At 61.3% G+C, this 57,671-nt stretch carries 44 protein-coding genes, 2 tRNA genes, 1 other RNA gene and 1 riboswitch (1 of these 48 cut by a window edge); of the genes, 18 read left to right on the top strand and 29 right to left on the bottom strand.

Going from position 1 to position 57,671, the window contains the following annotated elements; all coding sequences use genetic code 11:
- The 3 genes from HMPREF2944_RS09295 to HMPREF2944_RS06555 all read right to left on the bottom strand — a co-directional run.
- A protein-coding gene (locus HMPREF2944_RS09295; RefSeq protein ID WP_070681693.1) for a hypothetical protein crosses the window boundary here: on the bottom strand, window positions 1-1,603 show its 5' portion. It extends 1,250 nt beyond the left edge of the window; 1,603 of the gene's 2,853 nt are visible here — the first part of the coding sequence; it begins with the start codon at window positions 1,601-1,603; its stop codon lies beyond the left edge, outside the window.
- A 120-nt stretch (window positions 1,604-1,723) separates the two neighbouring features.
- The gene (locus HMPREF2944_RS09025) at window positions 1,724-2,896 is read right to left on the bottom strand and encodes a restriction endonuclease subunit S (RefSeq protein WP_083313096.1); all 1,173 of its coding nucleotides are present in this window, start codon (window positions 2,894-2,896) and stop codon (window positions 1,724-1,726) included.
- Window positions 2,896-4,581 carry a type I restriction-modification system subunit M gene (locus HMPREF2944_RS06555; RefSeq protein WP_070681691.1) on the bottom strand — a complete coding sequence of 562 codons (1,686 nt, stop codon included), beginning with the start codon at window positions 4,579-4,581 and terminating at the stop codon, window positions 2,896-2,898. Before HMPREF2944_RS06555 ends, HMPREF2944_RS09025 begins: the two co-directional genes overlap by 1 nt.
- 427 nt (window positions 4,582-5,008) lie before the next feature.
- Between HMPREF2944_RS06555 and HMPREF2944_RS06550 the strand changes: the two genes are divergently transcribed.
- Together HMPREF2944_RS06550 and HMPREF2944_RS06545 are read left to right on the top strand one after the other, a co-directional pair.
- Window positions 5,009-5,920: a hypothetical protein gene (locus HMPREF2944_RS06550; RefSeq protein ID WP_070681688.1), complete on the top strand. Its 912-nt coding sequence runs from the start codon at window positions 5,009-5,011 to the stop codon at window positions 5,918-5,920.
- A 208-nt stretch (window positions 5,921-6,128) separates the two neighbouring features.
- A complete protein-coding gene (locus HMPREF2944_RS06545) occupies window positions 6,129-7,025 on the top strand; it encodes a GxxExxY protein (RefSeq protein ID WP_070681685.1) in 897 nt (298 codons plus the stop codon).
- A gap of 85 nt (window positions 7,026-7,110) precedes the next feature.
- Here HMPREF2944_RS06545 and ftsY read toward each other — a convergent pair whose 3' ends face one another.
- A complete protein-coding gene (gene ftsY, locus HMPREF2944_RS06540) occupies window positions 7,111-8,217 on the bottom strand; it encodes a signal recognition particle-docking protein FtsY (protein ID WP_070681682.1) in 1,107 nt (368 codons plus the stop codon).
- A 177-nt stretch (window positions 8,218-8,394) separates the two neighbouring features.
- Between ftsY and HMPREF2944_RS06535 the strand changes: the two genes are divergently transcribed.
- Window positions 8,395-9,849, top strand: coding sequence for an MFS transporter (locus HMPREF2944_RS06535; RefSeq protein WP_070681679.1), 1,455 nt, complete (start codon window positions 8,395-8,397; stop codon window positions 9,847-9,849).
- Window positions 9,850-10,206: 357 nt separating this feature from the next.
- Here the strand turns inward: HMPREF2944_RS06535 and trpC are convergent, their stop codons facing one another.
- The 21 genes from trpC to HMPREF2944_RS06430 form a co-directional block, all read right to left on the bottom strand.
- The gene (gene trpC, locus HMPREF2944_RS06530) at window positions 10,207-11,022 is read right to left on the bottom strand and encodes an indole-3-glycerol phosphate synthase TrpC (protein WP_070681676.1); all 816 of its coding nucleotides are present in this window, start codon (window positions 11,020-11,022) and stop codon (window positions 10,207-10,209) included.
- Window positions 11,023-11,036: 14 nt separating this feature from the next.
- Window positions 11,037-12,647, bottom strand: a complete 1,611-nt coding sequence (locus HMPREF2944_RS06525) for an anthranilate synthase component I (RefSeq protein WP_070681674.1) — start codon at window positions 12,645-12,647, stop codon at window positions 11,037-11,039.
- 219 nt (window positions 12,648-12,866) lie between these two features.
- Window positions 12,867-13,340 carry a 6,7-dimethyl-8-ribityllumazine synthase gene (gene ribH, locus HMPREF2944_RS06520; protein ID WP_070681671.1) on the bottom strand — a complete coding sequence of 158 codons (474 nt, stop codon included), beginning with the start codon at window positions 13,338-13,340 and terminating at the stop codon, window positions 12,867-12,869.
- Window positions 13,341-13,430: 90 nt separating this feature from the next.
- Window positions 13,431-14,189, bottom strand: coding sequence for a GTP cyclohydrolase II (locus HMPREF2944_RS06515; RefSeq protein WP_246826279.1), 759 nt, complete (start codon window positions 14,187-14,189; stop codon window positions 13,431-13,433).
- Window positions 14,186-15,487: a 3,4-dihydroxy-2-butanone-4-phosphate synthase gene (gene ribB / locus HMPREF2944_RS06510; protein ID WP_070681669.1), complete on the bottom strand. Its 1,302-nt coding sequence runs from the start codon at window positions 15,485-15,487 to the stop codon at window positions 14,186-14,188. The genes HMPREF2944_RS06515 and ribB overlap by 4 nt, the downstream gene beginning before the upstream one ends.
- A 204-nt stretch (window positions 15,488-15,691) precedes the next feature.
- On the bottom strand, window positions 15,692-17,065 hold the full coding sequence (gene ribD, locus HMPREF2944_RS06505; RefSeq protein WP_246826278.1) for a bifunctional diaminohydroxyphosphoribosylaminopyrimidine deaminase/5-amino-6-(5-phosphoribosylamino)uracil reductase RibD: 1,374 nt from the start codon (window positions 17,063-17,065) through the stop codon (window positions 15,692-15,694).
- Window positions 17,066-17,082: 17 nt separating this feature from the next.
- Window positions 17,083-17,883 carry a nicotinamide riboside transporter PnuC gene (gene pnuC / locus HMPREF2944_RS06500; RefSeq protein ID WP_246826277.1) on the bottom strand — a complete coding sequence of 267 codons (801 nt, stop codon included), beginning with the start codon at window positions 17,881-17,883 and terminating at the stop codon, window positions 17,083-17,085.
- Window positions 17,884-18,135: 252 nt separating this feature from the next.
- Window positions 18,136-18,329: riboswitch (FMN riboswitch) on the bottom strand.
- Window positions 18,330-19,424: 1,095 nt separating this feature from the next.
- Window positions 19,425-20,879 carry a hypothetical protein gene (locus HMPREF2944_RS06495; protein WP_049345431.1) on the bottom strand — a complete coding sequence of 485 codons (1,455 nt, stop codon included), beginning with the start codon at window positions 20,877-20,879 and terminating at the stop codon, window positions 19,425-19,427.
- Between the two features lie 315 nt (window positions 20,880-21,194).
- Window positions 21,195-22,466 carry a beta-ketoacyl-ACP synthase II gene (fabF, locus tag HMPREF2944_RS06490; protein ID WP_070649545.1) on the bottom strand — a complete coding sequence of 424 codons (1,272 nt, stop codon included), beginning with the start codon at window positions 22,464-22,466 and terminating at the stop codon, window positions 21,195-21,197.
- A gap of 183 nt (window positions 22,467-22,649) precedes the next feature.
- Window positions 22,650-22,892 carry an acyl carrier protein gene (locus HMPREF2944_RS06485; RefSeq protein WP_049334085.1) on the bottom strand — a complete coding sequence of 81 codons (243 nt, stop codon included), beginning with the start codon at window positions 22,890-22,892 and terminating at the stop codon, window positions 22,650-22,652.
- A gap of 145 nt (window positions 22,893-23,037) precedes the next feature.
- Window positions 23,038-24,063 (bottom strand): beta-ketoacyl-ACP synthase III, encoded by a 1,026-nt coding sequence (locus HMPREF2944_RS06480; RefSeq protein WP_070681664.1) that lies wholly within the window; start codon window positions 24,061-24,063, stop codon window positions 23,038-23,040.
- A 79-nt stretch (window positions 24,064-24,142) separates the two neighbouring features.
- Window positions 24,143-25,042, bottom strand: coding sequence for an ACP S-malonyltransferase (locus HMPREF2944_RS06475; RefSeq protein ID WP_070681661.1), 900 nt, complete (start codon window positions 25,040-25,042; stop codon window positions 24,143-24,145).
- Between the two features lie 219 nt (window positions 25,043-25,261).
- On the bottom strand, window positions 25,262-26,332 hold the full coding sequence (locus HMPREF2944_RS06470; RefSeq protein ID WP_083313094.1) for a tyrosine recombinase XerC: 1,071 nt from the start codon (window positions 26,330-26,332) through the stop codon (window positions 25,262-25,264).
- Window positions 26,333-26,569: 237 nt separating this feature from the next.
- On the bottom strand, window positions 26,570-28,333 hold the full coding sequence (gene dprA, locus HMPREF2944_RS06465) for a DNA-processing protein DprA (RefSeq protein WP_246826276.1): 1,764 nt from the start codon (window positions 28,331-28,333) through the stop codon (window positions 26,570-26,572).
- A 189-nt stretch (window positions 28,334-28,522) separates the two neighbouring features.
- The gene (locus HMPREF2944_RS06460; protein ID WP_070681659.1) at window positions 28,523-30,061 is read right to left on the bottom strand and encodes a YifB family Mg chelatase-like AAA ATPase; all 1,539 of its coding nucleotides are present in this window, start codon (window positions 30,059-30,061) and stop codon (window positions 28,523-28,525) included.
- A complete protein-coding gene (locus HMPREF2944_RS09185; RefSeq protein WP_070649643.1) occupies window positions 30,061-30,444 on the bottom strand; it encodes a YraN family protein in 384 nt (127 codons plus the stop codon). The genes HMPREF2944_RS06460 and HMPREF2944_RS09185 overlap by 1 nt, the downstream gene beginning before the upstream one ends.
- A 346-nt stretch (window positions 30,445-30,790) precedes the next feature.
- On the bottom strand, window positions 30,791-31,117 hold the full coding sequence (locus HMPREF2944_RS06450) for a DUF2469 domain-containing protein (RefSeq protein ID WP_049342768.1): 327 nt from the start codon (window positions 31,115-31,117) through the stop codon (window positions 30,791-30,793).
- Between the two features lie 118 nt (window positions 31,118-31,235).
- Window positions 31,236-32,084 (bottom strand): ribonuclease HII, encoded by an 849-nt coding sequence (locus HMPREF2944_RS06445; RefSeq protein WP_083313091.1) that lies wholly within the window; start codon window positions 32,082-32,084, stop codon window positions 31,236-31,238.
- Between the two features lie 10 nt (window positions 32,085-32,094).
- A complete protein-coding gene (gene lepB / locus HMPREF2944_RS06440) occupies window positions 32,095-33,171 on the bottom strand; it encodes a signal peptidase I (RefSeq protein ID WP_070681656.1) in 1,077 nt (358 codons plus the stop codon).
- Between the two features lie 309 nt (window positions 33,172-33,480).
- Window positions 33,481-33,828: a 50S ribosomal protein L19 gene (gene rplS / locus HMPREF2944_RS06435; RefSeq protein ID WP_005507488.1), complete on the bottom strand. Its 348-nt coding sequence runs from the start codon at window positions 33,826-33,828 to the stop codon at window positions 33,481-33,483.
- A 217-nt stretch (window positions 33,829-34,045) separates the two neighbouring features.
- Window positions 34,046-34,645: a single-stranded DNA-binding protein gene (locus HMPREF2944_RS06430; RefSeq protein WP_070681653.1), complete on the bottom strand. Its 600-nt coding sequence runs from the start codon at window positions 34,643-34,645 to the stop codon at window positions 34,046-34,048.
- A gap of 506 nt (window positions 34,646-35,151) precedes the next feature.
- Between HMPREF2944_RS06430 and HMPREF2944_RS06425 the strand changes: the two genes are divergently transcribed.
- Complete coding sequence (locus HMPREF2944_RS06425; RefSeq protein ID WP_070681650.1) at window positions 35,152-36,051, top strand: HNH endonuclease family protein; 900 nt, start codon at window positions 35,152-35,154, stop codon at window positions 36,049-36,051.
- Window positions 36,052-36,139: 88 nt separating this feature from the next.
- Here HMPREF2944_RS06425 and HMPREF2944_RS06420 read toward each other — a convergent pair.
- Both HMPREF2944_RS06420 and mptB read right to left on the bottom strand, forming a co-directional pair.
- Window positions 36,140-36,212 (bottom strand) — tRNA-Arg (locus tag HMPREF2944_RS06420).
- Window positions 36,213-36,296: 84 nt separating this feature from the next.
- Window positions 36,297-37,976: a polyprenol phosphomannose-dependent alpha 1,6 mannosyltransferase MptB gene (gene mptB / locus HMPREF2944_RS06415; protein WP_070681647.1), complete on the bottom strand. Its 1,680-nt coding sequence runs from the start codon at window positions 37,974-37,976 to the stop codon at window positions 36,297-36,299.
- 191 nt (window positions 37,977-38,167) lie between these two features.
- On the opposite strand from mptB, the gene orn reads away from it, so the two are divergent.
- From orn to def, 3 genes are all read left to right on the top strand, one after another.
- Complete coding sequence (orn, locus tag HMPREF2944_RS06410) at window positions 38,168-38,824, top strand: oligoribonuclease (RefSeq protein ID WP_070649527.1); 657 nt, start codon at window positions 38,168-38,170, stop codon at window positions 38,822-38,824.
- Between the two features lie 218 nt (window positions 38,825-39,042).
- Window positions 39,043-39,115, top strand: a tRNA-His gene (locus HMPREF2944_RS06405).
- A 223-nt stretch (window positions 39,116-39,338) separates the two neighbouring features.
- Entirely contained in the window at window positions 39,339-39,911 is a 573-nt protein-coding gene (gene def, locus HMPREF2944_RS06400) for a peptide deformylase (RefSeq protein ID WP_044141710.1), read from the top strand.
- A 126-nt stretch (window positions 39,912-40,037) separates the two neighbouring features.
- Here def and rnpB read toward each other — a convergent pair.
- Window positions 40,038-40,431, bottom strand: an RNA gene (rnpB, locus tag HMPREF2944_RS06395) — RNase P RNA component class A.
- Between the two features lie 115 nt (window positions 40,432-40,546).
- Here rnpB and HMPREF2944_RS06390 point away from each other — a divergent pair.
- The 7 genes from HMPREF2944_RS06390 to HMPREF2944_RS06360 all read left to right on the top strand — a co-directional run bounded on the left by HMPREF2944_RS06390 (window position 40,547) and on the right by HMPREF2944_RS06360 (window position 52,899).
- Window positions 40,547-41,341 (top strand): YaaA family protein, encoded by a 795-nt coding sequence (locus HMPREF2944_RS06390; protein ID WP_049345457.1) that lies wholly within the window; start codon window positions 40,547-40,549, stop codon window positions 41,339-41,341.
- A 397-nt stretch (window positions 41,342-41,738) separates the two neighbouring features.
- Entirely contained in the window at window positions 41,739-42,803 is a 1,065-nt protein-coding gene (locus HMPREF2944_RS06385) for a twin-arginine translocation signal domain-containing protein (RefSeq protein ID WP_070681644.1), read from the top strand.
- 398 nt (window positions 42,804-43,201) lie between these two features.
- Window positions 43,202-45,034 (top strand): S-layer homology domain-containing protein, encoded by a 1,833-nt coding sequence (locus tag HMPREF2944_RS06380; protein WP_070681641.1) that lies wholly within the window; start codon window positions 43,202-43,204, stop codon window positions 45,032-45,034.
- Between the two features lie 323 nt (window positions 45,035-45,357).
- Window positions 45,358-46,257, top strand: coding sequence for an S-layer homology domain-containing protein (locus tag HMPREF2944_RS06375; RefSeq protein WP_070681638.1), 900 nt, complete (start codon window positions 45,358-45,360; stop codon window positions 46,255-46,257).
- Between the two features lie 264 nt (window positions 46,258-46,521).
- Entirely contained in the window at window positions 46,522-48,639 is a 2,118-nt protein-coding gene (locus HMPREF2944_RS06370; protein ID WP_070681635.1) for an S-layer homology domain-containing protein, read from the top strand.
- Between the two features lie 395 nt (window positions 48,640-49,034).
- Window positions 49,035-50,984 (top strand): S-layer homology domain-containing protein, encoded by a 1,950-nt coding sequence (locus HMPREF2944_RS06365; RefSeq protein ID WP_070681633.1) that lies wholly within the window; start codon window positions 49,035-49,037, stop codon window positions 50,982-50,984.
- 292 nt (window positions 50,985-51,276) lie between these two features.
- Window positions 51,277-52,899, top strand: a complete 1,623-nt coding sequence (locus HMPREF2944_RS06360) for an S-layer homology domain-containing protein (protein WP_070681630.1) — start codon at window positions 51,277-51,279, stop codon at window positions 52,897-52,899.
- Between the two features lie 119 nt (window positions 52,900-53,018).
- Here the strand turns inward: HMPREF2944_RS06360 and HMPREF2944_RS06355 are convergent, their stop codons facing one another.
- Window positions 53,019-53,951, bottom strand: coding sequence for a Nif3-like dinuclear metal center hexameric protein (locus HMPREF2944_RS06355; protein WP_070681627.1), 933 nt, complete (start codon window positions 53,949-53,951; stop codon window positions 53,019-53,021).
- A 129-nt stretch (window positions 53,952-54,080) separates the two neighbouring features.
- Here HMPREF2944_RS06355 and msrA point away from each other — a divergent pair, with 129 nt between their 5' ends.
- The 4 genes from msrA (at window position 54,081) to HMPREF2944_RS06335 (ending at window position 57,520) form a co-directional block, all read left to right on the top strand.
- On the top strand, window positions 54,081-54,602 hold the full coding sequence (gene msrA, locus HMPREF2944_RS06350; RefSeq protein WP_070681624.1) for a peptide-methionine (S)-S-oxide reductase MsrA: 522 nt from the start codon (window positions 54,081-54,083) through the stop codon (window positions 54,600-54,602).
- A 97-nt stretch (window positions 54,603-54,699) separates the two neighbouring features.
- The gene (locus HMPREF2944_RS06345; RefSeq protein ID WP_371440410.1) at window positions 54,700-55,494 is read left to right on the top strand and encodes a DUF6318 family protein; all 795 of its coding nucleotides are present in this window, start codon (window positions 54,700-54,702) and stop codon (window positions 55,492-55,494) included.
- A gap of 200 nt (window positions 55,495-55,694) precedes the next feature.
- Window positions 55,695-56,525 (top strand): DUF6318 family protein, encoded by an 831-nt coding sequence (locus tag HMPREF2944_RS06340; protein WP_070681621.1) that lies wholly within the window; start codon window positions 55,695-55,697, stop codon window positions 56,523-56,525.
- A gap of 167 nt (window positions 56,526-56,692) precedes the next feature.
- Window positions 56,693-57,520 (top strand): DUF6318 family protein, encoded by an 828-nt coding sequence (locus tag HMPREF2944_RS06335; protein WP_070681618.1) that lies wholly within the window; start codon window positions 56,693-56,695, stop codon window positions 57,518-57,520.
- Window positions 57,521-57,671 lie beyond the last annotated feature (151 nt).

Raw genomic sequence — 57,671 nt, 5'->3', positions numbered from 1 at the left:
GTGCGGCTGCGGTGGTGAGTTCGGGCATTCCGGTGTGTTCGGTCTGCTGGTAGAGCGGCATGTCGTCGAGGGAGCCGAGGTAGACGGATCCTTGGGGCTTTTCACCGGTGTTGAATATGTGTAGGAGTCCTAGGCCGAGGCGGGTTTTGGTGTTGACTTTGAGGTGTTCGGGGCCGAGGTCGATGACGGCGCGCAGGCGCATGCCGTGGTTGCGGGCTTGTATCTCGGAGTTTTCGAGGAAGTTGTCGTGTTGGCTGTTGTTGCGCTGGTCGGCTTTGAGGTGCCGGCCGAAGCCTGCGAGTACGTCTAGGGGTGCGAGGACGGCGAGGTGTTCGCCGGGGCGTAGGGGGTAGCTGATGGTGCCGGTGAGGCTGATGTTTTCGTCGACGGTCAGGGCGAGGTTTTCGATGGCGTCCCAGGCGTCGTTTTGTTGTACGGCGAGGTCGTCGGGGCCGCCGGCGGGGGTGTCGAGGGGCAGGATGAGCAGGTGGTTGGCGGGGGCGTCCGGCAGGGTGGCTTCGGGTTCGGGGGTGGCGGTTTTGGGGGTTTCGGCGTGTGCTACGCGGTTGGCGGTGTGGGTCTGTTGTGTGGCCCAGTGTTCTGCGCGGTAGAGGTCGGCGGCTTGCTTTTCGGTGGAATCTTCGTCGTCTAGAAGCAGGTAGCAGAGGTAGAGGGTGAACGCGTCGCGGCGTTCTGGTGCTAGGGCGCTGGTGGTGCCTTCGGGGGCGCTGAAGGCGATGGCGTGGTGGGCGTGGGGCAGGTGGGCGATGAGTTGTGTGGCGGTTTCGTAGCTGCCGTAGCTTCCGTGCAGGATGAGGTTGCGTTGGCTGGGGTGGGTCCATCCGAGGGCGGCGTCGTCGTGGGTGGCGTAGGAGCCGGCGTTGAGGAAGTCTGCGACGTAGCGGGTAAGTTCGGCGTCGGGTAGGGCGTTGGTGCGGTCTGCTGCGGCGAGTGAGGTATGGATGCTGTTGAGGGTTTCGTGGGGGTGGTTGCCGGCGTAGTATCCGGCGGCGAGGGCGTAGCTGGTGAGGAGGTGTGCCTGGTGGGTGGGGTAGGTTCCGCGGGCGGTGTGCAGGGTGGGGAGGAGCAGGTCGTTGAGGATGTCTCGCATGACGTTGGAGGTTTTCTTGATGGCCTGCTGTAGGTGTTCTTCGGTTTCGTGGCTGGGTTGGGGGTCGAGTAGGGTGAGGAAGGTTTCGTTGGGTCCGTCCCAGTAGCGGGTGAGGAGTATGAGGGTTGCGGTAAGGGTGACGAGTTTGCGGTAGTTGGCTCCGCTGAAGGTGGTGGCGACGGCGCGGGCGAGCATGCGTGCGGTGATGTTTTCGAGGATGTACTGGTCGTAGGGGTGGTTTCCGGGCCATTTTTTGGGGTTGGGCAGGTGCGTTTCGTGTAGGTAGCGCAGGATGGGTTCGAGGGGTACGGGGGCGCCTTGCGGGAGGTTGGGGCAGCACTGTTTGGCCCAGGTGTTGACGGTGGGTTTGGTGGCAATGCCGATGGCTTCGGCGAGCTGGATGCGTGAGAGGCTGTAGGGTGCGACGAGCTGGGTGAGGGCCTCGTAGGTGGTGTCGTTGGGCTGGTATGTGGGGTGGTTGGCGGGTGCCATGGTGCTAGCTCCTTTGCTGAGGCGGTCGTGAAGTAGGTGATTGCGTGGTAACGGGGTGGGGTTCCCTGCCCGGTGGGTGTGAACCGGCCGGGCAGGGCGGATGCGGTGCTCCCCTAGCGTCTAGCCGATGAGGCGCTTAATGAGAGCATCGCGGGTTTCAGCGAGCTGAAGGTTCTCTTTTCGGAGAGCTTCAATATATGAAGTAATACTGCGGATCTCGCTCTGATTACTCAGGTCAAGAATCTTCGAATTAAGAATATCTGTGGGGCGAACTCGCTGATGACTGGTGGAGGTTCCAGAAGCCATATCTGCTAGGTTTTGAGATATTCTCTCTTCGCTACAGGCAGCCCAAAGATTCGCAATATCAACATTTTCTTTCGGAGTCAGAACAATGAATTCCGTCGAGGCATAACTCTTGACACCTTCTTCTGGATTAACAAGCCAAATTCTGGGAGTTCCAGGGTTCAATTTAGAAAACAGAACACACGGTTTGTCAATTATAAATTTATTACTCTTAATGGAGTTAGCTTCTTCTAATCCAGGAGTTTTCCCTGAGTCATAAGCAGGCAAACTATAGTGGTGAATTACGCCATCCACGTGTTCACGCGGCAACTCTTGATTTTTCTCATGAACCGCTAAATCTTTAATTGCTACTCGCTTTACAGAATCAGATTTCGATATTTTTTTAATCATTGTATGAATATAATCTTCCATGGTCTGGATAAGGCGAGTATTTGCTTCGATTTTGTCGTCGAGCGAGCCCAGAATCCCAGCAATCCGCTTCTGCTCTTCTAGAGGGGGAAGAGGAATTTCAACCTCCCTCAACTCCTTCTGTTTAATTCCAACCACAGTAGTGCCCGAAGACCTAGATTGAAGACCATATTGAACCTCAGCAGACAAAAACGAATAATACATATACCGAGAATCAATAAGATTTTTATTAGGTTTTAGGGCAAATATTCTCTGCCCAGCAACCCACCTTGCTTCTTCACTATTTCTAATTCTGGCAATCTCTCCCATGGGAGCTTCCGAGGTGACAATAACATCTCCGACTGAGAATTTAACAGGCATCCACCTTTCATACATTTCATCATCAATCACATGGTGATAATTTTGATCAATAACACCCTTTTTAATATTTAAAGCAGAGATAACACGATGCCCCGTCGTTGACCAATCACCTCCCAATTTTTTAGGGGTTCTCCCACGGTGATCAATAATTTTATCTACTGCTTCCCCCAGCTTGACGATAGTCCACCCAGCCTCACGCTGTTTATCCGTTAGTACAGCCACTACAGCTCACCGCCCTCAAGGCCCAGCGAGGCCAGCTGCTCACGCACCACCGCACCCAGACGCTCCGACTCGGCGAACTGCTCCAACAGCTGCTCACGCAGGCCGGCGATACGTGCATCCAGCTCCTGAACGCTCTCACCCTCAGACACTGCACTGCCCACATAGCGGCCCGGAGTCAACACATAATCCTGCCCCCGCACATCCGCAAGCGACGCCGAGAAGCAGAAACCCGCCTCATCCTCATACACGCCAGCCGTCGGCTCCTCGCCAGCCTTCACCAGCGAACCATCCGCATGATACATCGACGGCATACCGCGCCACGCACACCACGTATTCGCAATCTTCGCGATATCCTCCTCAGAGAACACACGCTCAGTACGAGACACCATATGACCCATCGAACGGGCATCCATAAACAAAATCTGACCCGAACGGTCCACCGAACCATTCACACCGGCAAACTTATCCTTCGACAGCAACCACACGCACGCCGGGGAACTCGTCGTCGTAAACATATTCGGCGGCAACACCAACACAGCAGCCACAGCATCGCCCTCAACCATGGCGCGACGAATACCGCCCTGACCGCCCGTATCAGCAGTCAACGAACCATTCGCCATCACCACAGCAGCCGAACCCCTCGCATTCAGCTTCGACCACACATGCTGCAACCACGCAAAATTAGCGTTATTCTTCGGCGGAGTACCAAACTCCCAACGCGGGTCATTCTCAACCCGGTGCCACTCCTTAATGTTGAACGGCGGATTCGTCAACACATATTCAAAAAACTCATCAGGGTGCGAATCCTCCGCAAACGTATCACCCCAACGGTCACCCACCGAACCATCAATACCGTGAATCGCCAAATTCAGGCGCGCCAAACGCCACGTCGCCTGATTACGCTCCTGACCATACGCCAAAACACGCTGCTCACCCTCACGGCGGCCGTCAAACACACCACCGGCACGATGCACAAAATTATTCGACTGCACAAACATGCCACCCGAACCACAGCACGGATCATACACACGGCCACTCATCGGCTGAATCATACCCACCAGAGTATTCACCACAGTCGTCGGCGTGTAGAACTCGCCACCCTTCTGGCCCTGCGCACGAGCAAACTTACCCAAGAAGTACTCGTACACGAAGCCCAGAACGTCCTTCGACGAAGAATGTTCGCCGTCACGCACCGCCGCAAAATTCGCGTTCGACAGCAGATCAATCACCTGCGCCAGGGTACGCTGCTCCACCTTCTCGCTCGCATACATAGGCTCCAAGGCACCGCGCAACTGCGGGTTCTCCTCCATGATCCTATCCATAGCGTCATCAACCAGCTCACCCACACGGTCACCCTTCGCCTGACGCACCAGGTCAGACCAGCGAGCATCAACCGGCACATAGAACGCATGCTCAGAGTGGTAACGGTAAGGAACCTCCATCTCCTCAGCCAGAATCTCACCCTCCAGGTGCTCATCCTCAACCAGCTTGCGCTTCACCTTCTCACGCGCCGCCTCAAAAGTGTCACCAATATACTTCAGAAAGATGAGGCCCAGCATGAAGTCACGGTAGCCGCCAGACTCCATAGAACCGCGCAGAATATCCGCAGACTTCCACAGCATCTCCGCCAACTCAGCCGGAGTAGTCGGGGTTTCCGCCCCCTTAGACGCGGGCTTTTTCGCCATATTCGTACCTTTCAACGCCACCGGGGCAACCCCCGAATGTCCTCAATGAGAGTGTCTAACCTTTTCTATTATCCCTGCTGGCCGGAGGGGAGGTGACCGGGCCGGTCATCTGCCCCTTCCCTTTCTCTTTCCGCCAAGAAGCCACATGTGTTTCGAAAAGCAACATGTTTAGTGGCTTTTCGAAACACATGTGGCTTCTGGAGGCTACTAGTAAGTGCCCGCCCGCAGGAATTCAAAGAATATATTCCCTCCCTCCCGCACCCAGTCCGACAAATTTTCGCTTACCCCGGGGTAAACCAAAAAATCTCAGCAACCCTAAACCCTAACCCTATCGTGGAGGCATAAGGTCACTGCACGACACCGCACCACCTGCCCCGGTGCAGGCCCAAACGGGCCGGGGCAGCCCCTCCAGATAGGAGAAAAACTCATGGAGTTTATCAACAAGTACGCACCGATCCTCATCCCCCTGTTCACCGCAATCGCGGGGCTCTTGACGGCCTGGTTCAAGACCCGGGCAGTCCGCGCAGAAGCCAAGAAGGCTGAGGCGGGCACCAGCACCGGGGGTACCACGCAGAAGCTCAGCGTCGGCACCATCAACGGCAATGGCAACCGCGTGCAGAACACTCACCAGCAGGTAGGTAACGGCTCCGCAGCCATTAGCGGCGACGGTAACCGCACCACCATCAACAACAGCCAGCACACGCACAACCACGCTCCCTCCAAGGATGCACGGGAAAGCGATGACGACACCTGGGGCAACATCGCAGTTGCTGCTGCTGGCGGCATTCTCATCATGGGCGCATTCATCATCAGCTGGCCCACTATCAGCTGGACCCTCGCAGCCTGCTGGGCTACTTGTCTCGCACTCGTCGGTTGGCAGGTAAAGCTACTTAGCGCTAAGAGTGCTAGCTCCTCCGCACATTCCATCCTGAATGTGCTCTACCCTGCATCCCTGCTGGCGATTGTTGGCGGCACCTGGCTCGCTCTCCTCGGGGCGGGCAAGTACAACATGGCAACCATCTACACCACCGTCAGCGGACACTTCGAGTCTCACCCTCAGGGTGGTCTGATTATGCGTTTCATCGATGCAGTGACTGCGCCGTATGGTGCCGCAGGTTTCACCCTGATTGCGCTTAACCTGCTTACTGTCGCCTTCATGACTGTGGCTTTGTTCCAGTGCTTCAAGTACTCGTCTAAGGCTCTGAGCGCGCTCTACCGCGGCATTCTCATTCGCCCCTCTATTCAGGAGGCAAGCATGAGCTTCTTCCTGGCTATTGTGAGCCTGGTAGCATGCCAGCCCGCGCTTGCTGAGCTGGTTGTTTCGCAGTTCAACAAGTAGCATCCAGTCAATAGATGCCGGGCCGTATTCACTCAACTTATCCACACCCCTCTCGCTGAGAAGCCACATGTGTTTCGAAAAGCCACCAAAAACGTGGCTTTTCGAAACACATGTGGCTTCTCGGCATAATAAATAAATGTAACACTTGAACACATATACTCTCGTTTGATGCAATTAAAGCATGATTACTAGAGAAGAACTATCAACGATGATACACACCCGCACCGAACTCATTGCCTCGGCAGCCTACACGCGAATCACCTTGAGCCACGCCCTCAACCGCGGCGAACTCACTCGTATCTCAAAAGGGCACCTTCTCCCCACCCAAACCTGGAACAACCTACACCCCAACGACCAGCACTACGTGCGCATCCTCGCTCACCTCAACGAATACCCCGCCAACATCCTTGCTGCCCAAAGCGCCGCCATCGCCTGGGGCATCTCTTCCCTCAGCCCACCGCGCCATGTTCAGGTACGAGGAACCGGAGGCGGCCGCCGAGAAAACATCCAGCGCATCCAAGACACCCTCACCGCGAACAGCTCCATCGTGTACACGCCCGAGGGAATCCCCACCGTCACGCCGCTAACAGCTATCACCACCTGCGTGAAAACCCTGCCCTTTCGCGACGGGCTCGTACTGGCCGAAAGTGCCCTTCAGCGCTTCGCTCAGGAACCGGATATGCTCACCTACGAGGAGCTCAAGAAAGAGCTCTCATCTGCATCAGGCCGCGGGTGCAGGACCGCCCGCCTCGTCGGGCATGAGCTCAGCCCGCATTCAGAATCCATTGCCGAAACCTGCATGCGGTTGCTTCTCGATGACCGAGGAATCCGCTACAAGCAGCAAGAAACCATCATCTACGAAGGTCATGCCTATCGTGTGGACTTTCTACTGCACACCATTAGCCTCCACAGCAGACCCATCATTCTGGAGGTGGACGGCAACGTCAAATACAACACCAAAGAGGACCTGGTTCGTGAGAAGATGCGGCAGGACCGGCTACTCCACGCGGGGTATGCCGTCGTCCGTGTTTCTGCTAAGGACGCTATCTACCGTCCGAGGCAGGCTCTGCAGGTGCTGCGTACTGCTGGGGTGCCCCAAATTTAACCGCGAAAAGCCACATGTGTTTCGAAAAGCCACGTCTTTGGTGGCTTCTCGAAACACATGTGGCTTTTCGGCGTAAGAGGGAGGGTTAGTCCAGCAGCGCGTCCACGAATGCTTCCGGGTCGAACGGTGCCAGGTCGTCCGGGCCCTCGCCCAGGCCGATGAGCTTGACGGGAACGCCCAGCTCCTCCTGAATGGCCACGACGATACCGCCCTTCGCGGTGCCGTCCAGCTTAGTCAGCACAATACCGGTCACGTCCACGATCTCACCGAAGACCTTCGCCTGGATCATGCCGTTCTGGCCGGTCGTCGCGTCGATGACCAGGAGCACCTCGGTCACCGGGGCTTCCTTCTCAATCACACGCTTGATCTTACCGAGCTGATCCATCAGGCCGGCCTTATTCTGCAGGCGGCCCGCGGTATCCACCAGCACGGTGTCGACGCCTTCCTCCTTGCCGGTCTTAACCGCATCAAAGGCGACCGAAGCGGGGTCGGCGCCCTCCTTCTCAGAACGCACCGTCTTCACGCCCACGCGGTCACCCCAGGTGGTCAGCTGCTCCGAAGCGGCGGCGCGGAAGGTATCGGCGGCGCCCAGAATCAGGGACTGACCATCCGCAACCATCACGCGGGCAATCTTGCCGACGGTCGTGGTCTTACCCACGCCGTTCACGCCAACGACCAGCACCACGCCGGGGTTGCCGTCGCTACCGGAGGTCTTCAGCTCGCGGTCCATGTCGGGGCCGACAATCTTCACGAGCTCCTCGCGAAGCATCTTCTTCACGGCGGCGGGGTTATTCGTGCCCTCAACGCGCACGCGCTTCTGCAGGGCCTCAACCAGGCGGGTGGTCGGCTCGGAACCCAGGTCAGCCAGTAGCAGGGTCTCCTCAACCTCGTCCCACACATCCTGGTCGATGCGGTCGCGAGACAGCAGGGAAAGCAGGCCCTGACCGAGCATGTTGTTCGAGCGGGCCAGGCGGGCACGCAGACGAACCAGGCGACCCGCGGAGGGGTCGGGCATCTCAATTTCAATGGAGCGAGGTGCCGAGCTCTCAGCTTCCGGTGCCGACTCTCCGGAGGCGGCGGCCGCCTCCTGGCGCAAAGACTGCAGGTTCGCGGTCTTCTTGGGTCGGCGCAGAACGGCGAAAAGCACACCGGCAATTACCAGTACGCCCAGCACAATCGCGCAGATTATCATCGTTTCATTCACACTACTAGCTTACCGGCTTGGGAGGTTTCGTCGGTCTAGTTGACGCGCGTACCCGGCCCGGCCCGGAGTAGACTGGACACTATTGAAGTTTTCTAGCTGAGCGCAGCCGGTGTTTAGGGGTGGGGCCCCGCGGCTGCATCAGCCCACACACACACGAGGATGCGCATGAGGAAACCTGCCATAACACCGCCCGTTTTTGATCCACGCACGATTAACCCGAACCGCGTGCCGACCGGTCTGAAGGTTCTAATCGTTGCCTCGTTCATGATTGCGGTAGGTTTCGGCCTGGTCGCGCCGGTGTTGCCGAATTACGCGCAGAATTTTAACGCAACGGTCACTATGGCGACGATGGTGGTGTCTGCGCTGGCGATTACGCGTCTGCTGTTTGCGCCGACGGCGGGCAAGATTATTACCCGTTTCGGTGAACGTCCGGTGTACACGATTGGCATGCTAATCGTGTCCGTGACCTCGTTTATGATTGCCTTCGCCTGGGATTACTGGGTGCTATTGGCCGCACGCGCGGCGGCCGGCATTGGCTCGGTCATGTTCACGGTCTCCGCGATGGGTCTGCTGGTGCGTCTCTCCCCTCCCCATATGCGCGGCCGCATTTCCGGTTATTACGCGACGGCGTTCCTGCTGGGCAACCTGCTGGGCCCGGTCATTGCGAGCGCCCTGGCTCCGTTTGGTCTGCGCGCACCGTTTATCGTGTACGGTTTTTCGTTGCTGGTGGCGGGCCTGATTGTGTGGTTCTTGATGCCGTCGCAGGCGACCCTGGAGGCCGAGCGTGACGCGATTGCCGAGGCGGCGCGGCTGGCTGAGGGTAAGGGCACCGGGACTCTGCCGTCGGAGGCTCCCTCCCCCGCTTCTGACGGCGCCGAGCGCTCTGAGACTGAAGCTAATTCCCCCGCCGAGGCCCAGGCTGACGCCTCCGACAAGGCCGCCCACCCCGAGGCCGCCTCGGGTAGGAGCAACCTGCCGGCGATGACGGTTCGTGACGCGTTGAAGTTCACGAATTACCGCTCCGCCCTGGTTTCGAATTGGGCGATTGGCTGGTCGGTGTTCGGCGTGCAGTCCTCGATTATTCCGCTGGCCGCGGCATATTTGGCGACCGGCGGCGACATGTCGAACGCCGTGGCAGGTACTCTGCTGGCCTCGTTGGCGATGGCGACGAACTCGCTGGGTAACGCGCTGACGCAGACGTTCTCGGGCCGTTTCTCGGACCGTTTCGGCCGCCGCGTCATGGCGTTCTCCGGTCTGCTGCTTTCGGGCTCTGCGGTGACTTTCATGGGCTTCGCGCCTGTGGCCTGGGTGTTTGTCTCGTTGACGGCGTGCCTGGGTATTGGTGCGGCGTTTATGGGCCCGTCGATTCAGGCCGCGGTTTCTGATGTGATTGGCACCCGCCGCAGTGGCGGCCAGGTGTTGGCGGTGTACCAGATGTGCAGCGATTTCGGCATGATTCTGGGCCCGCTGGTGGCCGGTCTCATCGCGGATGCGTGGGGCTTCGTCCCGGCGTTTGTGTTGAGCGGCTTGCTGCTGGTGGCGGCGGCCTTCACGTGGGCTCCGTTCCAGAAGGCTCGCTGGCCGAAGGATATTGCGGACGCCGACTACACGGGCCGCTAAAAGCTCTCTAATAAGTAAAAAGCCGGTGCCTGCTGCGAAGCAGGCACCGGCTTTATGTGTGTGAGAGGTGAGTTGGCAGCAACGCCCGACTCCAGACCAACCCCTATTTCAACCAACCCAAGGCAAGCTACCTGGAGAAGGTAACCACATACCAGCCTCATATACCCAAGACTGCGGCGAGCTAGCCCGAGAAAGAAACCCCGTACCAAGCATCTATCTCAACCAACCCGAGGGATAGGCGACCTAGAGGGCGTACCGGACACGCGAAGCGGGGGCTCCGTCCTCGAGGTGCCTCAGGCACCGATGAGGGGGCACTCCCCCGCTTCGTGTGTTCCGGTCGCCTTCTCTTAGCACCCCCTATCGGGTCACAGGCACCTTGGAGAATTCGCGCACGGTACCTTTGGGGTCGCCGGAACGAACCAGCGCTTCACCGATGAGGATCGCATCCGCACCGGCACCGGCGTAGGCGCGCACATCCTCGATGACGGCGACACCGGACTCGGCAACCTTAATCACCGAGTCGGGCAGGTGCGCTGCGAGGGATGCGTAGTGCTCGTTATTGACCTCAAGGGTCTTGAGGTTGCGCACGTTGATGCCCACGATCTTGGCGCCGATGCGCTGGGCGACCTCAATCTCTTCGGGGGTGTGGGTCTCGACGAGGGCGTTCATGCCGAGCGACTCGGTGAGTTCCAGGAACTCGCGCAGGGTCTTCTCGTCAAGGGCCGCGACGATGAGTAGCACCAGGTCGGCGCCGTGCGCGCGGGCCTCCCAAATCTGGTACTCGTCGACGGTGAAGTCCTTACGCAGCACGGGGATGTTCACGGCGGCGCGCACAGCGTCCAGGTCTGCGAGGGAGCCCTTGAAGCGGTGCTGTTCGGTGAGCACGGAGATTGCTGCGGCGCCACCTGCCTCGTAGTGTGCGGCGAGCGCGGCGGGGTCCGGAATCTCGCCGAGGGCGCCCTTGGAGGGTGAGGAGCGCTTCACCTCGGAGATAATACGTGCGGTCGAGCCGTTGCCGCCGCCGGGTACCTCACCGCGCAGGGAGGCGAGCGCGTCACGGGCGGGTGCGGCGGCGAGGGCTCGCTTCTTCATCTCCTCGAGAGGAACCTGCTGTACGCGGGCGGCGAGGTCTTCGCGGACGCCAACGATGATGTCGTCGAGAACGGTGCTCATGGTGTCTCCTTGGGTTACTGGACGGCGTTGACGGCCGCGTCCGCGTCGAGGGGTGCCAGGCCGGAGGCGGTCAGCACGGCGCGCAACGGAGCGGCGGACTTGTTGACGGTTTCGAGGGCTTCGGAATCGGGGTTGGAGTCCATCACGAGGCCCGCACCGGCCTGAACGTAGGCGGTGCCTTCCTTGAGCACGGCGGTGCGGATGGCGATTGCCATGTCCATGTTGCCGGCAAAGTCGAAGTAGCCGCACACACCGCCGTAGACGCCGCGGCGGGTGGGTTCGTATTCGTCGATGAGTTGCATCGCGCGGGGCTTGGGCGCGCCGGAGAGGGTACCGGCGGGGAACGCGACGCGCAGCACGTCGTAGGCGCTGAACTGCGGGTCGAGTTCGGCGCTGACGGCGGAGGAAATGTGCATAATGTGGCTGAAACGCTCAATGATCATGAACTGGTCAACCGAGACGGTGCCGGGCTTGGCGATACGCGAGAGGTCGTTGCGTGCCAGATCGACGAGCATGAGGTGCTCGGAGCGTTCCTTTTCGTCGGCGAGCAGCTCCTCGGCCAGGGCCACGTCTTCCTCGCGGGTTGCGCCGCGCGGGCGGGAACCGGCGATGGGGTGGGTGCTGGCGATGCCGTGCTTGAGGGTAACGAGCGCCTCCGGGGAGGAGCCGACAATGTGGAACGGGGTTCCCTCAGCGTCGTCAAAGTTGAAGAGGTACATGTACGGCGAGGGATTGGACTGGCGCAGCACGCGGTACACGTCAAGGGGGCGGGCGTCGGTCTGCGCCTCGAAGCGGCGCGAGAGCACGAGCTGGAAGACGTCGCCATCGATGATGTTCTTCTTGGAGCGCGCGATGATGTCCTTGAAGTCCTGGTCGCTCCAGGTGAGGGTGACGTCCTCGCGGACCTTGCGGTTGACCTCGTCCACGCCCGAGAGAATGGAGGTCGTGGCCGCTGCGCCGCGCTGCAGTCGGCGGAGCATGCTGTGCAGGCGCGCGACGGCATCGTCGTAGGCACCGTCGACGTTTTCGCTGGTGCCGTTGAAGTTAATGGCGTTGGCGACGAGCAGGACCGTGCCGTCCTGGTTGTCGTGAATGGCCATGTCGGAGACCATGTTGAGCGCGAACTCGGGCAGCTTCACGTCGTCGGCGGGCGGGTTGGGCAGGTTCTCCCAGTGGCGAACGACATCCCAGCCGAGGTAGCCGACCAGGCCGGAGGTGAGCGGCGGCAGGCTCGGGTCGGGCTCGGTGTAAAGCATCTGCAGGGTCTTGGCGATGGCCTCCACGGGGTCGCCGTCGACGGGTGCGCCGGCGGGGGTGCGGCCCTGCCAGTGGACGGCACCGTCAACGGTGGTGAGGGTCGAGCGGGAAGACGCGCCGATGAAGGAGTAGCGGTCCCAGGCTGCGGATTCGCCCTCTGCGGAGATTTTGGCGGATTCGAGCAGGAAGGTGCCGTGGGCTGCCTCGGTGGGCGCGCCCTGGTCATCCTGGAGTACGAGGGAACGGTAGATGCCGATGGGGGTGAGCGAGTCGGCGAGGATTTTAATGTGGACGGGAATCACGCGGGTTCCGGCTGCACGGGCGCGGAATTCTTCGCGCGAGGGGGTGATGGTGCCCAAATCCTGCATTACTGTACTCCTTTGGGGTGGGGTGACGCCGGTGATGCCGCGATGCGTCAGGGTAGGTGGCGGGTTCTGTGTTCAGTCTACCCGCGGGTGTTGATTCGTGTTGGCCCGCAGCAGGGACGATGCGGGCCGGCGCCTCCGAGCCTCAAGGGGTCCGGAGGCACCAATCCGCGAACGCCGTGAAGCCGCCGAGGGCGGCCCCGCTACGGGGTGGACGTGCCGTTATGCGAGGTTCTTGAGGGTTGCCGCGGTCTGCAGTGCGGCGGCGGTCGCCTCGTAGCCCTTGTCTTCGTTGGAGCCTTCCAGGCCGGCACGGTCCAGGGCCTGCTCCTCGTTATCGCAGGTGAGCACGCCGAAGCCGATGGGGCGGCCGGTCAGCACGGAAACGTCGGTCAGGCCGCCGGTTGCGCCCTGGCAGACGTACTCGAAGTGCGGGGTGCCGCCGCGAATCACGACGCCGAGCGCGACGATGGCGTCGAACTTATCGGCGAGGCGAGTTGCGGCGACGGGCAGCTCGAAGGTGCCCGGAACGCGCACGAGGGTGGGTTCAAGGCCGGCGTCGCGGGCGGCGCGCTGCGCGCCGTCGATCAGGCCGTCCATGACTCGGGTGTGCCAGCTGGCCGCGATAATGGCGAGCTTGAAGCCCTTGTAGTCTTCGGGGTTGAGGGAGGTGTCTGCTGCGCCGACGCCGCTCATGGTGTTCTCCTTTTGGTGGGTTGAGGTGGGTTGACTTGAAATAGTGGGGTGTCTGTTTTTCGGGGTTCGCAGGGTTGCTGGCCGGCCGGGTTAGGCACGCTCAAGCAGGTGACGCATGCGCTCCCGCTTGGTGTGCAGGTAGTGGGCGTTCTCGACTCGGGCGGGAATCTCGTCCGGGATCAGCTCGGTCACGCGCAGGCCAAGGCCTTCGAGGGCCTCCTGCTTGGCGGGGTTATTGGTGACCAGACGCATTTCGTGCACGCCGAGCTCCTGCAGAATCAGTGCCGCCTGCGAATAGTCGCGCATATCGCCGTCCAGGCCGAGGGCCAGGTTCGCGTCGAGGGTGTCGAGCCCGGCATCCTGCAGGGCGTAGGCGCGGAGCTTATTGACCAGGCCGATGCCGCGCCCCTCGTGGTTACGCACATAGACGAGGTACCCGCCGGTGCGGCCGATAATGCGCAGGCCGTTCTCCAGCTGAGGTCCGCAATCGCAACGGAAGGAGCCGAAGATATCGCCGGTCGCACACTCGGAGTGGATGCGCACGGCGGGCACTCCCCCGCCCTCGTAGGGTACGGGGTTGCCGTCGCGGTCGAGGGCCCGGGCGCTGAGGTGCTCGGCACCGTCCGCGAAACGCCAGGCACGCAGACCGAAGAGGCCGTTCGGGGTGGGAACAGCAACCTCCTCGGTGCTTTCGACCAGCAGCGGGCTGGGGTTGGGCACCATGTCGAGGGGGCTGACGCGGTAGCTCTCCGCGAGACGCGCGGCCGTAGCGCGGGACTCGGCGCTCAGGCTCTCGGGGCCCGTCGCCTTCGCGGTTACCTGATCGGCCGCGTTCATCGCGCCGCTCATGCGTTCTCCCCGGTCGGGGCGTTCTGCGCCACGTACTTGATGAGGTCCTCGATGGAAATCATGGGCAGGTTGTGCTCGGTTGCGAAGGCGCGCAGGGCGTCGAAACGCATCATGGAGCCGTCGTCGTGCACGACCTCGGCGATGACGCCCACGCCGGACAGCCCAGCCGCGAGGGAGAGTTCCACTGCGGCTTCGGTGTGGCCGGGGCGTTCCGCCACGCCGCCGTCAACGGCGCGCAGCGGGAAGATGTGGCCGGGGCGGGTGATGTCCGCCGGGGTGGAGGATGCATCCGCGAGAATCTGCACGGTGCGTGCGCGATCTGCCGCGGAAATGCCGGTGCTCACGCCGGATGCCGCATCACAGGAGACGGTGTAGGCGGTGCCCTTGGGGTCTTCGTTGTTGGTGACCATGGGCGGTAGCTTCATCTCGTCGGCGCGCTTGTTGCTCATGGGGGCGCACACCACGCCGGAGGTGTAGCGAATCATGAAGCCCATCAGCTCGGGGGTTGCGTGCTCGGCGGCGAAGATGATGTCGCCCTCGTTCTCGCGGTCCTCGTCGTCCACCACGACCACGGCGCGGCCGGCGGCGATGGCGTCCACCGCGGTCTGCACGCTGTCGAGCACGCTTGCGGCGTCGGCGCGGCGCGGCGCAACCTTCTCAGAAGCAGTCTGAGGCGCGCCGGCGAAGGCGGTCAGGCGCTGCACGTACTTGGCGAGCGCATCGGTCTCGAGGTTCACGCTGTCGCCGACCTTGAGCGTGCCGAGGTTGGTTGCCTTCAGGGTTTCGGGAATCAGGCCGACCTCAAACCACGCGGGGCTCTCACCGGGCTCAGAAACGGCGGTGACGGTCAGGGACACGCCGGAGACAGCGATGGAGCCCTTCTCCGCCAGCAGGGGTGCCAGCTCGGCGGGCAGGGTGAAGCGCAGGGTGCTCCATGCCTCGTGCGCGGTGACGGATGCGAGGGTACCGACCGCATCCACGTGACCCTGCACCACGTGCCCGTCGAAGCGGCCGCCGGCGGGCAGGCAACGCTCCAGGTTGACGGTATCGCCGGGGGTCAGGTCGCCGAGGTTGGTGCGGCGCAGAGTCTCACCCATGGCGTAGGCGCGGAACTGGCCGGACTGCAGACAGTCGAGGTCGATAGCGGTGAGGCATACACCGTTGACGGCGAGGGAGCCGCCGTGGTCGAGGTCGGCGACGATGTCACCGGCGTTGAGGGTCAGGTAGGCTGCGTCGCTGCCTTCGATGGGGGTGATGGATTCTACGGTGCCGAGGGCGCCAATAATTCCGGTAAACATGTGTTTTCCTTTTCTCGCCGTATCCGCCGGTTGTCGTCGTTGAGGATGACGGGCGGCGATGGTTTGCTCTACGTATAACTATACGTATTTTTCGAATATTCCCTGTAGTCGGATGCGGGACGTGCCAGTATGCGAACCCGGTAGCGTTCAGTGAAGCTACCGACGCAGTTCTACCGGGCCCGATTTGCCCGGCACGTACGGGGGCTAATCCAGCCGCGGTTCGGGCGCGCGGCAGGCGTCCAGCTTCGGCAGGGTGCGCCGCTCACCCGGTTCCTGTGCCGTTCCGCGAGGTGCTGGCACCAGGTGCGTCGCGGTGTCATTGCCGAGCACGCGCACCGCCGGGAACATTCCCAGGTCGTCCAGCTGCAGGCGCGGTGCCTGCGCGAGGGTGTCCACGAGCAGGCGATACACGGCGCTTTTGCCGCGGCCCATGATGATGGGGGCGCGGTACCAGACCATCTCGTCGATGAGGTCTTCACCGGCGAAGAGGCCGACCATGCCGGGGCCGCCCTCAATCATGAGGTGCCGCACCCCGCGGGTGTACAGCTCATCGAGCAGTTCACGCGGGTCGTGGGTGAAGACCTGCAGGAAGTTCTGCGGGTCCGCCTCCACACCTTCGGGCGGGTTCATGCCGCGAATCCGGTAGTTCTCCGTAATCTCGGTCTTGCCCATGACCACGCGCAGCGGCTGCTTCTCGAAGCGCTTGCTGTCGGCATCGCGGGAATCCAGGGTCGGGTCGTCCATGAGAGTGGTGCGGGTACCGATCATGACGGCGTCGGCGCGGTGACGAATCAGGTGCCCGTCAATGCGCGCGGCGGGGCCGGTAATCCACTTGCTCGTGCCGTCGGCCGCCGCGATAAACCCGTCGAGCGTGGAGGCGCTCTTTGCTGTGATGAAGGGTCGACGCTCGGCGGCGGCAATGAACCAGCGCTCGTTCAGCAGGTAGGAGGCGTTCGCGAACTCCTCCATGGCGTGCACGGTGACGCCCCGCGAGCGCAGGTAGGCGGCGCCTCCTGCGGCGTTTTCGGTGTCGTCGCTGTAGGCGTAGTAGAGTTCGCCGATGCCCGCCTCGACGACGGCGTGGGAGCAGGGACCGGTACGTCCGGTGTGGTTGCAGGGTTCCAGGCTCACGTACATGCGGGCGCCGGTGAGGTCGGTTCCGGCGGCGCGGGCGGCTGCGAGTGCGTCGGCCTCGGCGTGCGGGGTGCCTGCGCCTCGGTGGTAGCCCACGTGCAGCAGGTGTCCCTCACTGTCGGTGATGACGGCTCCGACGAGCGGGTTTGCGCCGCGAATACCCTGACGTGCGGCTTCGAGAGCCAGGTTCATCGCCTCGTCGTGGCTGAGGGTCTGCTCGGGGCCCGGCAGGTTCAGGGTGCGGGCGACGGGTACGCCGGTGAGGTGCCCGTACTCGGCGGCAGAGTAGTCCAGGTCGTTGTGCGGAAGCGGCACAGTCGAGGGCGTGGTCGCGGGCAGGTAGCCCGTGTCTTTGGGAATGGGTCGCTCGTGCACGGCGGCGATGGGCTCAGGCAGGGTACCCGCCGGGCCCTGCGCCTCGTGCTGAGAATCGGTGGTGGTCATCTCGCTTACGCCTCTTTCTACGATGCTACGTTCTGCGAAGCTACATTCTGCGCGGTGTTGCTCTTGGTGGCGACCTCGCACTCCGCCACGGAGTCCGCGGAGGCCAGGTCCGCCACGTCCACGGTCACGTCCGGGAACTGGGTCTGCACGCGGGCCTTCTGCGCCTCCAGGTTACGGGTGCGCCACCAGACGAAGAAGCCGACCAGGGTGAAGCATCCATAGAACACGTACATGAGGGAGGTCGCGTAGTAGCCTGCGCTCCACAGCAGCGGTACGCCAACCAGGTCGACGGCCACCCAGATGAGCCAGAATTCAACCCAACCGCGCGCCATGCCGTAGGTGGCCAGCAGGGAGCCGGTGAAGATCCAGGCGTCGGACCAGACCGGCTCGTAGGAGCCGAGGGCGCGGAAGACGGGGGTGAGCAGCAGGGTTCCGGCGATCATTGCGACGACGAGGCCTGCACGTTCGGTGTTCGTTGCCCACTGCGGGATGACGGCGGCACCCGCGCTCGCGTTACCGCCGGAGGCTCGGGTTGCGCGCCAACGGTACCAACCCCAGATGGACACGGCGATGAACATGACCTGGCGGCCCGCCTGGCCGAGCATGGTCACGGGGTGGGGGCTACCGACGAGGGTGCCCAGAAAGACGGTGAGGAGCAGCAGATTGCCGAGGATTCCAACGGGCCATGCCCATACTTTGCGTCGCATGCCACCCAGCGCCGATGCCAGGCCGAATGCGTTGCCGAGGACTTCGCGCACGAGGAGGGATTGATCCCCCACGTGGATCTGTGCGTCGAAGAGCCACCGCAGAATGTCCATGATTCTTTCCTCTCGTGTGTGGACGTATTCCGGATGCGCTGTGTGCGCATCTGCGGCGGCTCCGGGGAGAGGAACAGAACCCATCGATTCCGGGCGCATCACGGGGTGGATGCACCGGCTCCGGTGTGTGAGCAAGGTCCGCGGGCCCTTCGGGGTGCCACGACGAAACGCCGAACGCAACCTCCACCGCGTTGTTTGTACCGCCGGTGGGGTCACAGACACCTCCGTGAGGGGCGGAACCTGCCGTTTTCTGCTCGTGCTACCTTCCATCCAGACTGTACTGTCGGCACCGGATTTTCACCGGTTCGGCCGTCTGCCTGCTCGGGTGCTCGGTGGTTCGCCGCCGTAAATAGTCGGGCGGTGAACGCGAGTCTGCTCGATGCGGGCGAAACGGTTCGCGGGCTGTGACCGCCGGTTCGGAATTTCACCGACCCCGGAGCACGATGACGCTTCTGATTATGCCACAGCGCGGGCGGGGCGCATATTTTCTCGCCGCCGGAATAAATTACGTGACAAAATGACGTTTTTTGACGCTCCGTGACGATTGACCGCGCGCGATTCGAGGCTCTTTTAGACATCAGCGTCATGGAATTTATCACGATTTAATAACGATGAAGAGCGTCAAACGGACCAAAGTTCCGGGAGTCTATTTATGCAACCCCCAGAGGGTGTTGAACGACTATCAATAACGCGATGACTAGGAATTATAACAATAAGGTTAAATTATTGGTTGAAGGTTTACTTTAGGCGCGCTTTAAGGTTATTCTATCTACAGGAGCTCCCATCACCGATCATCCGGTTCCATGAGGGCATCGATTATTTTCGGACTCCTCCGAGCGTTTCCTGCAAGATGTTGACTCCTGCCATTGTGGTCTTCACTCCGCACGGGAATGCTTCACCATCGGAAGGAGCGACCACTCCGATTCCTGCCCGATGGAACCGGTATGGGAGCTTCTATAAATCTTCCGGACGGGCACCTCGCCCCGAAGGTCGCATACTCCCGTCTTCTCTGTCTACGCCTACCGTGGTGCGAGGCAGGGAACGCGGGAACCTTGCGGGATGGTTTATTCCCGCGCGCTCTGCATTGTCTTGTGGAGTGTGGTGTGTTTGGGTGGCGTATCTGCAGTGCCGGAGCGGATACGCCACCCGTTTTTAACCTGTGAAACGTTTAGTAACCACGCACCCAGGTAAACCGACAGCGCAACCTAACGACAGAACAACCCCTTATTCAACCCAAATTAGGTGTGCTACCTCTGAAACCCAACCACAGACAACCCCTATATCAACCTCACCGAGGGGTAGGCGACCTAGAGGGCGTACCGGACACGCGACGGGGTTCCCTCCTCAAAGCGGCTGGGTTCTTTGAAGGTTAAGGCGCCGCAGAGGGGGCACTCCCCCGCGAGCGGCGTCCGGTATGCACTCTCAAACAACCAACCCACGGAAGCCTAACTCCCCCGCGAGTACGGGTCGGTGCGCGCGCTCCCAGCACCTAGTCCGTGGAGCACCCGCTTTCTCGGGGATAAATTTCTCGGGATAGATTTCTAGGGGATAAACCAAATGTTCCTAATGGTATCCGGGCCTCCCCAGAACATGTGGACCCACGCAGCGGAGGCCAGCACCCCGAGAAGGACCAGCCCCGGGCGGTAGACGCGACTCTTGGGCAGATAGGAGGCCACCAGCAGGGAGAGGGTAAACATCGGCAGGATGATACGAGGCGTGGAGGTAATGGGGAGCCAGAAGATGAAGAGGTATCCGGCGTAGCAGGCCGTCCACAGCCACAGTGCGGGGTGTAGCAGGGAACGATTGCCCTTGAGCGAAATCCACCAGTAGAAGCCCAGGATGAGCGCCACGAAGAATAGCGCCACGATTTCCCAGGGAAGGGATCCGCCAAGGTATTCGTCCCATTGCTTGACCCACTGGATAAAGATGAGGTGTCCCTCTTCAGGCTTGCGACCGCTCCACCCCAGTTCCGTCGCGAGGTACGCATCGGGGCGTCCGGTGCGGAGGGCGGCGTGCAGAGGGTGCACGAAGGCGAAGGAGCACACTACCAGGGCGCTCAGAAGCTGGCCGAGGCGGCCGCGGAACGCAGCCCACGCATCCGAGAGCGATAGCCGCAGGATGCCGCCGGTGCGGTCGCGGTAGTCGGCAACCGTGCACCAGAGCCACCACAGACCTACGAAGGCACCCAGCGGCACACCCACCGGCCGGGACAGGGCCGCGCAAAGGGCCACGGGGAGCAGCAGAAGGTAGCGGTTACGCACCACGCACCACGTGCACAGGGCCAGGAACAAGGTCGAGAGGGCTTCAGCGTAACCGGTGACAAAGATTGGGCTTGCGGGGCTCAGGGCGTACACGGCCAGGGCCCACAGCGCCAGGCGGTTGCGGGATTCATCCCCCGCCTGCGGGCGGGTGTCGAAGACGCCCCGGGCACTCCAGTTCAGGGAACCCACGAAAAGGCGGTAGAGCACGAGGGACAACGCGCACCCGGCCACAAGAGTCACCAGGACCGACGCCAGGCGGTAGTCAATACCGAAAACATTGGATACCCCACCGCTGAGCACCGACTGCAGGGGCATGAACGCCCAGGTGTTGTGGTTTACCGTTCCGTCGGGAAGGAAGGGCAACTCCTGGGGGTAGCCGTGTTTATAGATACGCTCGTAGAAGAGGGCGTCCCAAATGTTCAGGTAAGACAGGTAGTCGAGGCTCCGGTTGACCTTGCTCATGGGATGCTGCAGGTCTCGGGAAAGGGAGAGCGCAAAGATGCCGAAGTGAACCGCGCAGGAAAGAATCCAGATCAGCAGCGCCGGGACCCAGGTGCGGTAGGCGGGCAGCCGACGAATAGGGCGAGCATCCGAGGAATCAGCCGTTGCAGGGAGGGTAGACCGAGCCGTCCCCGCACTCTTCGTCGAGACGCGGGGCTCGTCGGGGGTCAACGCTTGATCGCTGATGTTTGAGGTAGTGGAGGAGGGCGCGGCCCGGTTCAGATGTTTAGCCATACTGCTCTCGAGTGTATAGTCCGATGGGGTTTTGGGTACCCTGGTGCTGAAACTGCTATATGTGATGTGTTTTGGTGAATAACTTACCTATAGGATACCGGTAGGTTATGCCGTTGAGACGTTGAACGCGGTATCCGCGGGAAATATGACGCAGACTGATTCGTGCGATTTCGACACGCGACGCTGAAGCTCTAAATGGCTGCCCGGGCAGATAAGAGACACCCCAGCAGCCCCTCCCAAAACGCAACGCTCCCCCGCTACACACGGTAGCTGAGGGAGCGTTACGTCTATCTGGAGCTAAAAGCCCCAGGATGCTTAGTTTTCGACCGAGCGGAATGCCACGACAGCGTTGTGACCGCCGAAACCGAAGGAGTTCGAGATGGCGACGACCTCACCGGCGGGCAGTTCGCGTGCCTCGGTGACAACGTTCAGGTCAATCTGCGGGTCCCTGTTGTCAAGGTTGATGGTGCAGGGTGCGGTGCGGTGGTGCAGCGCGAGAACGGTCAGCACGGCCTCGAGAGCGCCAGCGCCACCGAGCAGGTGGCCGGTCATCGACTTGGTTGCGGAGACAGCAATGTCCTTGGTGTGCTCGCCGAAGGTTTCGTGGATCGCGATTGCTTCGGGGAGGTCACCGGCGGGGGTGCTGGTCGCGTGGGCGTTAATATGCACCACGGTCTTGGGGTCGATGTTGCCGTCTTCGAGGGCTTCGCGCAGCGCGCGAGTTGCGCCGAGCGCTGCGGGGTCGGGCGCGGTGATGTGGTAGGAGTCTGCGGAGACGCCGGTACCGGCGAGCTCTGCGTAGACGCGTGCGCCGCGAGCCTTGGCGTGCTCTTCGGACTCGAGGATGAGGGCCGCTGCACCTTCACCCATGACGAAGCCGTCGCGGTCGACGTCGTAGGGACGCGATGCCTTCTCGGGCTCATCGTTACGGGAGGAGAGCGCCTGCATCTTGGCGAATGCCGCCATGGGCAGCGGGTGGATGGCAGCTTCGGAGCCGCCAACGATAACCACGTCGGCCTTGCCGCTACGAATCATCTCGGCGCCAATCTGCATGGCCTCGGTGGAGGATGCGCAAGCCGAGACAACGGTCTGGGCTGCCGCGCGTGCCTTGAGGTTCATAGAAACCGCGGCTGCGTTGCCGTTGGGCATGAGCATCGGCACGGTCATGGGCAGGACGCGGCGGGGACCCTTTTCGCGGAGGGTATCCCAGGCGTCCAGGAGGGTCCACACACCGCCGATACCGGTACCGAAGGCGACACCGGTGCGAAGGGGATCGACTTCCTCGGCAGATTCAGCGTCGGGGCCGGAGAAACCTGCGTCTTCCCACGCCTCGCGAGCTGCGATGAGGGCGAGCTGTCCCGAAGGATCGAGGCGCTTGGCTTCGACCTTGGTGAGGCGGCCGGATTCGAGGGGTTCAACGGCAAGCTGACCGGCGATGTAGACCGGTAGGTCGTATTCCTGAACCCAGGGCTGATCAATCGTGGAGACACCGGAAACGCCCTTGGTGGCGTTTGCCCAGGTGGTGGGGACGTCGCCGCCGATGGGGGTGGTTGCGCCGAGGCCGGTCACCAGCACTTTTCGAGACATTGTGGCACTTTCTCTTGGGTGGTTTTGTGGGTGGTCTATCCGGTGGTGTGTGGATAAAAACCTGTGGTCCCCGGGAAGCTTCGGTGCGCGGGCACGTTCGCGGGGCCGGGAGTATGCAGTGGGGGGGTATGGTGATGCGGCGCGGACCGGTGAGAGCCCGCGCCGCGTCGGTCGCGTTACAGCTTAGGCTGCGTTTGCGATGAAGTCGACTGCGTCGCCAACGGTCTTGAGGTTCTTGACCTCTTCGTCGGGGATGGTAACTTCGAACTTCTCTTCGGCGTTCACGACGATGGTCATCATCGAGATGGAGTCGATGTCCAGGTCCTCGGTGAAGGACTTGTCCAGCTGAACGTCCTCAACCTCAACGCCGGTCTCTTCGTTAACGATCTCTGCCAGACCTGCGAGGATCTCTTCCTTGTTAGCCATTCAGGGGCTCCTTTTGTTATTTCGATGGTCGTCGCACCCACCGGACGGGGGTACGCGTGCATTACCGAGTTTATCGTGTATGCGCTGTGAACGCATGTGACAACTCGGAGTGTGTGGGGATCCGCATGGATCCGGCTCGGGGCCGTTACGGAAGAACGACGACCTGAGCTGCGAAGGCAAGACCCGCGCCAAAGCCAATCTGCAGGGCGAACTTACCGGAAAGCTCCGGGTTTTCCTTGAGCAGTCGGTGAGCTGCCAGCGGCACGGATGCGGCGGAGGTGTTGCCGGCATCGACGATGTCGCGCGCAACGGCGACGGTGTCGGGAAGCTTGAGGGTCTTGACCATCTGGTCGATGATGCGGGCGTTAGCCTGGTGCGGGATGAGGGCACCGAGCTCGTCGGGGGTGATGCCGGCTTCTTCAAGGGCCTTCTTAGCGACCTTGGCCATCTCCCAGACGGCCCAGCGGAAGACGGAGGGTCCGTCCTGGCGTAGGGTGGGCCAAATCTTCTCGCCTTCCTGCACGGGGTTGGCAACGAAGTCGCGGTTGCGGATGTCCAGGAGGGAGTGGGTCATGCCGACGGTACCCCAGCGGGAGCCGTCCGAACCCCAAACGGTGGGGGCGATGCCGGGCTCGTCGGAGACGCCGACAACTGCGGCGCCCGCGCCGTCACCGAGCAGGAAGGAGATGGAGCGCTCGGTGTTATCGATGAAGTTCGACAGTTTTTCAACGCCGATCACGAGGACGTTCTTGGCGGTACCGGCGCGTACGAGCGCGTCCGCCTGGGCGATGCCGTAGCAGAAGCCCGCGCAGGCTGCGGAGATGTCGTATGCGGGGCACTTGGAGCCGATTGCATCGGCGACGATGGTGGCCAGGGAGGGAGTTGCGTAGGGGTGCGAAATGGTCGAGATGATGACCGCTTCGATGTCTTCGCCAGCTACGCCGGAGGACTGCAGGGCGTCCTTTGCGGCGCCGATGGCAAGGTCGGTGACGGACTGGTTCTCGCTGGCGCGGTGACGAGTAATGATGCCGGTGCGCTGGCGAATCCACTCATCGGAGGAGTCGATGGCCTCGACGATGTCATCGTTGGGCACGATGACATCGCCGCGGGCTGCGCCGTAACCGAGGATGCGGGAGTAGCGGTTGATCTCGTACTGCTTGAGGGTAGTCACGTATTCAATCCTTTATGCTGTTGCGGCTCGCAGGCTGCGAGCTGCTGTCTATGGGGTGAAGCTGAGTCGGTGCCCGTACTTAGGCCTTGAGCGCGTCGAGGTCCTCGGGGGTGTTGATGGAGGTGCCGGGCACGCCGCGCATGGCGCGCTTGGCCAGGCCGACGAGGGTGCCGGCGGGGGCCACCTCGATAATGCCCTCGACGTTACGGTCGAGCAGGGTTGCCATGCACAGGTCCCAGCGCACGGGGCTGGTGACCTGCGAAACCAGGGTCTGCACGAACTCTTCACCCGAGGTGACGACGGAGCCGTCACGGTTGGTCAGAAGCGGCGAGTTCGGGTCGGAGACCTTGAGGGAGTCCGCAAATTCCTTGAGTGCGGGGACGGCGGGTGCCATGGCCTCGGTGTGGAACGCGCCGGCCACCTTCAGGGGAATCACGCGAGTGCGGGCCGGCGGGTTGGCGGCAAATTCCTCGATGGCGGGAATGGGGCCTGCGGCAACAATCTGGCCGCCGCCGTTGGAGTTTGCGGCCACCAGGCCTGCGGCGGCGATGGCCTCGCGAACGGTGTCTTCAACGCCGCCGAGGACTGCGGCCATGCCGGTCGGGGAGGCTGCGGCGGCCTCCGCCATACCGTTGGCGCGCACGCGCACGAAACGCATGGCGTCTTCCTCGCTGAGCACGCCGGCCAGGGCGGCGGCGGTGATTTCACCGACGGAGTGTCCGGCGAAGACGAGCTCTTCACCCTCGAGATCTTTGAGTGCGAGGCGACCGGTCACGATACCCGCTGCCACGATGAGGGGCTGGGCAATGGCGGTGTCCTTGATGGTTTCTTCTTCGGCTTCGGTGCCGTAGTGAATCAGGTCGATACCTGCAGCCTCGGAGAGTCGTTCCAGGTGCTCGCGCACCCCTTCAATCTCAAGCCAGGGGCTCAGAAAGCCCTTCTTCTGGGATCCCTGACCGGGGCAAACGAGTGCGCGCATGCGGTGCGACCTTTCTGATTTTGGTACTCGTACGCGGCGCCGCAACGGGTGCGGCACCCTCGGATAATCTGTTATCTATGCTACCGCGTTCCACTGCCGTGCATAGAGTTTCAGCGTAAATTGAACGGTGTGTAGCTTAGAGCGAACGCGCCCCGCCCATATAGAGAGACGGCCTCGGGCGGCCCAACGACGCAGTGTCAGGGCCCTCTCCCCCGTCGGTTAGGCCCGGGGGTGGGCGCGGGCATAGGTCTCGGCCAGGCGCCGCATTGACACGTGCGTATAAATCTGTGTTGTCGCAAGCGATGAGTGCCCCAGCAGCTCCTGCACCGAACGGATGTCGGCACCGCCATCGACCAGGTGGGTCGCCGCGGAATGACGCAGAACGTGCGCGCCGGAGGCCTGAGTGTTCTCCACGGTGCGCAGCAGGCGCGTCAGGTCCTCACGAATCTGACGGCTATTGGCCCGCCCGCCGCGAGGCCCGATGAACAGCGCCGTCACCCCGCTCGACCCCTCGGGAATCCACTGCGGACGCCCCTTCGAAACCCAGCGGTTGAGGGCCTTGAGAGCCGGGGTTCCCAGCGGAACCACCCGTTCCTTGTTGCCCTTTCCCAGCACGCGCACCGTCTTATTCACGCGGTCGATGCTCTGCAGGTCCAGGCCGGTGAGTTCGGAGATGCGCATCCCGGAGGCGTAGAGAACCTCAACGACGGCTTCCAGGCGTAGCAGACGAGGGTTCCGGGGATCCTCGGCCCGTTGCTGCTGAACGTTTTCGATGAGCTGGCTCATCTGGTCTCGGCTGAGCACAGGCGGCAGATGGCTCTCACGCTTGGGGGTGCTCATACCGCGCGTGGGGTTGGCCTGCACGAGCTCTTCCTCCTGCGCCCAGGAGAAGAAGGTTCGCAGGGTCGAGCCTCGACGGGCCACGGTCGAGCGGGCAGCACGGCGCAGGTGAAGCGAGCCGAACCATTCGCGAATGAGGGAGGCATCGATGCTGTCCACATGCCGCACGCCGCGACGAGCCACGTAGCCGAAGAACCCCTCCAGATCGGATACGTAGGATCGGATGGTCTCCTCGGAACGGTGCTTTTCGTAACGCAGGAAGCGTTCGAACCGCTCGATAATCGGGCGGAAGACCTCACCCGAGACGCCCAGGGCCGATTCACCGTTTGCCGATTCGCCGGAGGCCCGGCCCTCCGGTTCCTCCATCGGTCGGGTGTAGGCAATGGGAAGCGTGGTCGAGGGAGCATCCCGGCTCGTGCCGGACTGCGCAGGATGCGCCGGCTGGTTCATAGCGTCTCCTCTCGACCTCTTGGGTAACTGCCGTAGTACCGGTGGACGGGTACCGATGCGCGCCTCCCAGGGGTGGCACGATGCGTCGGGGTGCAACGGCGGCACAAACCGGTTCTCCCCATTCTAAGCGTTGGCGTGCTCCACGGGCCTACACGAGACCTAAACCTCAGTTAGCGGTGGGGCAAGGTGCATCCCGCGTTGAGGTGGAGCCGGGGTGGACTCTCCCCGACTGTCTTCTCACGCTCCCTTCTTCGGGCGCATCTTACGCCAGCCGGTGCCGTTGCTCTCGGCCAGGCCCAGCCGTTCCAGTTGAGCGAGATCCATCATGACCTCTCGAGCACCTAACCCCAGAGCACTGGCAATATCGTCCACACCGCGGTAAGAACGCAAGCCCAAATCGTCCCCCACCCTTCCCTGCCGTTCCGTAAGGTCGTCAAGAACGGTGGAGGCCGCCGACTCCTCGGCGTCCCAGTCTCCGGCGTGCTCTGCGCCGAGCTCGTATCCCGCTGCGGCATCGTACTCCAACAGGTCGGCGGCCTCCGTCAAAATCTGGGCGAGCCCATCGCGCAGCAGGCGGTTCGTGCCCACCGAGTTGGGAGAGTTAATCTGCCCGGGAACAGCCCAGAGGGGGCGACCTATTTCGAGGGCGTGGCGTGCGGTGTTGAGCGCCCCGGAGCGCCAACGGGCTTCAATCACGACCGTGTGCCTGGCCAGCCCCGCGATGAGGCGATTGCGTTCCAGAAAACGCCAGCGGGTCGGGGTGTTGCCAATGCTCACTTCACTCATGATGAGCCCGCGCTCGACGATGTTTCTGAGCGTATCACCGTTCTGAGCGGGGTAGAGACGGTCCAGGCCTCCGGCCATGAATGCGACGGTGGGTAGCTCAGCGGTGCTGTGGGTGAGGGCCGCGCGATGAGCCGTGATGTCGATGCCCATCGCACCCCCGGAGATCACGAGGTACCCCCGGCGGGCGAGCTCTGCGGCCAGGTGCGTGGTCGCCTCGCTACCGTAGATGCTGGGGTCTCGCGAACCCACCAGGGCAGCACTCGGCAGGTTAGCGAGGTCGAGCAGATGCCGCGAATCCCCCAGACACCACAGTCCGTAGGGTTGGGCCGGGCCCAGGTCGCGGAGTTGCTCGGGCCAGAGCGGATCGGCGGGGGTAACGAGCCACGCACCGAAGGTGGCGGCCATATGGGCCTCGGAGGCCAGGGTGCGTTCCATGCGGCGGTGCCAGCGCAGACGGCGGGTTGCGAGTCCCGCGTGGAAGGTATCGCGGTTCATCTGATGCTCTCCGGGGCGGTAGTAGTCGCACGTATTCGTCATGAGTCGGGGGCTCTTCTCGTCGCCCGCGACCCCGCGTAGAAAATCACCAATCTGCGGGTCCGGTTCGCCCAGCTCCCAGATCTCGGACGGCACCCTTTCGCCGGTGAGCAGGTAGTACACCGCGAGGGGCGTTCCCAGGCATGCGAGCGCCTCAACCACGAGCTCATCGGCGGGTTCTGCGCAGCGCATCAGCTGGGCGGTGCAACAGCGCACGTATTCGCGGCACGCGGCGGCAAGCTCTTCGGGACTGAGGCCAGGATTGAAGAGCGGAGGTAGCCCGCCGGGTTCCTCGTTCGTTAAAACTCCGTCGAGTTTCTCTGCCCCGGATTTTTCCTCCCCTGCATCAGTCCTTTGAGGGTCGCCGATAGTCTCCTCCGCGCCCCGCTCCCCCGCGACCGCCGAAGGCTCAGGGACCGCCGAGGGCTCCGCATTTGCCGAAGACTCAGCGTTCATCGAAGGGTCGGCCCTCAACGTACCGGGGTCTGCCGAATCTTCTTGCCCATCCTGCGGGTCGGGCAGGTACACCGGGTTGAGGCACGCGGCGAGGTACCCCGGCTCGCGCGCGGCGCTATAGGGACTCGGCGAGGGCTCGTTCCCCAGGGAAAGGATGTGCCGGGCCCGCCAGCGGGTTAGGGCCCGCAGGTCAAAGTCTGCCTCTAGGGCAAGCTCTCCCTGCACGTACCCTTGCCCCTTCGGTTTCGTTCCGGTCGCGGCGTGTGACGTCCCCTCTCGGGCGTTCCCCTTACTCCGCTTCGTACCGTGACGAGTGGCGGCTGAGCGGCGGTTTGTGGTTGAGGTCATTATCGTTCTCCCCTATCATCATTGATTTTCACGTCTTGAAGACCCTTGGTTAGCTTGCACCACGCGTTAGTGCAGCTGGCCCTGTTGGCGTAGGAACAGGGCCACGTCCAGGTGTTCCCGGCTCGGGTATGCGGCCCCTTCCAGGTCGGCCAGCGTCCAGGCGATGCGCAGCACCCGGTCGTAGCCGCGCGCCGTCAGGTTTCCCCGGTCGACAGCGACGTTGAGCTCGCCGGTGAGTTTCGCGTCCAGGCGCAGCGGGCCGCGCAGAATCTTGCCGTTCATCTCCGCGTTCGTCTTCAGACCGTAGGGTTCTAATCGCTCGCGCTGAGCCTCACGGGCAGCCAGCACGCGCTTGCGAATCTGCGCCGAGCTCTCATTCATCTGACCTCCCGCAAGCTCCGTGGACGAGACCTTCGGGACCGTCACGTTGACGTCGATGCGGTCCACGAGCGGCCCGGAAAGACGCCCGAAGTAGGCGCGTCGCTCCCGGGGCGCGCAGGTGCACTCGGTACCGAGCCCCACGTTCATGCCGCAGGGGCACGGGTTGGCGGCCAGAATCAGCTGAAAACGCGCGGGATACGTGGCGGATGCGGTGGAACGGTCCAGGGTTACGACCCCGGATTCGAGGGGCTGGCGCAGGGAGTCGAGGACCGTACGTTTGAATTCGGGGGCCTCGTCGAGAAAGAGCACGCCGCGGTGTGCTTTAGAGACGCATCCGGGCCGAGGAATACCGCTGCCGCCTCCCAGAATTGCCGGCGCAGAGGCGCTGTGATGCGGGGCCTCGAAGGGAGGCTCACGCACCAGTTCGCTGAGCGCCTCACCCGCCGAGCAGAGGGAGCGGATGGCGGTCACTTCCATCGCCGCATCGTCGTCCAGGGGCGGCAGGATGCTCGGCAATCGCTCGGCCAGCATGGTTTTGCCCGATCCGGGAGGGCCGGTGAGGAGCATGTGGTGCCCACCGGCTGCCGCGATTTCCAGGGCGAAGCGGCCCTGCGCTTGACCGGCTACGTCGCTCATGTCCGAAGGAATACCCGCGTTTTTCTTGGGGAGGGCTTTCTCCTCGGGGTTCGGGGCGGGCGGGTAGGTTAGCTTCTGCGTCTGTGCCCCCAGAGCCGCGAACACCTCGGCCAGACAGCGGAATCCGCTCACCTGTGCGCCGGGGATGAGGGCCGCCTCCTCCGCATTTTCGGCGGGGACGATGACCCTGCGGTGCCCGGCGGCAACCGCGGCCTTCACAGCGGGCAGGATGCCCGGAACCGGGCGAATCGTCCCGTCGAGGCCCAGCTCCCCCAGGAACACGCTGTCCCCGCTCGGGTGTAGCTTCTTCTCTGCCTGCAGCGCGGCCACCACGATAGCCAGGTCGAAGGCCGATCCGCGCTTAGGCAGGGTCGCCGGGGTCAGGTTGACGGTGAGCCGATGCTGGGTCAGGGTAATTCCGGTGTTCTTGGCTGCGGAGCGAACGCGCTCCTTGGATTCGTTGAGGGCGGTATCTGGCAGTCCCAGCAGCACGAAGCCTGGAAGTCCCTGCGAGATATCGGCCTCAACGTCAACGATGTGCCCGCTCAGCCCCACGAGGGCTACGGAGTAGGTGCGTGAGAAGCCCATTACGCCACCCCCTTCAGGTGTTCGAAGGTAAAGGTTTCGCAGGTTCCGGTCACCGCAATCGCGTCTATGCGAAAACGCGCGAAGTCCAGGCTCTCGCGCAGGCGGCACCAGAGAATCGCCAGTGAACGGGTGCGGCGCGCCTTGTCGCGGCCGATGGCGGCGAAGGGGTGCCCAAAGTCCTCGGTGCTTCGGGTTTTGACCTCGATAAAGACGAGCTCATCGTCGGGGTCGATTGCGACAATATCGATTTCGCCGCGAATCTGTTCGTGCTCCAGCCCGGCGGGCGGTCGCCAATTGCGGTCGACGATGCGGTAGCCGTTCGCCTCAAGGATGCGGCTGACCACCTCTTCGCCCCAGCGTCCGACGCCGTGAGCTCGGGGCAGGGCCCGCGTGACCGCGGCGGGGTTCTTCCGGGCGCGTCGCGCGCCTCTGCGGGGCGAGCCACCAGGTTCGTTCGTTCGGGGTGCCCGTGTTGTGGCCTGTGCGGTTGTCTGCGTTGCGATGCTCTGATGTTCGGGGGTCACGATTCCCTCCCACGGTAGATGGCTTGGTCGTGCTTCTACTGTGCCCAGGCGAACCGGGCCGAGGAATCGGAAAGAAAAAACTGTGGATAACCTCGGCCGCATCGCGGTCAGGGAGGTTATCCACAGCTTCTTATTTGAAATTTTAGGGGTATTTTTTCAAAAACCGGTCGAGGGGAATGTCATATACGCACCGGTTACCGGAGCACTAGGCGCTGAAATCCGGCATCTCGGGGACCGTGAATTCCTGGTTGGGCAGGCGCTCCTCCACGTTCACATCGCGTACCGAGTAGGCGTGCACCTTCTTCACAAAGCGGTTGGAGCGGAACACGTCCCACACCCAGACATCGCTCATGAGCACCTCAAAGTAGAGGGTGCCGTCCTGCACGTGCGGGGTCACGTCCACCTGATTCGCCAGGTAGAAGCGCCGGTCGGTTTCCACCGCGTAGCTAAAGAGCGACATGACGTCCTTGTACTCGCGGTACAGCGCCATCTGGGCGTCCGTCTCGTAGTTTTCGAGGTCTTCTGCGCTCATTCTTCCTCCTACAGTCATTCTCTGCTGCGCGTGCAACTCGGGTGTCTCTCAGCGGGTATCTCACCAGCATTGCGGGGTGCTCCAAGCAAGACTCAGGCCTCCTCAACGGCGCTCTCCCCTAGCGTTCGGGGCTCTTCTCCCCGAATACGCGGGCCCGCTGCGCGGCCGCTATCTGCTCGGCGGTGGCCGGTAGCGACCAGGACAGGCGGTGCATCGGGCTGGGGCCCCGCGCGCTGATTGCCTCACGGTGGGCGGCCGAGCCGTAGCCTTTGTTCTTCGCCCAGCCGTACCCCGGGTGAACCCCGTCGAGGGCCACCATCAGCTCGTCTCGCTCAACCTTCGCCACCACAGAGGCAGCCGCAATCGAGGCGCACTTGTAGTCGCCCTTGATGATCATGGTCACGGGCATAGCCGCGGGTTCTCCCACTCCTTCCCAGGCCTCGGTCAGCAGAGCATCGTAGCGCGCCTGTGCCGGGTCCGGTGCCAGCGCGCTGAACAGGTCCTCCTGCGGAGGGGTGAACCAGTCGTGCTTGCCGTCGAGTAGGGCGGCATCGGCACGGTAGCCTCGGCGTGCTAGAGCGGCCAGGGCCCGCTGGGCGGCGAGCCGCAACGACAGGGTCATGCCCAGCGCATCCACGTCCTGCGGGTCCACGTGGCCCACCTCGACGGCGCACCAGCGGCGGATCTCGGGGACCATGGATTCGCGGCGCGCAGGCGAGAGGGCCTTGGAGTCAATCAGCCCGCCCACCTCAAGGGTGGCGTCCGGGCTAAGAATTGCGACGCCCACGCTGACCGGGCCGGCCATGGAGCCGCGTCCCACCTCGTCGATACCCACCACCGCGCGAGCCCCCACCTCGAAGAGCCGCTTCTCATGCTCCAGGTCGGCGGCGGGCTTTGGTGCCCGAGGCCTCGCGGCCTTGGATTTCTCCGCTTTTGCGGGTTCCTCGGCCTTTGCGCTCACCGTCACGGCCTCTCTCCTACTGCTCGGGGGTCGAGGTCGGAGAGGGAACCGAGGAGAATACGGAACTCTCGTCGGTCAGCAGACCGAAGTGGTTCAGCGGCCAGGCCACCACGAAGACGTTACCCTGAACGTCATCCTTCGAGATGAAGGCGGTGCCGTCAGAGATGTGGTAGCGGGAATCCGCAGAGTTGCTACGGTGGTCGCCCATCACGAAGTACTTGTCCCTGGGCACGGTCACTTTGAAGGCCAGCTCGGAGGGCTGGTTACCCGGGTACAGGTACGGCTCGTTAATCTCCACGCCATTGACCTTGATCTTGCCGGAGCCATCGCTTTCCACCACGTCACCGGGGGTACCGATAACGCGCTTGACCAGGTAGTTCGAAGAGGTATCGGGCAGAACACCCACGAAGGAGAGGCCTTCCTTAATGGGGTTGCTGCTCTTCTGGGTCGAAGGAATCCAGCCCTGCGAATCCTTGAACACGATGACGTCACCGCGCTTGGGCTCATTGAAATAGGAACCCGCCACGTTGATGAACACGCGGTCGTTGACCTGCAGGGTCTGCTCCATCGAACCGGAGGGGATGTAGAAACCGCGCAGCAGGAAGGTCTTAATCAGGAACGCAATAATCAGAGCGTAGAGAACCACGGTACCGCCCTCACGCACCTGAACCCAGGCCCACTCGCCCAGGCGGTCCTCCTCGCGGGCCTTAGCGAAGGTCAGCTCGGCCTGCTCGGCGCGCTTGGCCTTGCGGCGCTCCTTGGCGGTCATGGTCGAGGGGTCTTCGGGCTTCTCCTCGTCCTTCTCGGCGCTCTTATCGGCGGTGGTTGCGGCGCCCTCTTCTTCCGAGCCCTTGGTATCAGGTGCTTCCGCGGGCTGAGCGGATGCGCTCGCCGCCTCGGCAGCGGCGGGTCGAGCGTCGCCTACGTGAGATTCCTCGCCCTGTTCGGAGGAGGCCAGCTCGGCCTGTTCACGCTTCTTCTCTTCAGCCAGACGCGCGGCGTACTCCTCCATCTCACGGCGCTCGCGACGGGATTGGGGCTTATATCCCTCGGGATAGGGGCTGTTGTTCGCAGTCGTCTTGTCATCTGCCATGCTGAAGAGCCTTTCGTTTGAGAGACATGTAGGCCAACCTGAGTGAGGCGGTACCTAGCTATTGTAACGAGAGCACCCGTGCCGCCGCCTCTTTGACTCGTATAGCGAAGCCCCTCCGAGCCCTACAGCTCGCCGACAGCAGGGACCTAGGGAGTGCTCCTCCGTTCGCTTCCCCCGCTTCTAGACAGCGCATCACTAGACAGCGCATCACCGTATTCGGGGTGCTCGCCCGGATACGCAAAAACCGCCCCACACTCCGCACGGGTGCGGATGGGAGCGGTTTGCAACAGAATTCTGTATCTATAAAGATTAGAACTCGCGCTTCTCGCGGATACGAGCAGCCTTACCGTGGCGGTCGCGCATGTAGTACAGCTTTGCACGACGGACGTCACCGCGGGTCACAACCTCGATCTTCTCGATGGAGGGAGAGTGAACGGGGAAGGTACGCTCAACACCAACGCCGAAGGAAACCTTGCGGACGGTGAAGGTCTCGCGAACGCCTGCACCCTGGCGGCCAACGACGAAGCCCTTGAAGACCTGGATACGGTGGTTCTTACCTTCAACGATCTTAACGTGAACGTTCAGGGTGTCACCGGGGCCGAATGCGGGGACGTCGTCACGGAGGGACTTCTTGTCGAGGAAGTCAAGAGTCTGCATAGTTGTAGATCTCCAGAGCCATCTGCCGCAGGTCAAATAGACTCAGATTGCTCTGCCCCACAGCGGGACAGAAAACTTCATGCTTCGGACAGGATTGGTGCCCGAAGGTTGACATCGTTGGTCGCTCTTCCCCCTGCGGCAGGGGCGTGCCCGATGTCAACACAATGCTCCATTATCCCAATGCACCAGCGTTTATGCAAGCATCCGGGGAGCACTTTTAGAAGGGGGGTTCGTCACTCTGAGCTCCCCCACCCTGGGATGCGCTGCCCTGCACGCCCCCGCTCTGGGATGCGCCGCCCGGCGTTCCTCCGCCCGGTGCTCCCGCAACCTGCACTCCAGCGTTCTGAGCCACCGTGCTCGGCAACTCGGCGTTCTGGGGCACATGCGACACCGCATCCGGCGCGCCCTGCGGCGTATTCGGCAGCGCGCCCAGCGGGGCGTCCTCGTGGAGCGCGCGCTTCTCCACGGTGCGGGCAAAGGAACTTGTGCCGTAGTTCAGGTCGTGGCCGATGCCCTGCGCGTCAATCTCCACGGTAGTTCCCTGCGTGCCGTCCTCGCGGTTCCAACGGTTGATGCGCTGGCGCCCGCTAATGACGAGCGGCTGCCCCTTCTGTACCGAGACGGCGATGTTCTGCGCCAGGCGGCGGTAGGCCTTAATGGTGTACCAATTGGTCGTGCCCTCCTTCCAGGTTCCGGTGGCGTCCTGCCAGCGCGGTGTGCTGGCCAGGCGGAAGTTCACGACGGGCACGCCGTTCGGCAGGGCCGCCAAGGTCGGGTTGGATGCGGTGAATCCGCGGATTACGATGGTGTCGCTCACGATATCTCCTATGATTTCTTGGGGCTAACCCCGGGCTAAAGCCTCTGCACCGGCTGGCCCGAACCGGTTGAGGGGCCTCCACTCGGGCTCCCGGTCGGTTGCCCCAGGTTGGGTTGGGCCGGTTGATCAGCCTCGGTCAAGTTGGGCCGGCAGGTTACCCGGTCGGTTCTTAGGGTAGGTTTCTTCTACTGTGCCGCGTGCGCCGCCACCGGGTGCCCGCCCCTCGCGCATCTGTGGATAATTCACGGTCTTATCGCGCTATCATCCCGCCTGTGGACGAAATATTTGAACGTTTGGGGTAGTTTTTTCAAAAAACCGACGCGAGGAACCGTCATTGGAACGAATTATGACGCCATCCGCCTCCTCGCTCCCCTCCTCGCAGAGGCGAGCTAATTCACGGCAAGCGAGTTACCTTTTACACCGCAAGCCCTCTATCCTTGATGGAGCGGCGACCCGCTGCTTTGACCAATACCTGACCGATACACCGTGCTACCCCCGGAGTTTCCGTGAGCAAAAAGCCCATGAACAGCAACGACCTGCCCACGCTGCAGGATCTTCAGCGGATTCAACGCAACCTACCCAGACTCCCCGAGTCCATGGACCCGCAGAAGAAGCGCCTCATCTACGGCCTGCTGGCCCTTCTGGCCATCATTCTGCTGATTGTCGGCATGATCTACGTGAGCAAGCACGGCGAGGGCGGCCTCTTCGGTTCGGAGCCTTCGACCTCCGCTACCGACGACGATGACGCCAACGTAGCAACCGAGACGCTCTCCGAGGTCAAGAACCCATACAAGGCGGTTGATCCCGCCACCGCGCTCGCGCCGGATCTGGCCACCGCGAAGAGCGAGCTGGCCTCGCTGCAGGTGAAAGATTGGGCTCCCAAGACCGGTTACTCCCGCGATCAGTTCGGCCCCGCCTGGGATGACGTTGACGGCAACAAGTGCAATACCCGCGACGACATTCTGCGCCGCGACCTGACCAATATTCGTTTCAAGGTTAAGACCCATGCGTGCACCGTCATTACCGGCACGCTTGCAGACCCGTACACCGGTAAGACCATCGAGTTCAAGCGCGGCAAGAAGACCTCTGCGGCCGTACAGATTGACCACGTGGTCGCCCTATCGAACGCATGGCAGACCGGCGCGCAGGACCTGAGCGCCGAGCAGCGCCGCCAGCTGGCAAACGACCCCGAGAACCTGCTCGCCGTGGACGGCCCGGCCAACCAGCAGAAGTCCGATGCGGATGCCTCCGAATGGTTGCCGAGCAACGCCTCCTACCGCTGCACCTACGTGGCTCGCCAGGTGCACGTGAAGGCCAAGTACAAGCTGTGGGTGACCGCCGACGAGAAGAAGGTCATGGAGCGCACCCTCAACTCGTGCAAGGACACGAACCCGACCAAGAAGTAACGCGCCCCGCATCTTTGCGGTAGCTCAAGGGTATAAAGAAAACCGCCCCGCACCCCCGTTGAAGGGTGCGGGGCGGTTTTCGTTACGGCGCCCCAGGAGGGAATCGAACCCCCGACCAAGAGATTAGAAGGCTCCTGCTCTATCCTCTGAGCTACTGGGGCCTTCCTCTAGGGTACACGAGTCCTGGCTGTTCCCCGCACGTTTGGACGCCCAGAGGAACCGTCGGGGCGGAACACTCGAGGGGGTTAGCTCCGCGTGGAGCCGGTCAGCACCTCTCGCTCCTGCTTCTTTGCCTCGCGGCGGCGTGCACGGCGGCTCGATGCGCCGGGGAACAGCTGCCACCACAGGCGAATCGCGGTGCGGCGCACCTGCGTGGGGCGGAAGCTCACGTACACCATGCGGCGGGTTGCCGGGTCGAGGACCATGAGGTACACAATGTAGCCCAGGCAGACCACCGTTGCGATAAGTCGGCCCATATCCTGGTTGAAATCGCGCAGATAGGGCGAAACGTTCAGCTGGTCGCTCACGCCGTAGGCCATGAAGAACAGCGTAGTGATGAAGTACCACATGAGCTGAAAGTGCGAGCGCAGACCGGTCGCGGCAAGCATTGGGATAGCCCAGAGCAGGTACCACGGCTGAATCATGGGGCTACACAGGAGCATGAACAGGATGGCCAGGCCGGCGTGGCGCACGATGTTGCGGTCGCGTCCAACGAATGCCATTGCTACCGCTCCGAGCATACCGATGCCCTTGCCGACGGTCTCGATGAGTTTGCGAATGACCTCGAAGGTATCCCCCTGCGTGAAGAGGGATGCCGCGCCAATCACCAGCCCGAAGGGGGTGTACCAGATGTACTGGCCGCCGGTCGTGGAAAGCGCCTTAATCCAGCCGAATTCCAGGCCGGTCACCCAGCCCATGAGCGCCATTTCGGCAAGCAGCAGCACACCGGAGAAAGCCCAAAACACGAACTTGCGCGGCCAGGAGGCGTTCTTGCCCGCCCAGAGCAGACCCACGAAGGGCAGCACCACGAGGGCGAGCGGCTTGACGGCAACGCCGAGGGCTACGAAGGTCACGCCGAGCGGGCCGCCCCATCGGGTGTCGCGGTAGCGCTTGGCGTAGTAGAGGCCGCCGAGCATGAACATGGTCATAAGCGAATCGTTGTGGCCGCTGGCGATGAACGATGCGATGAACAGCGGGTTCGGGCCGATCTGCCAGAGGGCGCGGACCTGGTTGAAGCCGTGTGCCTTGGCGAGTTTTGCCACGTAGAAGAGAATACCGATGACCGCGAGCACGGAGAGCAGGCGGAAGTAGAAGAGGGAGAGGTCGATGTTCTCCCCCGCCAGGCGCACAATCCACTCTTCGAGCTTGAGGGAGACCGGGCCGTACGGGGGCGGGGATTCCGCCCACATGGGGTCCGCACCGTTCTGCATGAAGTTCGAGATTTCGGAGACTCCGTGCTTGTACGGGTTGAGGCCGTGCGCCATGACCATGCCCTGACCGTAGTAGGAGAACATATCGCGGCTGTAGATGGTGAAGGCGAAGATCTGCGGCAGGGACCAGCTGGTGATGACGGCAATCATCCACCGCATGGTGTTGGGTTCGTTCCAATCGCCCATCTTCTGGTAGATGCGCAGCCATTCACGGCACATAATCATGGCGCCGAGGGCCAGCAGGATAATGCCGGCGATGACCCATACGGCGTCAAACCTGATGGCGCGAATCAGGTCGTAGCGCCAAAAGCTGGAGCTATCCGAGAGCCATCCGACGGTGTAGGACCCCAGGGTGACCATGATTGAGCCGATGGTGCCAATGACGAGCGTTCGCAGACGGTGGTTATTGACGTAATCCAGCAGCCGGGGTGAGAGGGGTGCGTCGTGTGCTCTGGTGGCGGCGAGCCGGTGTGCGGGCTCTTTCAGTGAGCGCATTACTCCCTTTCTGTATGCGTCGTCTCTTTGGCTTTTATCATACCCGAGCGCTTCACCGGAGCCCGGCGGATTCGGGTGCGAGCGCGCGGTGTGGACACCGCCTCTGCACACACCTGAGCGTTCTTATACGTTCCGACTATGTTCCGACGCGCGGAGGGGCGAGCGGGCGCGAATGAGGGTAGAGTTGGAGTGTGAGTATTTCTAGTGAACGTATTGTATGGATTGACTGCGAGATGACCGGCCTCGACGTGGCCAATGACGCCCTGATTGAGGTGGGCGTTCTGGTCACCGATGCCGACCTCAACATTTTGGGTTCGGGCGTGGAGTTCGTCATTAAGCCCGGCGACGAGTCCCCCGCGGGTGCGGTAGAGAACATGAACGACTTTGTGCGTTCGATGCACGAGTCCTCGGGTCTGCTGGACGACCTCGAGAACGGCGTGTCGATGGATTACGCCCAGGAGCAGGTGCTCCGCTACGTGAAGAAGTATGTTCCTGTGGCGGGCAAGGCGCAGCTGGGGGGGAACTCGGTGGGCATGGATAAGCGCTTCCTGGAACGTTACATGCCGCAGGTAATGGACCATCTGCACTACCGCGTGATTGATGTGTCCACGATTAAGGAGCTGGCTTCGCGCTGGTACCCCGCCGCCCGTCACAGCGCCCCGGTGAAGACCGGTCACCACCGCGCGCTGGGCGATATTAAGGATTCGATTGACGAGCTGAAGTACTACCGTCGCGCAATTTTTGTGGAGCAGGGTCCGGATGCCGTGGCCGCCGCTAAGATTGCCCGCGAGGTTGAGGCGGAGCGCGTCGAGCTGGAGGCGAAGGCCGCCGAACCTGCCGAGCAGTAGCCGAGTGCTATGCAACGGCGCCTGAGCGCGATGTAGCTGCGCACCGGGGATGCGCGTCCTCCGGGCCCGCGAGGGTGTCCGGTGGCGTGCGTCCGGCGCGCCCCAACCCCCATCTCAAACTGTAACGAGCATCACCCAATCTCAGCTTGGCAGGGTTCGTGAACTCATGTACAGTAGTATCCGTTGCACATCGCAAGGGAAACCAAGCGAAGCACATGGTGGTCGTAGCTCAGTTGGCAGAGCGCCTGGTTGTGGTCCAGGAGGTCGCGGGTTCAACCCCCGTCGATCACCCCGATGGAAAGGGTCGTTATGGTTATCCGTAACGACCCTTTCGCTTTACCCTCACCTCGGTTTACCCGCACAAGGTTTACCGGAGCAAAACTTTTACACCAGCATTTTCAACCCTTCGAACGAGAACCGCACGCCCCGCGACTTCACGCGGCAGGCGCACCCGATAAGTTCCCGTTCAACACAAGCAAAAAGTTCCCGTTCAACACAAGCAAAGGATGATTCCGTGGCTATTCGCCCCATCGTTATTCACGGCAACCCCGTTCTGCACCGCCCCGCGGCACCCGTCACCGAGTTTAATGATGAGCTCAAGGAACTCGTGGCTGACATGTACGAAACCATGGACGCATCCAACGGCGTGGGTCTGGCGGCACCGCAGATCGGTGTGGGCCTGCGCATCTTCACCTACAAGATGGAGAACGAGGACGGCGTTCCCCCGCGCGGCTGCATCATCAACCCGGTGCTGACCCTGGGCAAGATTTCTACCGCTGACCCGGACCCCTACGAGGAGGAAGAGGGCTGCCTGTCCTTCCCCGGTTACGGCTTCCCCCTCAAGCGCGCCGAGTGGGTCACGGTGAACGGCCTTGACGAGCACGGCAACCCCGTCCATTTCGAGGCGACCGGCTGGTTCGCACGCTGCATGCAGCACGAGACCGACCACCTGGACGGCAAGCTGTACGTGAACCGTCTGAACAAGAAGTGGACCGGCAAGATGAAGAAGGTCGTCAAGAAGGAAGGCTGGACCGTGGACGGCAACTCGTGGATGCCGGGTGTGGATCCCGATCCCTTCGGCCACTAATCGCGGGCTCCCCTAGAGCCTTCCCAAAGGTCGGGCGGGCCTCCCGCGAAGCTTTAAAGCGAAGACCGCGAACGCATTAGAAAATGCGTTCGCGGTCTTCGCTTACCATCTGCGGATGGTGACATGAAAACGGGTCATCCTATGAGCCGGGTTCTGTCTAAAACGCCGCCCGAAGGGGCGTTTCGAGGCAATCATCTATCTAGAACGTACGTTGCCGCACGTCTCAAGCAGCCTACCCGAATACGCACCCCGAGAACCGGGGATCGGGCGCACTACCCTACCATGGCGCATCCTATTTGACCTTGCTCCGGATGGGGTTTACCTAGCCGGGCACGTCACCGCGCCCGCTGGTGGTCTCTTACACCACCCTTTCACCCTTACCGCGGCGAACCGCGGCGGTTTACTTTCTGTGGCACTGGCCTGCGGGTTACCCCGAGTGGATGTTATCCACCATCCTGTGCTGTGGAGCCCGGACTTTCCTCGAAGCATCCGAGTACCTCGCGATTGCCCGGACGGCCCGTTTTCACCCCACTCATTATACGCATACCTCTCGGGGCGGTTATTTACCGGGTTCGTCTCGCGGGTACGCTGGAATCTCGCGGATGCGCTGGCAGCCTGCCAGGTACACTGGGTAGATGCTAATTCTTCTTCCCCCGTCTGAAGGTAAGACCCCCGCCCCGGCGGGCAACGCCCCGGTTTCTTTTGCCGATCTCTCCTTTCCGGAGCTGACTGCTGAGCGTGAGAGCGTCCTGGAGGAGCTGACCGCGGTCAGTTCGGGGCCCGATGCCCTGGCGGAGCTGAAGGTGGGTGCATCCCTCGAAGCAGAGGTGGAGCGCAATACGCGCCTGCTGTCCGTGCCGGCGCAGCCCGCGATTCGCACCTATACGGGCGTGCTGTTTGAGGCGCTGGATTACGCGAGCTTCTCCCCCGCCGAGCGCGATGCGGCGCACTGGTCGTTGCTGATTTCTTCGGCCCTGTGGGGTGTTCTGCGCCCCGAGGATGCGATTCCCGCCTACCGCCTGTCCATGGGTGTGAAGCTGGGTTCGATTGGTGCGCTGGCAAACTTCTGGAAGGGTGCGCTGGGCACCGCCCTGGAGGCAACCGCGAAGGACCAGCTGATTCTGGATTGCCGTTCTGCAGCCTACGCGAAGTCGTGGGTGACTCCCCCGTCGCAGACTCTGGCGGTTCGCGTGGAGCGTGTGGCGGCCGATGGTTCTCGCAAGGTCGTCTCACACATGGCGAAGCATTACCGCGGCCTCTTTGCTCGGTATCTGATTCAGTCGGGATTGGCGGCGCGCCCCCTGGATGGTTCCACGGCGGGTATCGCCGAATTCTTGGAGGCGGTCAGCGAGGACTGGGCGGTGGAGTGCGCTCTGCCCACGGCTCGTAAGGCGGGTGTCCTGACCCTCCTCGTGCACGAGGGGCAATAAATCCCAGCGGGCTTTATGTCATGATTTTAGCCGGGCGGTGCGATCGTGCTACCCGGCTAAAAATTTAAATATTAAGAAATTTTTACCCTTAAAAGAGTCGCGGGAAATAACATTCTTTCTCAGTGATTTAGCATTTCCTCTCATCGACGCTTTCCTAATGCGCTCTACGGCAGAGGTATCACTCAGCGCACCGTTTTCTTTAACCATTCGATGTGTTTATAGTATTAATTAACCCCTCACCGAGAGGGATTGCATATTCACCTCGCGTTCTCTCGACTCAGCGCTATCGAAGCCCGATACGTCCTGCACGCCGATAGGTCTCGCTCGGATTATGGCCGAGCTACAGGTCTAGCGGCGGTATAACAATTCATTCAGAAACACACCGATTGGACACGATATGTCTACCTCGTCATCTCGTCGCCTCTTCCTGAAGGGCACCGCCGCCCTCGGTATCGCCGGGGCGCTAGGAGCTGGCCAGCTCGCCCTGCAGGGTGCACAGGCCGCAACCCTGGACATTCAGAGCGTTCCTCTGGATTTGCAGGTCAATCAGGCAATGATTGATATCAGCGGATTTACCCTCTCCTACGAAGTTTCCGGCTTGCAACCGATTTTTGAAAACGGGCTATATACTCCCTATTTTGAAATCGGTAACTACACCGAGGATAAGGGATTTAAAGTATTCTATTTTATTTCCCTCGAGAAGAATCGTTTGGATACCGATAATGTGTACCGCCAAACGGTCATTCTTCCCACGGGTATGACGACCGGCCCGAAGGGAAAGTACGGTATTCGCCTTACCCTGCGCCCCTACAATAAGCAGTACACCATTCTGCGCACGATGGTTTCTGACGTTACCGTCAATACCGATTACGCGTGGACGCCTTTCATTATTGACCTGGAAGACGAAGATCCGTACTCCTACGACGTATACACCGTGTGCCAGCAGAAGATGATGCTCATCGACAAGAACCGCCGCATCTACCCTTACCGCGCGGCCACGCGCGGCGACCTTATGGATACGCTGTACCGCACGGTGGGTTCGCCCAAGGTAGTTCTCCCCGCAGTTTCGCCGTACCCGGATGTTTCGCCGCAGGATCCCCGGTACGCCGCCTACATCTGGGCCGTGCAGAAGGGACTGACGAGCGGCTGGTCCGACGGCAAGATGCATCCGGAGGCGGTGGCTCACCGCACCACGATGGCCGCTTTCCTGTATCGCTTCAACGAGGCGTACCCGGCCCTTACCGAAGGAACCCACCCCACTCCGGTGGCGCCTGCGGATATGCACCCCGGTTCTCCCTTCTTTAGGGAATCCGTGTGGTTGCATACGCGCGCGAATATCGACCCGAATTTCGCGTACAAGAGCGCAAATTTCTTCCCGGACCAGGAAGTCACCCGTGCGGAATGGGCGCGAGCTCTGATTATGCTGCACGCGGATACCCTGTGTGCCAATATGCGAGATTAAGGGCGGGTCGGGCCTCACCCGGCCTTTCCCTAATCTTTCTTCGCTAGATACCCCATCTTGCAATTGCGTATCAAACCCACCGCACGACGAGACTTATCAACTTTATATAGTTGATAATTTGGTTTTTATCGATTGTGCGGTGGGTTTTCTGCCTCGTTTGGAGCATGGAGCTTTGCCCGCGACTCAGTGTTTGTGCTTATCAGCACAATATTTAGGCATATTTTCCACCTCATGCACATAGTTTTTAAAGTTATACTTCAGCTTAAGATCAGCCTTCTGGTGTGAAACTTTTTCCAAGTCCACAACCGCCCCGATTACGGCAGGTCTTATCTATTTGCTACGGTGTTGATACGCACTTCCACACAATGCGTCACACCGATAAAACTGATTGGATACCAATGTCCTCACTTCAGAGCCATCCGCGTTTCGTATTCTCTAAGAATATGGTGAAGGGCGGTTGCGCCCTCACCCTTGCCGGCGCGATGCTCCTGCCTCTCTCCCCGGCCATGGCGGCCCCCACGGCGAATACCCCGGCAGTAGCCGGTGCCGTGCAGCAGGGAGAAGCACAGAACACGCAGCACCTGCAGGTCACCTCCGGCACCTTCGACATCCTCAAGGGCGGCACCATCACCGTTAACGGCTCCGGATTCTCCCCCGAGTTCGTGCACGATAAGTCTTTCCGTCTTTACATCGTGCCCAAGGGTGAGAGCATCGCTTTCCCGCCGCATCACCCGCGCAGCTACCCCTACTACGCCCAGGACGTGCCCTCCACCGCCTTTGCTGCGGACGGCACCGTGAAGCTCACCGTATCGGTGGACGCCAACTTCTTTGAGGCAACAGGCTCCTTCTTCGACGTGGTGCTCGGCTACCGCGACTCCGACCAGGACGGTTGGATTCCGGCGGGCGAGACTCGCACCGAGCTGAAGGTTGCCGCCGTTCCCACGGTTTCGTCCCCGACCCTGAGCTACAGCGCTTCAACCGTGGATGCTTCGGCAAACACCTCGATCACCGTGAACGGCGCTGGATTCCAGGACATTTCCTACAACGGCAACGAGTCTCTGATTCTGGCCGTGCGCGCAGTTGACCCGGCCACCGGCAAGCCGACCGGCCCCGCGCTGGCCCAGTCCGAGGCAAAGTTCACCTACTACTCGGCCTTCTTCGGCCAGTACATGGGCTACGTTAACGGCCGCTTCAGCACGAGCCTGAACATCCCCGCGGGCACCCTGAAGGCTGGCACTTCCTATGTGGTGCAGACCTTCGAGTACACCGTCCCGGAAGACAACGACCAGGCGAACGAGCAGGCCCTGAGCACCCAGACATTCGTGCCGGTGACCGGCGTGAACGCCGTCCACGCAGACCCCTCGGTTACCCTGAGCACCGATTCGGTGGATCTGGGCTCTTCCACGACGGTTCGTGTGAAGGGCTCCCACCTCAATGTTCCGGCCGGTTCTTCGGTCCAGGTTCTCTTCTCCGCGGCCGAGGCTGACGGTCAGCCCACCGGCGACCCCATCCAGAAGGTTGTGCTCCCCGCCAACCGCGTGTCCCAGGGCGCCTTCGAGACTGCCCTGTCGATTGACGGAACCCAGCTCGAGGCCGATGGCCACTACGCGATCTTCGTGAACGTGGTATCAGCCAAGGGCGAGAGCGAGCGCGTCTCGGCCACCTACCTGAACCTGACCGGCACCTCGCCGCAGCAGAAGAATGGTTTTGCCGACGTTCCCTCCACCCACTCACTGTACAAGGCCGTGCAGTGGGCCAACGAGAAGAAGCTCCTGGACCCGCACGAGAAGACCTGGTTCGGGGCGAACGATAACGCAACCCGCGGTGAACTGACCGTTGCCCTGTACCGTCTGGCGGGTTCGCCGAAGGTCACCCTTCCCGCGACCAGCCCTTATAAGGACGTGAAGACCACCGACCCGAACTACTCTGCCTACATTTGGGCTCGTCAGAAGGGTATTACCTACGGTTGGGCCGACGGTAATTTCCACGCCGAGGCCGGTGTCTCGAACGCCACCGTGGCGGCCTTCCTGTACCGTTACGACGGCAAGAAGCGCGTGACCGTCACCCAGGCTCCGTACACGGACGTCAAGGTGGGTTCGGCGTTCTACCGCGAGATTACCTGGGCTAAGCAGCGTAATCTTCAGGTGTTCCCGGGCAGCAACTACTACCCCACGGCTCTGGCAAGCCGTGGCGAGCTGGCCGGGTTCCTGATGAACTACGCGGGCCGCTAAGGGCTGACAAAGCCTTCTTCTGCCGGGCGGATGCAGATGCTACCGAGAGGTGCGTCGCGCATCCGCCCGGCGGATTTTTGCGGGGGTGGAAGCCGCGCCGATCACCTGGCTCATCTCTCACCGTTGAGCCTATTTCCATAAAACCACCCCGGCAGTATTCCAGCATATCCAAGGCCTTTCAGCGGGTTGAGTTCGCATTTTGGGTCCTGCGGTTTTATGCTAGGTCTATTGCATATCCGTGCGCGTATTCCCCTTTTCCGGCGGGGAACACGCGGTAGCGCGGTACAAGAAACACACCGACACACCAACCACATCGAGGATTTATGTCCCGCAACGCGAAGCGTTCCGCCACGTCTAATTCTTCACCGAATCATCACGAGTCCGCACAGGTTCTCAGCTCCGTCGATTCTGCCGACGCATCCGCCGAGCAGCGGAAGAAGTCGACTTCCCACCGCCGCATCGAGCTGGGTGTGGGCGCGGTAATCCTGGCGGGTGTGCTGTACCTGCCGTTCTCTCCCCTTCTCTCGATGGCCGATCCCTCGCAGGCGAATACTCCGGCGGCAGATGCCCCCGTCTCGACATCGACCAGCCTTCATGCCTCCGCGGATGGTAGCCCCTCGCTAAGCCTCTCTTCCCCCGACACGAAGCTACACCGTCCGGTCATTGCCTCGCCCGATTACCAGCCCGCTTTCGAGGATGTACCCGAGGGTTCTGCCTACTACGATGGTGTGCGCTGGGCCGTGCGCGCGCAGGTGATGAATCCCGATTCCGAGACTCTCTTCGGCGCGGATAACACGGTGACGCGAGGCGAGCTGATTCGCATCTTCTATCGTCTGGCGGGCTCGCCGTCCGTGACCCGGCCGGACCATTCCCCTTACGAGGACGTTGACGAGTCCGATCCGAATTACGATGCCTATCTGTGGGCGCGCGAACAGCAGATTACGAGCGGCTGGAATGATGGCAAGTTCCACCCGGAGGCGCCCCTGTCGAACGCCTCGACCGTCGCCCTGTTGCACCGTGCTGACGGCTCCTCGAAGATTCAGCTGACGGGCACCTCACCGTTTAGTGACGTGACTTCCTCGACCCCCTTCTATCGCCAGATTGTGTGGGCGTCTCGCCGCGGCGTGTCGACCGTTTCTGAGGGCGACGCGTTTGCCCCGACGGAGCACACGTCGAAGGCACGCGTGGCGATGATGCTGTACCTGTACTTCCGCACGCTGTAGCCGGCGGTCCGGGGTCTTAGAGATTGAAATAAAGGGAAACATTCAACATGCAGTTGAGCGGGTCTGCGATTTCCGGTTGAGGGTTTGGTAGGGTGAAATCATCCCCGAAACCGACGGGGAAAACCAACCAACCCATCGCACCCGCGTCCCCATACGCGCGGGGGTGCCTCACCGTTTTGGTGCGGTATTCCGCAATGTTGCGCACCGCTTCCCGCGGTACCGCACACCGCGGTGCGAGACACAATAGAACCGATAGGGATAATGATGTCTTCTCTTCCGAACTCTAAGACCCCTTCTTCTTTTGCCCGCGCAGCACAAGGATGCGGTGCGCTGGTTCTCGCCGGTGCCATGGTGCTTCCCATGAGCCCGGCGCTGGCTCAGAATGTGACTGCGGAAGCACCCGCGGCCGTTGCCGCCGGCTCCCTGCCGGCTGACCACACCCCGAAGGCCGGCGGTGACCAGAAGGCTGAGACCAACGCCTTCACCCCGCACTGGAGCTACAGTGCCCTCACCGATACGTCCAAGGACCAGGATTTTCACTTCAACGGCTGGGACTTCAACGGCGATATTAACTCCCCCAAGGGCGTGCAGATTCTTATTCGTGAGAAGGGTTCGAACACCCCCGTCCTGGCTATCAGCGACATTGTCGAGTACAACGACCCCGAGTATGCGTTCCAGTACCAGCACGGGTACCTCATCGGCAATGTTAAGATTCCCGCTAACACCCTGGATTCGACCAAGCAGTACACCGTCGAGGTGTGGGGTAACAACGGCTACGAGGGCAGCGACAAGCTCGTCACTCCCGTCGTGGGTCAGGCCCCCGAGGGTCGCGGCACTCTGCTGGCCTGGCAGGATCTGAACTTCAAGGGTTCGGACGGCGTCCAGGCCGCCAACCTGCCCACGGCTCAAGACAACAACAAGAAGCCCGAGCCGACGCCGGATCCCAAGCCCGTGGAGCAGACCACCACTTTTGAGGCATCCGTTCCCGACGGCTACAAGTACGACGGCGTGGTCCCCTTCCTCATCACGACCGAGGGCGGCACCGTTCACGTGAAGGGTTCGGGCTACACCAAGGAATGGCGTGCCCAGCACGGCACCGTGGCGCTATACATTGCCCCCGCAAAATACGCACCCTCTGGCTACAGGATTCCGACCTCGGATATGCTGCGTTTTGTGGAGGGTCAGGACTTCACCATTGCCGATGACGGCACCTTCGAGGCTGACCTGAAGGTTGAGGCGTACAAGCTTGCCGCCTACTACTTCATTGACGACGATATTTTCCACGATCCGACCGGCGGCACGAAGTACGATGTCCGCTACAATATTCACGTAGTTGCTGAGCAGAAGGGCCAGAAGCCGCTGACCACTGAGGAGCTGTGGACCAGCAAGAACGTGGTGAGCACTCGGGTGCTGAACACTCTGGGCGAGAAGCCGGAGCCGTTCGCGCCGCGCCTGAGCTACGACGCTGTGGCTGATTCTGCAAAGGCGCAGGTTTTGCACGTTGGCGGTCAGGGGTTCAACGGCAATATTAACTCCGTTAAGGGCGTTCAGTTCGTGGTTCGCGAGAAGGGCTCGAACACCCCGGTTCTGGCAACCAGCGACATTATCGAGTTTGACCACCCCACCCAGGCTTCGGCCTACCGTGACGGCAATCTGCACGGTACCGTGAATCTTCCGGCAAACACCCTGAATACCTCGAAGAAGTACGTGATTGAGGTCTGGGCTAACGACGGTTACAGCGAGAACGGCGAGCTACTCGCGCCGGTCGTGGGCAAGTCCACCGAGGGTCGCGGCGAGCTGCTCGCATGGCAGGACCTGGACCTGAACGGCACTAACGGCTACAAGGATGCAAACCTGCCCACGGCTCAGGACAACGACAAGAAGCCTGACCCGGCGCCGCAGCCGACCCCCAAGCCCGAGCCGAAGCCTCAGCCGTCCCCGCAGCCCGACCAGAACCAGCTTCAGAAGGCCACCCGCGGTGAGCTCGCGGCAGCCCTCTACGTGCAGGCGGGTACCCCCGAGGTGAAGCTCCCCGAGACTTCCCCGTGGCCGGATGTGAAGACCACCGACCCGAACTTCCCCGCCTACGTGTGGGCCCGTCAGAAGGGCATCACCTTCGGCTGGTCGGACGGCAAGTTCCACGCCGACGCCGGCGTTTCGAACGCAACCGTTGCGGCTTTCACCTACCGCGCGGCGGGTTCGCCTGCAGTAACGGGCACCTCCTCCTACAAGGACGTGACCCCGGGTTCGGCCTTCTACCGTGAGATTCTGTGGGCTCAGCAGAACAAGGTGGTGCTGAACACTAACGGCACTTTTGACGCTCAGCACATGGTGACCAAGGCTGAGCTGGCCACCCTGATCGCGGCATACCAGGCTCGCTAAGCGTCGCATCGGTGCGCTCGCGTCTCCCTCGGGTTTTACCTTGGGGCGTATGCGGCGCGTTGGATAGCTCTCTGGTTCCCCGTGCTCCCGAATGGTTTTCTGTTCGGGAGCACGGGGTTTTCTGTGCCCGTTTTCTGTACCCGTTGTTTGAACCATTTTTCTGCGCTTTTTTAAGTGCTTGCAGGGTCGTTGAGGCACAAAATTTCAGGACTTTTACTCGTCCCTTGAGCGTTCTCGGGACTTCTCATTGAGGGTTTGGTAGGGTGAGAATATCCCCGAAACCGACGGGGATACTCAACCACTTTCTCCTTGGGCCAGCGCAGATTCGACGGAAATTTCTCACCCCCATTTAGAACCTGCATCGGCGCAATGGACATGACCGATAAGGAATGTTTATGTCCGCTCTTCCGAACTCTAAGTCTTCTTTCCTCCGTGCGGCGCAGGGATGCGGCGCATTGGCGCTGGCCGGCGCGATGGTTCTGCCAATGTCTCCAGCGCTTGCCCAGAACGCTACTGCAGATACGACTGCAACTGCAGCGGCTAGTTCTCAGTCGGGTGATCGCGTCCGTGAGAACCCTGTTGCCACTTCTGATGAGTTCACTCCCCACTTGGGCTACCACTCGTTGAAGAACACTGATGAGGACCAGGTTCTGGAATTCTCGGGTTGGGGTTTCGGCGGCGAGATTAACTCCCCGAAGGGTGTTCAGGTTGTTGTGCGAGAGGTGGGTTTGAACGCCCCGGTTCTGGTGGTTAGCGACATCATTGAATATAACCACAAGGAGCTGGCTTTCGCTTACCAGGACGGCTACATCCACGGTACGGTGAAGATTCCGGCGAACACCCTGGATAAGTCAAAGGATTATGTTATCGAGGTGTGGGGTAACAACGGCTACGAGGGCGACGAGTTTATTACCCCCGTCGTGGGTCAGGCGCCCGAGAGTCGCGGTACCCTGCTGGCTACCCAGGAGCTGGACTTCGATGGCTCTGACGGCACGACGGCTGCGGATATTCCGGGTAAGACCCCGCAGAAAGCTACGTTCAAGTTTTCGTACGACAACAAGGAACAGCTGCTGTACACCTCCGAGGGCGGCACCATCCACGTGAAGGGTTGGGGCTACACCAAGGAGTGGCGTGAGAAGCATGGCAAGGTAGTGGTTTACATTGTTGCTTCTCAGGGTGTTCCTGACGGCGCTGATGTTCTGCCCGCCAATGATGTTCTACTCCGTTTTGAGGAGGGCAAGGACTTCACCATTGCTGAAAACGGCGTCTTGGACGCTCAGCTGACGGTCAAGCCCAATGCGTTGCAGAGCTACTACAAGCCTCGCGTTCCTTTCCTCGGCATTCCGCGTTACGAGAAGCGTTACGAGGTGAGTTACGAGATTGGTATGTTTACCGAGATGCAGGGTGAGCCCCAGCTGACTGTGGAGGACCTGCAGGCTGGTAAGAACGTGCTGTATCGTACTGTGCTGGACACTCAGGCGTTCCGCTCCAGCGCGTTTGCCCCCAAGGTGGAGTACAAGGCTCTGGGTGACACCGCCGCTGATCAGAGCATTTACTTTTTGGGTACCGGCTTCTACGGTAAGTTTGCCTCCTCCGGGGGTGTTCAGTATGTGATTCGTGAGAAGGGTTCGAACACCCCGGTTCTGGCGACGAGTGACATCTTTTGGTATAACCGCTATCACCATTTTTCTGAGTTCGAGAACGGCGAGGTACGCGGCGTCGTGAAGGTGCCGGCGAGTACTCTGGACCCGGCGAAGAAGTACGTCGTGGAGGTTTGGAGTAACGACGGCTATAAGAACGGCGAGTTTGCCGGCCCTGTGGTGGGCAAGGCGCCCGAGGGCCGCAGTACCCTACTGGCTTCTCAAGACCTGAACTTCAAGGGATCTGACGCTACTGAGGGTAAGCAGCCCAGTCTGACCGATGAGCAGCGCAAGGAGCGCGCTACCCGCGGCGAGCTGACAGCGGCGTTGTACGCTCAGGCTGGTAGTCCCAAGGTGGACCTCCCCGAGACCTCTCCCTGGCCGGATGTGAAGACCACCGACCCGAACTATGCCGCCTACATTTGGGCTCGCCAGAAGGGCATTACCTTCGGCTGGGCTGATGGCAAGTTCCATGCGGATGCCGGAATTTCGAACGCTACCGTCGCGGCTTTCACCTACCGCGCGGCTGGGTCCCCCACCGTGCAGTACTGGTCCCCGTACACCGATGTGGCCCCGGGTTCTGCGTTCTTCCGTGAGATTGCGTGGGCTGGGCAGAACAAGGTTGCACTGAGTACCAGCGGCACGTTCAACCCCAAGCACATGGTGACTCGCGGTGAGCTGGAGGTTCTGATGATGGCTTTCTAGGCTCGCTCAGCGTAGCCACCTGAATGACCCCGTGCTCCCGAATGGTTTTCTGTTCGGGAGCACGGGGTTCAGCTTTTAATAGCTAACCGCTGCGTAAGATTTCCACGAACCTTCAAGTATCCCTTGAGTGTTTCCTGACAATCGTTCAACGCTTTGATAGGGTGAGGATATCCCCGAAACCGAGGGGGATTTTCAACCACTTTTCTCATGGGGCACGCGCAGATTCGACGGTAGATTCCCGGCCTGCCGGTAAGCTCGCGCAGCCCCGGAGAAATGACCCTAAGGATGTCTTATGTCCTCACTTCCGAACTCTAAGTCTTCATTCTTCCACGCGGCTCGGAACTGCAGCGCGCTCGTACTGGCGAGCGCAATGGTCCTGCCTATGACCCCGACGTTAGCCCAGGACGCAGCGCCCACCGCAAACGCGCCCGTTGCTAACGCACCGACTGCCAATACCCCTGCAACTCAGGATGTCGCGGATGAGCCGTCTTTCACCGTTACGTATGAGGATTACTACTACCAGGACGGCCGTGACTACATCGGGCAAGAGGGCGACGGCCTGTACACCGGTGAGGACAGTAAAATTACGGTTCTGGGCACCGGCTTCACCAAGGAGTGGCGCAAGCAGCACGGCAAGGTAGTCATCTACATCGCGCCCGAGGAGAACGTCCCCTATAACGCTCTGCAGATTACCGACACTCTTCTGCGGTTTGAAGAGGGCAAGGACTTCACCATTGACGATGACGGCACCTTTGTCGCCCCGCTGAAGGTTGAGGCTAATACTTTGCCGAGTTACTACACCCTCACGGAGTATTTTCCGGATATGACCCTGGACAAGGTACGTTACGAGGTTGGCATCCTTGCCGAGCCCGAGGCCCAGCCGCAGTCAACCGTTCAGGATATCTGGGCTCGCAAGAACGTTGTGACGCATCACGGTCTGAGCACCAATGATTATCACTCCGATACCTTCGCACCTAAGTTGAAATACGATGCCCTGAAGGACACCACGAAGGATCAGGAACTGCTGATTCAGGGGCAGGGCTTCGTGGGGAATAACATCCCCGGCGCCGAGGGCATGATGTACGTCATCCGCGAGAAGGGTACGGGTTCCCCCGTCCTGGTTATGAGCGAGATGAAGCATTACGTCCACGGTGATGATGAATACGAGACGGGCCTGGAGGGAGGCTTCGCTTTCGTCAATCTCAAGATTCCCGCGAACACGCTGGATCCGTCCAAGCAGTACGTCATTGAGGCGTGGAGCGACTACGGCTATGTCAGCCAGACGGATAAGACCCTCATCACCCCGATTGTGGGTTTGGCCCCGGAGCACCGCGGCGTTCTTTTGGCGCACCAGGACTTGAAGTTTGAGGGCGTCCCGCGTTTCACGAACGCATACGTTCCCGTAGAGGAACGCATGTACTTTTCTACGTCGCTGAACGACGAGGAACAGAAGCAGCCCGCCACCCGCGGTGAGCTGGTTTCCACCCTTTATGAGATGAAGGGCAGCCCCAAGGTGGACCTTCCTGCAGTCTCCCCGTGGCCGGATGTGAAGACGGACGACCCAAACTACTCCGCCTATATTTGGGCTCGCGAAAAGGGCGTTACCTTCGGCGGACCCGACGGCAAGTTCCACGCGGAGGACGGTCTCACGAATGCAACCGTTGCCGCAATGATTTACCGTGCGTCTGGTTCACCGGAAGTATCGGGTGTTTCGTCCTTCCCGGATGTTACACCGGATTCCGCGTTCTACCGCGAGATTCTGTGGGCTACCCAGCAGAATGTTATTACTCCCGAGACCGGCATGTTTGAACCGAACCATGCTGTGACCCGCATTGAATTGGACTGGATGTTGTTTTATTACCGGCATCGTGTGCTGAACCCTATCACTACCGGCCTGTATCGCATTGCTAACTAAGTAGGCCGGGCCGGTTCTAGCCCGGGTACCTCGTCACAACAGACGGGGTGCCCGGGCTCTTACGCGCTGAGGGAATCCGCGCGGATTCTTCTAGAGTTCTCGCCCCTAGAATTCTCGCCCTAGAGTTCCCACGCGGGGGCTGCGGCGGTGCTTGCCGAGTGCGCATCCTGACCGGTTGCCACGCCGGTAGAGACGGTGAAGTCCCACGGGTCGGTGTTGAGCGCGGACAGCTTCGTTTCGATGGCGTAGCCGCGCTCGGCGAGCAGCTTGCGCAGGCGGTCGGCTGCCGAACGCAGCCACAGCGATTCGCTGGCCGGGTGGGAGCAATCAATCAGCGCGATATTGCTGCCGGTAACGCGTGCGGTTTCGCGGAACTCGCTGGCCGGGTGGTGGCGCAGGTCGGCGGTAATGTACACCTGCGCGTCGGTGGCGCGTACCGCGTCGAAGAGGGAGTCACCGGCACCACCGCAGAGGGCAACCCGGCGAATCGGCTGGTCGGCACGGCCCGCGATACGCAACCCGCCGGCGGTGGGAGGCAGGGCCGCCGCGAGGCGTTCTGCAAGCTCCTTCAGGGTCAGTTCTTCGGGCAGGGTGCCGATGCGGCCGGTACCCACAGCGTGTTCCTGCCCGTCGAGCACCTGGGTCTGTGCCTCGGTGAGCGGTTCGCGGTCGATGAGGCCGATGGCGTCACAGAGCGCCTCGTTCACGCCCTCGACGGCGGCATCGGCATTAGTGTGGGCGCCGAGCAGGCCGCATCCGCCCTCGATGAGGGTGTGGAGGACCTCGCCCTTGTAGGTGCTGTCGGGAATGAACTGGGCTCCGCGCAGCAGTAGCGGGTGGTGGGTGATGAGCAGCTGGGCCCCTTCGGCGATGGCTTCCTCGGCGGTAGCGGCGAGCGCATCCACGGCGAAGAGCACGGTGTGCACGGCGGCGGCGGCGCGACCCGCGACGAGACCGGAGGCGTCCCAGCCGGCGGCAAGCTGCGGCGGGAAGAGCGTATGGAAGGCGTCGACGACGTCTGCGAGGGTGGGGGTTGCGAGTTCTTCAGTCATACATCTATTGTGGCAGGTGGCGCGGCGGGGCAGGTGGCGGTTTACGCCAAAGCCCGCGGTAGCACAGGAATATTGTGCGGCCCTGCGGTGTTCTTCAGGTAGTGTGGTTTTATAGTTCAAGGAGGAATCATGACTGATGTTGTTCTTGCCGGCGGCTGTTTCTGGTGCCTGGATGCGGTGTACCGCCAGTTCCGCGGGGTTGAGGCAAGCGTCTGCGGCTACACGGGCGGCGAGACCCCCGACCCTGATTATCGTTCGGTATGTTCGGGTACGACCGGTCACCAGGAGGCGCTGAAGCTCAGCTTTGACCCGCAGGTCATTGACCTGGATACGGTGCTGGATATTTTCTTCACGAGCCACGATCCGACCAGCTGGGATCGTCAGGGTGCGGATACCGGTTCGCAGTACCGTTCGGTGCTTTTCTACGCGGATGAGCAGCAGCGTGAGGCGTTTGAGCGTGCGGTGGCGCGTGCTCAGCAGCTGTACCCCTCCCCCATTGTTACGGAGATTAAGCCCCTGGGCGTGTTCTATGAGGCTGAGGATTATCACCAGAACTATTACGCATTGAATCCGGCGCAGGGTTATTGTGCGTTTGTGGTGAGCCCGAAGGTGGCCAAGGCTCGCCGCGCTTTCTCGCAGTTGCTCCGTTAGAACGGTTTTGTGACGAACGGTTAGTGGGATGAACGGGTAGCCCGGGTATGATGATTACAGTAGCTCACTCAGCTCTGATGAATTCTACCGAGAGGCTATGATGAACAGCCCTTTCCCTGTTTCTTCCATTGTGACCCGTCGCGCCGCCCTGCTGGCCGCAGGTGCTGGTGCCGCCGTGACGCTGAGCGCCTGTGCCCAGTCCGTGCATCCGCTGTCGAAGTCTTCCGAGTCGGCTTCTGAATCCGCCTCGGCAAGTGAGTCCGCGTCTTCCAGCGCATCGGCCTCTGCTTCTTCTAGCGCCTCGGCCTCTTCCAGCGCTTCTGCGTCTTCGAACAAGTCCTACAAGGGCCCCTTGAAGTTCGATAACTACGAGAAGAACGGCACCTACGTTCCGGCCACCGAAACCGAAAAGGCCAAGAACGTGCCGAAGCCCCTCCCCCCGGAGCACATGAATGATCGGAGCCCCGAGGGAATCTACGAGTTTACGGGCTTCTGGCTGGCTTCCATCAACTACCTGATGCTCACCGGCGATTCTGAGCCGCTCAAGAAGGCTGATCCCGCCGATGTGTACGTTAAGCAGTTTAACGAGTACGTTCAGCTGTACCAGGACTACGGTGGATGGACTTACGGTGCCGATACCCTGATGGAGATGAGCCTTTTGGCGGATCTTCCCCGTCAGAGCACCAAGAACCCCAACCAGTACACGTGGAGTGCCAACCTCACCTTCAACCAGGATTTGAAGGCTCACGTAGACGGTTCTGCTCCCCACAAGATTGCCAAGAGCGAGGGCGGCCGCACGTATGTTGGTGTGGAGTATAAGAATGGTGTCTGGGTGATGCTCACCGGTCACGAGGATGAGGCTTCCGCATCGGCTTCTTCGGCATCGGCATAACTTCCTCTCTCCCCTCCCCCGTACGCACTATTGTGGTTGTGTGCGGGGGACTTTGTGTTTTCGGGATTTCGTGTTTAAGTGCCTGTCCGGCGGCGTATTTCATACATGACGCGCGATGACGGGGCCTTCAGCAAGGACAGGTATGATAGGAGCGGTGGCTCACTCAACTTCCGATAATCTACAAACTTCGAAAGGCTACGATGACCGGCCCTTCTTCCGCCCCCGTTACCCGACGCACCGCGCTATTTATCACCGGTGCTGCGGCTACCGTCGCGCTGAGCGCCTGCGCTCCGAAGGTACGCCCCCTAGCTGATTCCTCTGCCTCGGGCTCGTCTTCTTCATCTCCGTCGGCGGCTTCCTCGTCTAGTGCGTCTGCTTCTTCGAAGGCATCCGCTTCGGCTTCTTCGGGTAAGTCCTACAAGGGTCCCCTGAAGTTCGATAACTACGAGAAGAACGGCACCTACGTTCCGGCCACCGAAACCGAAAAAGCCAAGAACGTGCCGAAGCCCCTCCCCCCGAGCAACATGCACGACCCGTCGGTCGATGGTATCTACTCTTTCCTCGGCTACTGGATTTCGTCGATTAATTATTTGTTGCTTACCGGCGACTCCGAACCGCTGAGCAAGTCTGATCAGGATTATGTGGAGATTTTCCAGCGTTTCTCCACCATGTACCAGGACAAGTCCGGTTGGATGTACGGTTCTGATGCTCCGATGGGCATCTCGCTTTCCACCGATACTCCTACCCAGAAGTCCTCGGGTTCTAACCCGCGATACCGTTGGGATGGTCGTTTGATTCTCGATCAGAATCTGAAGATTTATCTGAAGGGTAGGGGCTCCAACACAGCCTTTACCGCGGAGAGCCACGACATCTACATCGATATGACCTACAGGTCTGGCGGCTGGACCGTTATCACCAAAGATACGAGTGACGACGACAGCGGTAGCTCCGGAAGCTCCGGAAGTTCCCCCTCCCCCAGCTCCAAGAGCCCGAAGAGCGGCAGCGGGAAGAGCGGCGGACTCAACGTCTAGTCAGCCTCCCGACGGTGCGCCTCTATGTGGCGGATGCTTTAGCGCCTAGTGTGCGAGCATCCGCCGCATTTTTTGCACTATCAGATAACTTCATATTGGGTTGAGAACCAGCCTGCGATATTCTGGTTTTAACTGTTCATGCATGTACATTACTCAGAAAGATTCTTATGTCTACTCTGTACACCCGCCGTACCGCGCTGACTGCGTTGGGTATGGGTGCCGCTACCCTGTTGGCCGCCTGCTCTTCTAACTCTTCCGAGTCGTCTTCCTCGCCGAGCGCGACTACCGCATCTTCGAGCGCAAGCACGACTCCTTCCGCCTCCGTGGCTCCCACTCCGGAGGCGACGACCACCGTTGAGCCCGGCCCCAGCCTGAAGGGCGAGGTCGTTCTGGCTGATTACTCCTCGACCGGCACCTTTGAGGCCGGTACGAAGGAGCATAAGGCTCAGAACGTTCCGGTTCCCCTGGAGCCTGCGAAGCTGCGTGAGAACAGCGTTGAGGGCCTGCACGCGTTCATTGCGTACTGGCAGGCCACCCTGAACTACCTGTTGCTCACCGGCGACGGTACCCGCTTCACGAACATTGACCACACGGGTGACTACACCACGGTGGCCGAGCTATTCCAGAGCATGTACGCCTCTGATAGCGGCTGGGTGGTTGGTTCGGAGCGCCCTCTGGTCTTCTCGCTGACCGCGGATCGCCCCACGAAGGACACTCGCACCGGTTACTACACCTGGGCTACCGAGATGACGATTGATACCGCCGAGGGTGCTGGCGTGTACAGTAAGACCAACGACCGCACCCAGACCCTGGCCGATGTATTCAAGTACCAGGGTAAGCCGGTGGCCGGCCAGGTTGTGGCTCATTACCAGGACGGCACCTGGCGTATGGTGCGCCGTACTCCCGGTACAGCTTCGCCTTCGCCGGCTGCTTCGGTGAGCCCGAGCGCTTCTGCGGAGGCTACTACCGCTTCTGCTGAGGCCTCGGCGCAGTAGATTCAACAGGCGCAGTAAAGTTTCTACGCCCTATACCGCTGAGAAGCCACATGTGTTTCGAGAAGCCACCATGTTTGTTGCTTTTCGAAACACATGTGGCTTCTCGCTTTTAGTCTTTGAGAGGCTCACGGCGGCACCGCAAAGCCAAACG

It is taken from the genome of Rothia sp. HMSC072E10, assembly GCF_001813965.1.
GTDB lineage: Bacteria > Actinomycetota > Actinomycetes > Actinomycetales > Micrococcaceae > Rothia > Rothia mucilaginosa_A.
The sequence above is the reverse complement of the archived record's forward strand: the minus strand, read 5'-3'. Positions and strand labels throughout refer to the sequence as shown.

What these genes read in the sequence shown, in the direction of transcription:
- HMPREF2944_RS06555 (WP_070681691.1), bottom strand. Translation starts at nt 4,581, where the DNA reads ATGGCGAAAAAGCCCGCGTCTAAGGGGGCGGAAACCCCGACTACTCCG.
- HMPREF2944_RS06550 (WP_070681688.1), top strand. Translation starts at nt 5,009, where the DNA reads ATGGAGTTTATCAACAAGTACGCACCGATCCTCATCCCCCTGTTCACC.
- HMPREF2944_RS06545 (WP_070681685.1), top strand. Translation starts at nt 6,129, where the DNA reads ATGATACACACCCGCACCGAACTCATTGCCTCGGCAGCCTACACGCGA.
- ftsY (WP_070681682.1), bottom strand. Translation starts at nt 8,217, where the DNA reads ATGATAATCTGCGCGATTGTGCTGGGCGTACTGGTAATTGCCGGTGTG.
- HMPREF2944_RS06535 (WP_070681679.1), top strand. Translation starts at nt 8,395, where the DNA reads ATGAGGAAACCTGCCATAACACCGCCCGTTTTTGATCCACGCACGATT.
- trpC (WP_070681676.1), bottom strand. Translation starts at nt 11,022, where the DNA reads ATGAGCACCGTTCTCGACGACATCATCGTTGGCGTCCGCGAAGACCTC.
- HMPREF2944_RS06525 (WP_070681674.1), bottom strand. Translation starts at nt 12,647, where the DNA reads ATGCAGGATTTGGGCACCATCACCCCCTCGCGCGAAGAATTCCGCGCC.
- ribH (WP_070681671.1), bottom strand. Translation starts at nt 13,340, where the DNA reads ATGAGCGGCGTCGGCGCAGCAGACACCTCCCTCAACCCCGAAGACTAC.
- HMPREF2944_RS06515 (WP_246826279.1), bottom strand. Translation starts at nt 14,189, where the DNA reads ATGAGCGGCGCGATGAACGCGGCCGATCAGGTAACCGCGAAGGCGACG.
- ribB (WP_070681669.1), bottom strand. Translation starts at nt 15,487, where the DNA reads ATGTTTACCGGAATTATTGGCGCCCTCGGCACCGTAGAATCCATCACC.
- ribD (WP_246826278.1), bottom strand. Translation starts at nt 17,065, where the DNA reads ATGACCACCACCGATTCTCAGCACGAGGCGCAGGGCCCGGCGGGTACC.
- pnuC (WP_246826277.1), bottom strand. Translation starts at nt 17,883, where the DNA reads ATGGACATTCTGCGGTGGCTCTTCGACGCACAGATCCACGTGGGGGAT.
- HMPREF2944_RS06495 (WP_049345431.1), bottom strand. Translation starts at nt 20,879, where the DNA reads ATGGCTAAACATCTGAACCGGGCCGCGCCCTCCTCCACTACCTCAAAC.
- fabF (WP_070649545.1), bottom strand. Translation starts at nt 22,466, where the DNA reads ATGTCTCGAAAAGTGCTGGTGACCGGCCTCGGCGCAACCACCCCCATC.
- HMPREF2944_RS06485 (WP_049334085.1), bottom strand. Translation starts at nt 22,892, where the DNA reads ATGGCTAACAAGGAAGAGATCCTCGCAGGTCTGGCAGAGATCGTTAAC.
- HMPREF2944_RS06475 (WP_070681661.1), bottom strand. Translation starts at nt 25,042, where the DNA reads ATGCGCGCACTCGTTTGCCCCGGTCAGGGATCCCAGAAGAAGGGCTTT.
- HMPREF2944_RS06470 (WP_083313094.1), bottom strand. Translation starts at nt 26,332, where the DNA reads ATGAACCAGCCGGCGCATCCTGCGCAGTCCGGCACGAGCCGGGATGCT.
- HMPREF2944_RS06460 (WP_070681659.1), bottom strand. Translation starts at nt 30,061, where the DNA reads ATGGGCTTCTCACGCACCTACTCCGTAGCCCTCGTGGGGCTGAGCGGG.
- HMPREF2944_RS06450 (WP_049342768.1), bottom strand. Translation starts at nt 31,117, where the DNA reads ATGAGCGCAGAAGACCTCGAAAACTACGAGACGGACGCCCAGATGGCG.
- lepB (WP_070681656.1), bottom strand. Translation starts at nt 33,171, where the DNA reads ATGGCAGATGACAAGACGACTGCGAACAACAGCCCCTATCCCGAGGGA.
- rplS (WP_005507488.1), bottom strand. Translation starts at nt 33,828, where the DNA reads ATGCAGACTCTTGACTTCCTCGACAAGAAGTCCCTCCGTGACGACGTC.
- mptB (WP_070681647.1), bottom strand. Translation starts at nt 37,976, where the DNA reads ATGCGCTCACTGAAAGAGCCCGCACACCGGCTCGCCGCCACCAGAGCA.
- HMPREF2944_RS06390 (WP_049345457.1), top strand. Translation starts at nt 40,547, where the DNA reads ATGCTAATTCTTCTTCCCCCGTCTGAAGGTAAGACCCCCGCCCCGGCG.
- HMPREF2944_RS06385 (WP_070681644.1), top strand. Translation starts at nt 41,739, where the DNA reads ATGTCTACCTCGTCATCTCGTCGCCTCTTCCTGAAGGGCACCGCCGCC.
- HMPREF2944_RS06380 (WP_070681641.1), top strand. Translation starts at nt 43,202, where the DNA reads ATGTCCTCACTTCAGAGCCATCCGCGTTTCGTATTCTCTAAGAATATG.
- HMPREF2944_RS06375 (WP_070681638.1), top strand. Translation starts at nt 45,358, where the DNA reads ATGTCCCGCAACGCGAAGCGTTCCGCCACGTCTAATTCTTCACCGAAT.
- HMPREF2944_RS06370 (WP_070681635.1), top strand. Translation starts at nt 46,522, where the DNA reads ATGTCTTCTCTTCCGAACTCTAAGACCCCTTCTTCTTTTGCCCGCGCA.
- HMPREF2944_RS06365 (WP_070681633.1), top strand. Translation starts at nt 49,035, where the DNA reads ATGTCCGCTCTTCCGAACTCTAAGTCTTCTTTCCTCCGTGCGGCGCAG.
- HMPREF2944_RS06360 (WP_070681630.1), top strand. Translation starts at nt 51,277, where the DNA reads ATGTCCTCACTTCCGAACTCTAAGTCTTCATTCTTCCACGCGGCTCGG.
- HMPREF2944_RS06355 (WP_070681627.1), bottom strand. Translation starts at nt 53,951, where the DNA reads ATGACTGAAGAACTCGCAACCCCCACCCTCGCAGACGTCGTCGACGCC.
- msrA (WP_070681624.1), top strand. Translation starts at nt 54,081, where the DNA reads ATGACTGATGTTGTTCTTGCCGGCGGCTGTTTCTGGTGCCTGGATGCG.
- HMPREF2944_RS06345 (WP_371440410.1), top strand. Translation starts at nt 54,700, where the DNA reads ATGATGAACAGCCCTTTCCCTGTTTCTTCCATTGTGACCCGTCGCGCC.
- HMPREF2944_RS06340 (WP_070681621.1), top strand. Translation starts at nt 55,695, where the DNA reads ATGACCGGCCCTTCTTCCGCCCCCGTTACCCGACGCACCGCGCTATTT.
- HMPREF2944_RS06335 (WP_070681618.1), top strand. Translation starts at nt 56,693, where the DNA reads ATGTCTACTCTGTACACCCGCCGTACCGCGCTGACTGCGTTGGGTATG.